Origin of the sequence: Glutamicibacter protophormiae (assembly GCF_016894325.1) — a bacterium.
In the GTDB taxonomy this organism is placed as follows: Bacteria; Actinomycetota; Actinomycetes; order Actinomycetales; family Micrococcaceae; genus Glutamicibacter; species Glutamicibacter protophormiae.
Genome location: NZ_CP069806.1, coordinates 2058153 through 2114308 on the forward strand (window position 1 = coordinate 2058153; position 56156 = coordinate 2114308).

At 63.6% G+C, this 56156-nt stretch carries 53 protein-coding genes and 4 tRNA genes (1 of these 57 only partly in view); 19 read left to right on the top strand and 38 right to left on the bottom strand.

The window, feature by feature from the left end:
* Nucleotides 1-140: 140 nt before the first annotated feature.
* Nucleotides 141-1355: a 3'-5' exonuclease gene (locus tag JQN66_RS09575; protein ID WP_239463977.1), complete on the top strand. Its 1215-nt coding sequence runs from the start codon at nt 141-143 to the stop codon at nt 1353-1355.
* 100 nt (nt 1356-1455) lie between these two features.
* On the opposite strand, the gene JQN66_RS09580 is transcribed toward JQN66_RS09575, so the two are convergent.
* From JQN66_RS09580 to JQN66_RS09635, 12 genes are all read right to left on the bottom strand, one after another.
* The gene (locus JQN66_RS09580) at nt 1456-2910 is read right to left on the bottom strand and encodes an FAD-dependent oxidoreductase (protein ID WP_204674587.1); all 1455 of its coding nucleotides are present in this window, start codon (nt 2908-2910) and stop codon (nt 1456-1458) included.
* Between the two features lie 17 nt (nt 2911-2927).
* Nucleotides 2928-3707 (bottom strand): uroporphyrinogen-III C-methyltransferase, encoded by a 780-nt coding sequence (cobA, locus tag JQN66_RS09585; RefSeq protein ID WP_204674589.1) that lies wholly within the window; start codon nt 3705-3707, stop codon nt 2928-2930.
* Nucleotides 3700-4557, bottom strand: a complete 858-nt coding sequence (locus JQN66_RS09590) for an ABC transporter permease (RefSeq protein WP_204674591.1) — start codon at nt 4555-4557, stop codon at nt 3700-3702. Before JQN66_RS09590 ends, cobA begins: the two co-directional genes overlap by 8 nt.
* A complete protein-coding gene (locus JQN66_RS09595) occupies nt 4535-5272 on the bottom strand; it encodes an ABC transporter ATP-binding protein (protein ID WP_188946886.1) in 738 nt (245 codons plus the stop codon). The genes JQN66_RS09590 and JQN66_RS09595 overlap by 23 nt, the downstream gene beginning before the upstream one ends.
* Nucleotides 5272-6357 (bottom strand): ABC transporter substrate-binding protein, encoded by a 1086-nt coding sequence (locus tag JQN66_RS09600; RefSeq protein WP_204674594.1) that lies wholly within the window; start codon nt 6355-6357, stop codon nt 5272-5274. Before JQN66_RS09600 ends, JQN66_RS09595 begins: the two co-directional genes overlap by 1 nt.
* The gene (locus tag JQN66_RS09605) at nt 6344-7639 is read right to left on the bottom strand and encodes a sulfate adenylyltransferase subunit 1 (RefSeq protein ID WP_204674596.1); all 1296 of its coding nucleotides are present in this window, start codon (nt 7637-7639) and stop codon (nt 6344-6346) included. The genes JQN66_RS09600 and JQN66_RS09605 overlap by 14 nt, the downstream gene beginning before the upstream one ends.
* Before the next feature lies 1 nt (nt 7640).
* Nucleotides 7641-8564: a sulfate adenylyltransferase subunit CysD gene (gene cysD / locus JQN66_RS09610; RefSeq protein WP_204674598.1), complete on the bottom strand. Its 924-nt coding sequence runs from the start codon at nt 8562-8564 to the stop codon at nt 7641-7643.
* A 16-nt stretch (nt 8565-8580) separates the two neighbouring features.
* Nucleotides 8581-9294 (bottom strand): phosphoadenylyl-sulfate reductase, encoded by a 714-nt coding sequence (locus tag JQN66_RS09615; RefSeq protein WP_204674600.1) that lies wholly within the window; start codon nt 9292-9294, stop codon nt 8581-8583.
* Nucleotides 9291-10991, bottom strand: a complete 1701-nt coding sequence (locus tag JQN66_RS09620) for a nitrite/sulfite reductase (protein ID WP_204674602.1) — start codon at nt 10989-10991, stop codon at nt 9291-9293. The genes JQN66_RS09615 and JQN66_RS09620 overlap by 4 nt, the downstream gene beginning before the upstream one ends.
* A 67-nt stretch (nt 10992-11058) precedes the next feature.
* Nucleotides 11059-11796: a sirohydrochlorin chelatase gene (locus JQN66_RS09625; RefSeq protein WP_204674604.1), complete on the bottom strand. Its 738-nt coding sequence runs from the start codon at nt 11794-11796 to the stop codon at nt 11059-11061.
* 25 nt (nt 11797-11821) lie between these two features.
* Entirely contained in the window at nt 11822-12589 is a 768-nt protein-coding gene (locus JQN66_RS09630) for an SDR family oxidoreductase (protein WP_188946879.1), read from the bottom strand.
* 107 nt (nt 12590-12696) lie between these two features.
* Nucleotides 12697-13287, bottom strand: coding sequence for a hypothetical protein (locus tag JQN66_RS09635; RefSeq protein WP_204674606.1), 591 nt, complete (start codon nt 13285-13287; stop codon nt 12697-12699).
* A gap of 20 nt (nt 13288-13307) precedes the next feature.
* On the opposite strand from JQN66_RS09635, the gene JQN66_RS09640 reads away from it, so the two are divergent.
* Complete coding sequence (locus tag JQN66_RS09640; protein WP_204674608.1) at nt 13308-15626, top strand: hypothetical protein; 2319 nt, start codon at nt 13308-13310, stop codon at nt 15624-15626.
* A gap of 111 nt (nt 15627-15737) precedes the next feature.
* Here JQN66_RS09640 and JQN66_RS09645 read toward each other — a convergent pair whose 3' ends face one another.
* Nucleotides 15738-16250: a methyltransferase family protein gene (locus JQN66_RS09645; RefSeq protein ID WP_204674610.1), complete on the bottom strand. Its 513-nt coding sequence runs from the start codon at nt 16248-16250 to the stop codon at nt 15738-15740.
* Nucleotides 16251-16427: 177 nt separating this feature from the next.
* On the opposite strand from JQN66_RS09645, the gene valS reads away from it, so the two are divergent.
* Nucleotides 16428-19046: a valine--tRNA ligase gene (gene valS / locus JQN66_RS09650; RefSeq protein WP_204674612.1), complete on the top strand. Its 2619-nt coding sequence runs from the start codon at nt 16428-16430 to the stop codon at nt 19044-19046.
* A 69-nt stretch (nt 19047-19115) separates the two neighbouring features.
* Here valS and JQN66_RS09655 read toward each other — a convergent pair whose 3' ends face one another.
* The 8 genes from JQN66_RS09655 to JQN66_RS09690 form a co-directional block, all read right to left on the bottom strand.
* Nucleotides 19116-20081: a hypothetical protein gene (locus JQN66_RS09655; RefSeq protein ID WP_204674614.1), complete on the bottom strand. Its 966-nt coding sequence runs from the start codon at nt 20079-20081 to the stop codon at nt 19116-19118.
* Between the two features lie 157 nt (nt 20082-20238).
* Nucleotides 20239-20847, bottom strand: a complete 609-nt coding sequence (locus tag JQN66_RS09660; protein WP_204674616.1) for a mycothiol-dependent nitroreductase Rv2466c family protein — start codon at nt 20845-20847, stop codon at nt 20239-20241.
* A gap of 59 nt (nt 20848-20906) precedes the next feature.
* Entirely contained in the window at nt 20907-22199 is a 1293-nt protein-coding gene (gene clpX / locus JQN66_RS09665; RefSeq protein ID WP_188946873.1) for an ATP-dependent Clp protease ATP-binding subunit ClpX, read from the bottom strand.
* Nucleotides 22200-22365: 166 nt separating this feature from the next.
* Nucleotides 22366-23025: an ATP-dependent Clp protease proteolytic subunit gene (locus tag JQN66_RS09670; protein ID WP_204674618.1), complete on the bottom strand. Its 660-nt coding sequence runs from the start codon at nt 23023-23025 to the stop codon at nt 22366-22368.
* 50 nt (nt 23026-23075) lie between these two features.
* Nucleotides 23076-23669, bottom strand: a complete 594-nt coding sequence (locus tag JQN66_RS09675) for an ATP-dependent Clp protease proteolytic subunit (RefSeq protein ID WP_047120760.1) — start codon at nt 23667-23669, stop codon at nt 23076-23078.
* Between the two features lie 254 nt (nt 23670-23923).
* A complete protein-coding gene (tig, locus tag JQN66_RS09680; protein ID WP_188946871.1) occupies nt 23924-25261 on the bottom strand; it encodes a trigger factor in 1338 nt (445 codons plus the stop codon).
* An 85-nt stretch (nt 25262-25346) separates the two neighbouring features.
* A tRNA-Pro gene (locus tag JQN66_RS09685) sits at nt 25347-25421 on the bottom strand.
* A 157-nt stretch (nt 25422-25578) separates the two neighbouring features.
* A tRNA-Pro gene (locus JQN66_RS09690) sits at nt 25579-25653 on the bottom strand.
* Nucleotides 25654-26002: 349 nt separating this feature from the next.
* On the opposite strand from JQN66_RS09690, the gene JQN66_RS09695 reads away from it, so the two are divergent.
* Nucleotides 26003-26242 (top strand): hypothetical protein, encoded by a 240-nt coding sequence (locus JQN66_RS09695; protein ID WP_204674620.1) that lies wholly within the window; start codon nt 26003-26005, stop codon nt 26240-26242.
* Between the two features lie 205 nt (nt 26243-26447).
* Here the strand turns inward: JQN66_RS09695 and lepB are convergent, their stop codons facing one another.
* From lepB to JQN66_RS09715, 4 genes are all read right to left on the bottom strand, one after another.
* Complete coding sequence (lepB, locus tag JQN66_RS09700) at nt 26448-27368, bottom strand: signal peptidase I (RefSeq protein WP_338029203.1); 921 nt, start codon at nt 27366-27368, stop codon at nt 26448-26450.
* 165 nt (nt 27369-27533) lie between these two features.
* A tRNA-Gly gene (locus tag JQN66_RS09705) sits at nt 27534-27607 on the bottom strand.
* Between the two features lie 185 nt (nt 27608-27792).
* Nucleotides 27793-28761 (bottom strand): Fpg/Nei family DNA glycosylase, encoded by a 969-nt coding sequence (locus JQN66_RS09710; protein WP_204674624.1) that lies wholly within the window; start codon nt 28759-28761, stop codon nt 27793-27795.
* A gap of 2 nt (nt 28762-28763) precedes the next feature.
* Nucleotides 28764-29237, bottom strand: coding sequence for a ribose-5-phosphate isomerase (locus tag JQN66_RS09715; protein ID WP_188946867.1), 474 nt, complete (start codon nt 29235-29237; stop codon nt 28764-28766).
* 285 nt (nt 29238-29522) lie between these two features.
* On the opposite strand from JQN66_RS09715, the gene pepN reads away from it, so the two are divergent.
* The 3 genes from pepN (at nt 29523) to JQN66_RS09730 (ending at nt 33161) form a co-directional block, all read left to right on the top strand.
* Nucleotides 29523-32069, top strand: a complete 2547-nt coding sequence (gene pepN / locus JQN66_RS09720) for an aminopeptidase N (protein ID WP_204674626.1) — start codon at nt 29523-29525, stop codon at nt 32067-32069.
* Nucleotides 32070-32160: 91 nt separating this feature from the next.
* On the top strand, nt 32161-32658 hold the full coding sequence (locus JQN66_RS09725; protein WP_188946865.1) for an OsmC family protein: 498 nt from the start codon (nt 32161-32163) through the stop codon (nt 32656-32658).
* Nucleotides 32655-33161, top strand: coding sequence for a globin (locus JQN66_RS09730; protein ID WP_229777220.1), 507 nt, complete (start codon nt 32655-32657; stop codon nt 33159-33161). The genes JQN66_RS09725 and JQN66_RS09730 overlap by 4 nt, the downstream gene beginning before the upstream one ends.
* A 78-nt stretch (nt 33162-33239) precedes the next feature.
* On the opposite strand, the gene JQN66_RS09735 is transcribed toward JQN66_RS09730, so the two are convergent.
* Nucleotides 33240-33899, bottom strand: a complete 660-nt coding sequence (locus tag JQN66_RS09735) for a DUF8185 domain-containing protein (protein WP_204674628.1) — start codon at nt 33897-33899, stop codon at nt 33240-33242.
* Nucleotides 33900-34073: 174 nt separating this feature from the next.
* Here JQN66_RS09735 and JQN66_RS09740 point away from each other — a divergent pair, with 174 nt between their 5' ends.
* Nucleotides 34074-34961, top strand: coding sequence for an acyl-CoA thioesterase (locus tag JQN66_RS09740; protein WP_239463978.1), 888 nt, complete (start codon nt 34074-34076; stop codon nt 34959-34961).
* A 21-nt stretch (nt 34962-34982) separates the two neighbouring features.
* On the opposite strand, the gene soxR is transcribed toward JQN66_RS09740, so the two are convergent.
* A complete protein-coding gene (gene soxR, locus JQN66_RS09745; protein ID WP_188946863.1) occupies nt 34983-35486 on the bottom strand; it encodes a redox-sensitive transcriptional activator SoxR in 504 nt (167 codons plus the stop codon).
* Between the two features lie 138 nt (nt 35487-35624).
* Here soxR and JQN66_RS09750 point away from each other — a divergent pair, with 138 nt between their 5' ends.
* Nucleotides 35625-36128 (top strand): flavin reductase family protein, encoded by a 504-nt coding sequence (locus tag JQN66_RS09750; RefSeq protein ID WP_204674630.1) that lies wholly within the window; start codon nt 35625-35627, stop codon nt 36126-36128.
* Nucleotides 36129-36202: 74 nt separating this feature from the next.
* Here the strand turns inward: JQN66_RS09750 and ettA are convergent, their stop codons facing one another.
* The 3 genes from ettA to JQN66_RS09765 all read right to left on the bottom strand — a co-directional run bounded on the left by ettA (nt 36203) and on the right by JQN66_RS09765 (nt 39375).
* On the bottom strand, nt 36203-37885 hold the full coding sequence (gene ettA / locus JQN66_RS09755) for an energy-dependent translational throttle protein EttA (RefSeq protein WP_204674632.1): 1683 nt from the start codon (nt 37883-37885) through the stop codon (nt 36203-36205).
* 113 nt (nt 37886-37998) lie between these two features.
* Nucleotides 37999-38472: a single-stranded DNA-binding protein gene (locus JQN66_RS09760; protein WP_204674634.1), complete on the bottom strand. Its 474-nt coding sequence runs from the start codon at nt 38470-38472 to the stop codon at nt 37999-38001.
* Nucleotides 38473-38544: 72 nt separating this feature from the next.
* The gene (locus JQN66_RS09765; RefSeq protein WP_204674636.1) at nt 38545-39375 is read right to left on the bottom strand and encodes a CPBP family intramembrane glutamic endopeptidase; all 831 of its coding nucleotides are present in this window, start codon (nt 39373-39375) and stop codon (nt 38545-38547) included.
* Between the two features lie 184 nt (nt 39376-39559).
* On the opposite strand from JQN66_RS09765, the gene JQN66_RS09770 reads away from it, so the two are divergent.
* Nucleotides 39560-39633, top strand: a tRNA-Arg gene (locus tag JQN66_RS09770).
* Between the two features lie 178 nt (nt 39634-39811).
* Here JQN66_RS09770 and JQN66_RS09775 read toward each other — a convergent pair.
* Entirely contained in the window at nt 39812-41500 is a 1689-nt protein-coding gene (locus JQN66_RS09775) for an FAD-binding dehydrogenase (protein ID WP_420870923.1), read from the bottom strand.
* A 296-nt stretch (nt 41501-41796) separates the two neighbouring features.
* Between JQN66_RS09775 and JQN66_RS09780 the strand changes: the two genes are divergently transcribed.
* Entirely contained in the window at nt 41797-43014 is a 1218-nt protein-coding gene (locus JQN66_RS09780; RefSeq protein WP_204674638.1) for an MFS transporter, read from the top strand.
* Here JQN66_RS09780 and JQN66_RS09785 read toward each other — a convergent pair.
* Nucleotides 43011-43457 (bottom strand): Lrp/AsnC family transcriptional regulator, encoded by a 447-nt coding sequence (locus JQN66_RS09785; RefSeq protein ID WP_188946858.1) that lies wholly within the window; start codon nt 43455-43457, stop codon nt 43011-43013. The two genes, JQN66_RS09780 and JQN66_RS09785, sit on opposite strands and share 4 nt — an antisense overlap.
* A 155-nt stretch (nt 43458-43612) precedes the next feature.
* On the opposite strand from JQN66_RS09785, the gene JQN66_RS09790 reads away from it, so the two are divergent.
* The 6 genes from JQN66_RS09790 to JQN66_RS09815 all read left to right on the top strand — a co-directional run bounded on the left by JQN66_RS09790 (nt 43613) and on the right by JQN66_RS09815 (nt 49031).
* A complete protein-coding gene (locus JQN66_RS09790; RefSeq protein WP_204674640.1) occupies nt 43613-44335 on the top strand; it encodes a LysE family translocator in 723 nt (240 codons plus the stop codon).
* Nucleotides 44336-44484: 149 nt separating this feature from the next.
* Nucleotides 44485-45174, top strand: coding sequence for an energy-coupling factor ABC transporter ATP-binding protein (locus JQN66_RS09795; RefSeq protein WP_204674642.1), 690 nt, complete (start codon nt 44485-44487; stop codon nt 45172-45174).
* Entirely contained in the window at nt 45171-45785 is a 615-nt protein-coding gene (locus JQN66_RS09800; RefSeq protein WP_204674644.1) for an energy-coupling factor transporter transmembrane component T family protein, read from the top strand. Before JQN66_RS09795 ends, JQN66_RS09800 begins: the two co-directional genes overlap by 4 nt.
* A gap of 54 nt (nt 45786-45839) precedes the next feature.
* Nucleotides 45840-46418: a biotin transporter BioY gene (locus JQN66_RS09805; protein WP_188946854.1), complete on the top strand. Its 579-nt coding sequence runs from the start codon at nt 45840-45842 to the stop codon at nt 46416-46418.
* A gap of 4 nt (nt 46419-46422) precedes the next feature.
* On the top strand, nt 46423-47862 hold the full coding sequence (locus JQN66_RS09810) for a class I adenylate-forming enzyme family protein (RefSeq protein ID WP_204674646.1): 1440 nt from the start codon (nt 46423-46425) through the stop codon (nt 47860-47862).
* Nucleotides 47859-49031, top strand: coding sequence for a thiolase family protein (locus JQN66_RS09815; protein WP_204674648.1), 1173 nt, complete (start codon nt 47859-47861; stop codon nt 49029-49031). The genes JQN66_RS09810 and JQN66_RS09815 overlap by 4 nt, the downstream gene beginning before the upstream one ends.
* Here JQN66_RS09815 and JQN66_RS09820 read toward each other — a convergent pair.
* The 6 genes from JQN66_RS09820 to JQN66_RS09845 all read right to left on the bottom strand — a co-directional run bounded on the left by JQN66_RS09820 (nt 49028) and on the right by JQN66_RS09845 (nt 54254).
* On the bottom strand, nt 49028-49372 hold the full coding sequence (locus JQN66_RS09820) for a metal-sulfur cluster assembly factor (protein ID WP_204674650.1): 345 nt from the start codon (nt 49370-49372) through the stop codon (nt 49028-49030). The genes JQN66_RS09815 and JQN66_RS09820 overlap by 4 nt on opposite strands.
* Nucleotides 49373-49588: 216 nt before the next feature.
* Nucleotides 49589-49933 carry a metal-sulfur cluster assembly factor gene (locus JQN66_RS09825; RefSeq protein ID WP_188946850.1) on the bottom strand — a complete coding sequence of 115 codons (345 nt, stop codon included), beginning with the start codon at nt 49931-49933 and terminating at the stop codon, nt 49589-49591.
* A 14-nt stretch (nt 49934-49947) separates the two neighbouring features.
* Entirely contained in the window at nt 49948-50706 is a 759-nt protein-coding gene (sufC, locus tag JQN66_RS09830) for a Fe-S cluster assembly ATPase SufC (RefSeq protein WP_188946849.1), read from the bottom strand.
* A gap of 46 nt (nt 50707-50752) precedes the next feature.
* A complete protein-coding gene (gene sufD / locus JQN66_RS09835) occupies nt 50753-52033 on the bottom strand; it encodes a Fe-S cluster assembly protein SufD (protein WP_188946848.1) in 1281 nt (426 codons plus the stop codon).
* Nucleotides 52034-52035: 2 nt separating this feature from the next.
* Complete coding sequence (sufB, locus tag JQN66_RS09840) at nt 52036-53496, bottom strand: Fe-S cluster assembly protein SufB (RefSeq protein WP_188946847.1); 1461 nt, start codon at nt 53494-53496, stop codon at nt 52036-52038.
* Complete coding sequence (locus tag JQN66_RS09845) at nt 53493-54254, bottom strand: helix-turn-helix transcriptional regulator (protein ID WP_229777217.1); 762 nt, start codon at nt 54252-54254, stop codon at nt 53493-53495. Before JQN66_RS09845 ends, sufB begins: the two co-directional genes overlap by 4 nt.
* Nucleotides 54255-54551: 297 nt before the next feature.
* Here JQN66_RS09845 and JQN66_RS09850 point away from each other — a divergent pair, with 297 nt between their 5' ends.
* A complete protein-coding gene (locus JQN66_RS09850; protein WP_420870924.1) occupies nt 54552-55427 on the top strand; it encodes an ABC transporter ATP-binding protein in 876 nt (291 codons plus the stop codon).
* A protein-coding gene (locus JQN66_RS09855) for an ABC transporter permease (RefSeq protein WP_188946844.1) crosses the window boundary here: on the top strand, nt 55424-56156 show its 5' portion. Its footprint extends 29 nt past the window's final position; only the first 733 of its 762 coding nucleotides appear in the window; the start codon lies at nt 55424-55426; the stop codon falls past the right edge of the window. Before JQN66_RS09850 ends, JQN66_RS09855 begins: the two co-directional genes overlap by 4 nt.

Sequence of the window (56156 nt, forward strand, 5' to 3'; positions counted from 1 at the left end):
AACGAAAAAGCGACTGTGAACTGATCCTATGTGAAGCGCCGGGTTTCAGCCACGCACGCCCGGTGGGGAGAATATGAGGGACAGGATTCGACCGGCATGGCACAGGGGGAAATATGAAAATGGAAAGTGGAGTCTTCTCCGTGCTTGACACGGAAACCACGGGGTTGTTCCCCGGCGGCCATGACCGCATCGCCGAGATCGCCATCGTGAGAATGAACCGCCATGGCGAAGTGCTGGACCGTTGGGAAACGCTGATCAACCCGCAACGGGATGTGGGCAAGCAGTCGCTGCACGGAATTCAGAGCCGCGATCTGCTGGGTGCTCCGACGTTCAGCGATCTGTCCGAAGAACTCCAGTGGCGCTTGTCCGGCACCGTGCTGGTGGCGCACAACCTCTCCTTCGATGCGCGTTTCCTGGAGGCGGAATTCCGACGGGCCGGAATGCCGGTCCCGGGGCATTTCCTGGAACAGGGGTTGTGCACCATGCGCATGTCCCACCAGTACCTGCACGGTGCAGGACGCTCGCTGCAGGACTGCTGCGATTCCTTCGGCATCGAGCTTGTCTCGGCCCACAGCGCGGCCGGCGATGCGGCCGCCACCGCCGTCCTGCTCTCGCGCTACATGGAGCTCGACGAGCAGAACCCCGAATGGGATCTGCGCCTGGATCGGGCGGCGCGCTCGGCATGGGTGCAGGATTCACCCTCCGGGCGCATCATGCCGGTGCGGCGCACCGCCGCCTCCGCGCAGCCCAACGGCCATTTCCTGGACCGGCTCGCTACCCGCTTGCCCCAGTTCGCCGGCACCGAAGCCCAGGACGACTACCTGGCGATCCTCGACCGGGCGCTGATGGACCGGTACCTGTCGGCCCACGAGGAACAGCAGCTGATCCGCCTGGCCGCTGAGCTGGGATTGGACCGGGCCGGGGCGCTGGAACTGCATGAGCTGTATTTCCAGCAGCTGGTTCGCGCCGCCTGGGCCGACGGCAAGCTGGCCGAGGACGAGCTCGCTGACCTCGCAACCGTCGCGGAGCTGCTGGGACTGGCGGAGGAACGGCTCGGAAACGCGCTGATCCCGCCCGCGGATTTCGCGCCGCACACGCGTGCGGCCGAGCCGCTGGACGGGCGGATCGCACCTGGCTCGCTGGTGGTGCTCACCGGGGACATGTCCCGGGCCCGCGCCCACATCGAAGCGGAGCTGCGCGCCGCGGGATACCTGCCGCACAAGGCGATCACCAAGAAGGTGAGCCTGCTGGTGGCCGCCGATCCGGATTCGCTGTCCGGCAAGGCCAGAAAGGCCAGGGACTACGACATTCCCGTAGTGTCCGAGGACTACCTCTGGAGCACGCTGCTCGCCTGAACCGCTCGGCGGCGCCGGTTCACGGCGGAAACGTGAAGGGATGGCCCCGCCGGCAGCTGCGGCGGGACCATCCCTTCGATGTCAGAGTCTGGGGTGGAGCTTACAGACTCTCAGCCAATTTTTTTGCGCGGGAGAATTCCATCATGTCTCCGCGCTCGACAACCTTGATGCGGTCGCGGGTGATCTCGCCGAAACGGGTGGCCACGGTGCCTTCGGCGGCGCCCAGCTCCTTTTCGTGCTCGTCCAGGGACTTCCAGCCCTCCCAGTCGGAGAACTCGACGCCGCGCTCGTCCAGCAGGTCCGCGATGGACTGCTCAATGGTCGGCTGGGCCAGCGAGCCCAGGTCCTCCAGCAGGTGGTTGATGGTCTCCAGGGCATCGCCCTTGGTGTGGCCGATCAGGCCCACCGGGCCGCGCTTGATCCAGCCGGTGGCGTACAGGCCGGACACGTGGGTACCGGCGGCGTCCAGGACGCGGCCCTCGACGTTGGGCAGCACGCCCTTGGCGCCGTCGTATTCGATCTCGCCCACGGCCGAGCCGAAGTAGCCCACCGCACGGTAGAGCGCCTGGATCGGGTATTCGACGAACTCGCCGGTGCCGCGGGCTCCGCCGTTGCCGTCCAGCTCGTTGCGCTCGACCTTCAGGCCGGCGACCTTGCCGTTGTCGCCCAGGACCTCGATCGGGGACTGCAGGAAGTGCAGGTGCAGGCGGCGCGAGGCGCTCGGTGCCTCTTCGCGTTCTTCCTGCTCGATCAGCCAGTTGGTCAGCGTGGAGACCATGGTCTTGGTCTGGTTGTTGGTCTTCATGGCCTCGTCCGAGGCCTTGTCGAACTCGAAGTCCTCCGGGTACAGCACGATGTCCACGTCCTTGGAGTGGGACAGTTCGCGCAGTTCCAGCGGGGTGAACTTCACCTGGGCCGGGCCGCGGCGGCCGAACACGTGCACGTCGGTGACGGCCGAATCGTTCAGCTGCGCGTAGATGTGGGCCGGGATTTCGGTTTCCAGCAGCTGGTCGGCGTGCTTGGACAGGATGCGGGCCACGTCCAGGGCCACGTTGCCGTTGCCGATGACGGCGACTTCGCGGGCCGACAGGTCCCAGTCCTTGTCCGCGTCCGGGTGGGCGTCGTACCAGGACACGAAGTCCGCGCCGCCGTAGGAGCCGTCCAGGTCGATGCCCGGGATGTTCAGGTCCGCGTCCTTCTGGGCGCCGGTGGCGATGATGATCGCGTCGTAGCGGGCGCGCAGGTCATCAAGGGTGATGTCGCGGCCCAGTCCGACGTTTCCGTAGAAGTCGATCCAGTCGTTGTTCAGCACCTTGTGCAGGGCGGTGATGATTCCCTTGATGCGCGGGTGGTCCGGGGATACGCCGTAGCGGATCAGGCCGAACGGGGTCGGCAGCTCGTCGAAGAGGTCTACCTTCAGGCTCAGTGCGCCGGAGGAGACCGGCTGGCTCTTGTTGAGCAGATCAGCGGCATAGATGCCTGCCGGGCCGGCGCCGACAATTGCCACGCGCAGGGCGCGGGCCGAAAGGTGCTCGGGGACGATCAGTTCACTCATCAAACAACATCTCTTTCTTAGTCAACGAATGTGGCCGCCGCGGGGGCGTCGGCGTTCTCTAGCGGCAGGAAGCCTGCCAGGCTGTCGGAGGCTTCCGGGGCTAGCCGAACGACATCACCAATCACGATGACGGCCGGATTCGCCACTGCGGCCTTGCGGGCGCGCTTTACAATCCCTTCTAGCGTACCGATAGTTGTGCGCTGCGTCTGTGAGTAACCTCGCTCAACTATCGCAATTGGCGTACTTGACGGTAAACCACGGGTAAGCAATGTCTCAACAATTTTCGGCAAATTCGCCACTCCCATCAGCACGGCCAGCGTGTGGTCGCTGCGGATCGGCACGTCCGCCAGCTCGGTGTGGCCGCTGACCACGGTGAACCCCGCGGCCACGCCGCGATGGGTCACCGGAATGCCGGCTGCGGCAGGAACCGAGATGGAGCTGGTGATCCCCGGGATCACCCGGGTCGGGATGCCGTATTCGGCGGCGTAGAGCAGCTCCTCGCCGCCGCGGCCCAGCACGAACGGGTCCCCGCCCTTCAGGCGCACCACATTCTTGCCTTCCAAAGCGTATTTGACCAGTAATTCATTGATCTCTTCCTGGGTTTTCACATGGCAGCCAGGGGCCTTGCCCACGTCCACCACGATCACGTCGTCGGCCAGGTCCGCGAGCAGTTCGGTCGGTCCCAGCCGGTCGGCCAGCACCACCTCCGCGGCGAGCAGGGCCTTGTATCCGGCGACGGTGATCAGTTCCGGGTCTCCCGGTCCCCCGCCGATGAGGGTGATATGTCCTTTAGGCATGGTTTTCTCCAGTTCGAGTCATTCCGCGGTCGCGCAGCAGTTTGCGTTCCAGCGGGGCAAAACACAGTAGTTCGATCAGCACGCCCACCAGCAGGATAACCAGTATGACCAACATCACCAGGGGCAGATCGGCCAGGTCCCGGCCGCGTTGCAGCAGCGAGCCGACGCCCAGGGCGAGCGACCCGCCCACCGCGATCAGCTCCGCGGCCATGAGCGAACGCCAGGCGAAGGCCCAGCCCTGGCGCAAGCCGGCCACGTAGCCGGGCAGCGCCGCGGGCAGCTGGACGTACAGGATGTGCTGGCGTTTGCCGGCCCCCAGCACCCGTGACAGGGCCGAGTACTGGGCGGGGATCATGTCGATCCCGGACAGCAGCCCGTTGATGATCGAGGGAATCGCCCCGAGCAGCAGCACGGTGTAGATGGTCGCATCGCTCAGCCCGAAGAGGATGATCGCCGCCGGCACCCAGGCGATGGAGGGCAGCACCTGCATGGCCGAGACCAGCGGCCCCAGGCCCTTGCGCAACAGCGGCAGGTGGGCCAGCAGCAGGGCCGCCGGGGTGGCGATCAGCACCGCGATCGCGAATCCGGACAGCGCCCGGAACAGCGAGGTGCCCACCGCGGAGAGCAGCGACCCGTCGGCCAGCAGCTCGGGCAGCTTGGCGGCCACGGCCGCCGGGCCGGGAAACAGGTCTTCGCGCAGCGGCGAGGCCCACGCCGCGATCTGCCACAGGCTGACCAGCACGATCAGCGTGATGATCGGCGCGATGACCGCGTCCGCGCGCCCGCGGCGGCGCAGCGCCAGAGCCGCGGGCACGGCGGGCCGGATCCTAGCTTGAGTTGGTGCGCTCATGTTTTCGCTGCTCCTTTCGCAGGATGGCGGTCAGTTCGTCGGCCAGCGCGGCCGCGAGGGCCGGGGTGCGGCGCAGGTCCTCGGTGATCCTCCGGGTTTCCAGGATGCGCCCGGGGTGGGAGGAGAGCACCAGGATCCGCCCGGACAGGCGGATGGCCTCGCGCACGTTGTGCGTCACGAAGATGATGGTCTTGCCGGTCTGCTCCCACAGCGAGCGCAGCTGCTCGTGCAGCAGGTCCCGGGTGATGGCATCCAGCGCCGCGAAGGGCTCGTCCATCAGCAGCACCTGCCGGTCCTGGGCCAGCGCCCGGGCCAGCGCCACGCGCTGGCGCATGCCGCCGGAGAGCTCGTGCGGCTTCTTGTGCGCCGCATGCCCCAGCTGAACCAGCTCCAGCAGCCGGGTGATCCGCGCAGGCCGGTCGGCCTTGGGCTGCCCGGCGAGCTTCAGGGCAAGGTCCACGTTCTCCCCGGCGGTCAGCCAGGGCAGCAGGTTCGAATCCTGGAACATGAAGGCCGCCCCGTCGTCCGGGACCTCCAGCCAGCCGCCGGTGGGGGCCAGCAGCCCGGCGATCAGGTTCAGCAGCGAGGACTTGCCGCACCCGGAGGCGCCGAGCACGGCGATGAATTCGCCGTCCTCGATCTGGGCGCTGAGCCGGTCGATGACCAGCCCGGTGCCCGGATAGCTCAGGGAGACCTCGTTCAGCAGCACTCCCATTACCGCTCCGCCTTGTCATTGAACGAGTCGTCGACCAGGCCTTCGAGGCTGCCGCGTTCACCGATGCCCACGGCCGCCGCATGGTTCACCAGCGTGGCGAAGGTCCCGGCCAGCGGGGTCGTGTCGAAGCTGACCTGTTCGAGGGCCGATGAGATCACCGCGTCGGGCAGGGTGCCCGAGCCCAGCGCGGCCAGCGCGGACTGGATCGTGTCCAGCGTCTCCCGCTGCCCGGCGGCATTCAGCCAGCGCACCGCCTGCGCGTTGGCCTGCACCAGTTCCCGGACGGTGTCCGGGTGCTTGGCGATGAACTCCTGCGAGGCCACCAGCACCGTGGTGGGGAACCTGCCCCCGGGCCACAGGTCCGCCTCGTCGACAAGGCGGTGCGCCCCGTACTTCTCGACCAGCAGCGAGGCGTGCGGTTCGGGCAGCCAGGCCCCGTCGATGGATCCGCGGGCGAACAGCTGCGGGACGGTGCCGTTGGAGCTCGGGGTGACGGTGACGGCATCGGACAGGCCCTGATCCCGCAGGAAGCTGCGCAGCGCCACGTCCTGGGTGCCGCCGTACTGCGGGGTGGCCAGCTCGGTGCCGGCCAGCTGGGACACCTGCGTAATCTGCTTGGTGGTGACCAGGCTGGCCCCGCCGGAAGCGGCCCCGGCGATGATGCGCAGCGAGGTCCCCCCGCTGGAGAGGTAGCTGTTCAGCGCCGGGCTGGGTCCCAGGTAGGCCGCGTCGATGGCCCCGGAGTTCAGCGCCTCAATGGCCGCCGGCCCCGCGGCGAAGATCTGCGTTTCCAGCGTGGTGCCGTCCGCGCCCAGCGCGTCGTCCAGGTAGCCGTTGGCATCGGCCACCAGCGCCGGGGCGTGCGTGACGTTCGCGAAATAGCCCAGGCGCAGGGTCGCGGCCGGCCCCTGGTCGGCGGCCGTGCCGAGCCCGCCGGCCGGCGCGGGGGCGAAGGCGGTCAGCACCGCAGCGGCGGCCAGCAGCACCACCGCCCCGGCCCCGATCGCCCGGCCGCGCCGGTTGGCGCGCGGGGCGTGGGCGGTCAGCCGGGTGCGTCCGGCGGCCGGGCGCTCAGGCGGCTGCATGATCCGCCTCGATGATCCCGGCGGCCAGCGTGCGCCCGGTGGCGGGGTCGATGAGCAGGAAGCTGCCGCCGGCGCGCGAGTCCCGGTACGGGTCGACCGACAGCGCCGCGGAGCTGCGCACGCTCACCCGTCCCAGGTCGTTCAGGCCCAGGGTGTCGGCGGGGGTGCGGGTGTAGTCCGCCACGTTGAGCACGTTCGTGATCTGCGCGATCTTGGCGGCCGCGACCTTGGTGCCGTGCTTGAGCAGCACCCGCTGCCCCGCGGCCAGCGTGGCCTGGGCCAGGACGCAGACCTCCGCGTCGAATTCGCGGACCGCCTGCGGCGGCGGACCGGACACCACGGTGTCCCCGCGGGCGATGTCCACCTCGTCGGCCAGTTCCAGCACGATCGCCTCGCCGGGGTGCGCGGTGTGCACCGGCCCGGTCGGCGTGCCGATGGCCTGCACGCGGCTGGCCGCCGGGTAGCCGTTGGACAGGATGCCGACCGTATCGCCCACCGACAGGCTGCCGTCGGCCAGGGTGCCGGCGTAGCCGCGGTAGTCGCGGTATTCCTCCGCGTCGAGTCCGGGGGCCAGCCCTCCCTGCGGGCGGATCACGTACTGCACGTCCAGCCGGGCCGCGCCGGATGGCTGCGCCGGCTCCAGTTCCTCGAGCAGCCCCAGCAGGGTGGGGCCGGCGTACCATGGCGACGCGGCGGAGGGGTCCACCACGTTGTCTCCGTGCAGCGCGCTGACCGGGACGACGGTCGCGGCCTGGACGCCCAGCTCCTCGGCCAGGTCCAGGACCTGGTTCTCGATCTCGGTGAAGCGCTGCTCGTCCCAGCCGACCAGGTCCATCTTGTTCACCGCGAGCACCAGCTGCGGGACCCGCAGCAGGGCCAGTACCCCCAGGTGGCGGCGGGTCTGCTCCTGCACCCCGTGGCGGGCGTCGACCAGCACGATCGCCGCGTCCGCGGTGGACGCGCCGGTGACGGTGTTGCGGGTGTACTGCACGTGTCCCGGGCAGTCGGCCAGGATGAACGAGCGATGGGCGGTGGAGAAGTAGCGGTAGGCCACGTCGATGGTGATGCCCTGCTCGCGTTCGGCGCGCAGCCCGTCGGTGACCAGCGCCAGGTCCAGCGCGCCGGCTTCGCCGCCGAAGCCGCGTTCGGCGCTGGTGCGGGCCAAGTCGTCCAGCGAATCGGCAAGGATGGCCTTGGCGTCGTGCAGCAGCCGGCCCACCAGCGTGGACTTGCCGTCGTCCACGGATCCGGCGGTGGCGATGCGCAATAGTGTGGTGGTCATCTTAGAAGTACCCTTCGGTCTTGCGGTCTTCCATGCCCGCGGCGGAAATACGGTCGTCAGCGCGCGTGGCCCCGCGTTCGGTCAGCGTGGCCACGGCCAGTTCGTCGAGCACCTTCTGGACGGTGTCCGCGTTGGAGAGCACCGCGCCGGTGCAGCTGGCGTCCCCCACGGTGCGATAGCGCACCTCGCGGATGGCCACCTGCTCGCCCGGTTCGGGCTGGCTGACCGCGGTGACCGCCCGCCACATGCCGTCGCGTTCGAAGACCTGGCGGCGGTGGGCGAAGTAGATGGAGGGCAGCGCGATCTCCTCGCGCTGGATGTAGGCCCAGATGTCCCTTTCGGTCCAGTTGGAGATCGGGAAGGCGCGCACATGCCAGTCCGGTTCGTGGCGGCCGTTGTACAGGTTCCAGATCTCCGGGCGCTGGTTGCGCGGATCCCAGACGCCGAACTCGTCGCGCAGGGACAGGATGCGCTCCTTGGCGCGGGCCTTGTCCTCGTCGCGGCGGGCCCCGCCGAACACCACGTCGAAGCCGTTGGATTCGATGGTGTCCAGCAGCACCCGGGTCTGCAGCCGGTTGCGGGTGCCGTCGGGCAGCTGCGCCAGCTGGCCGCGGTCGATGTATTCCTGCACGGAGCCGACCACCAGGTTCAGGCCGTATCTGGCCACCACGGCGTCGCGGAAGTTCAGCACCTCCCCGAAGTTGTGGCCGGTGTCGATGTGCACCACGGGGATCGGCACGCGGCCCGGGAAGACGGCCTTGGCCAGCAGGTGCAGCACGACCACGGAGTCCTTGCCTCCGGAGAAGAGCAGCCCGGGCTTCTCGAATTCGGCGAGCACCTCGCGGATGATGTGGATGGATTCGGCTTCCAGGGCGTCCAGGACGCTGCGCTGGGTGCCGGGGCGGGCGGTAGCGGTGAGGCTCATGGGGATGTCCTTGGGGTTAGATGTGGATGCCGCATTCGGTTTTCGACAGGCCGGCCCAGCGTCCGGCGCGCGGGTCCTCGCCCTCGGCGACGGGCCGGGTGCAGGGTTCGCAGCCGATGGAGGGGTAGCCGTGGGCCAGCAGCAGGTTCACCGGAACCTGGTGTCCGGCGGCGTAGCCGATCAGCTCATCGAAGCTCCAGGCCGCCACCGGGTTGAACTTGAGCAGCCCGTGGGTCTCGTCGAAGGCGACCAGCGGCGTGTTGCCGCGGGTGGGAGCCTCGTCGCGGCGGACCCCGGTGAACCAGGCTCCGTAGCCGGACAGAGCGCGCTTGAGCGGGTCCATCTTGCGCAGCTTGCAGCAGGCGGCCGCGTCGCGGGCGAACAGGTCCTTGCCGTATTTTTCATCCTGCTGGGCCACGGTCAGCTCCGGGAGCACGTCCACCACGGTGACCGGTAGCCTTTCGGCGACCTCGTCGCGGGTGATGCGGGTTTCGGTGAAGTGGTAGCCGGTGTCCAGGAAGAGCACGTCCACCCCGGGCAGCTGCTGCGCCACCAGGTGCGGCAGCACCGCGTCGGCCATGGAGCAGGCCACCGCGATCTCGCGCACCTCCAGGTGGCGGGCGGCGAAGGCGATGACCTCCTCCGCGCTGGCGTCCCAGCCCAGTTCCTGTGCGCCCAGCGCCGCGATCTCGCGCAGCTCGGCTTCGGTTTTGGCGGTGCGGGGGCTCATGACAGGTCCTCCTCGGCGGCGCGGTGGGCCCAGGCGGCGAAGGATTCGCCGTCCCCGGCCAGCGCCGAATAGTTCTTCACCACGCGCTCGACGTAGTCGGGCAGTTCATCGGCGGCGACCTTCAGGCCGCGCACGGTGCGGCCCAGGCTGGCCTCGCCGTTCTCGAATCCGGCCAGCGTGCCGCCCAGGTGCACCTGGAACCCGGAAACCTGCTCGCCGGCGTCGTTGGTGATCAGCTGGCCCTTGAAGCCGAGGTCCGCGGTCTGCACGCGGGCGCAGGAGTTCGGGCAGCCGTTCACGTGCAGGGACAGCGCCTTGGGCAGCTTGCCCTCGTGGTCAGCCAGCCGCGCCTCGATCTGGCGCACCGCGTCGATGGTGGTGTTCTTGGTGTCCACGATGGCCAGCTTGCAGTACTCGATGCCGGTGCAGGCGATGGCCGAGCGGCGCAGCAGCCCCGGGTAGGCTTCCAGCCCCAGCGCGCGGGCGCCGCCCACGAAGTCCTCGACCCGCTCCGACGCGATGTCCAGGGCGATGATCTTCTGGTGCGGGGTGGTGCGCAGCCGGGTGGAGCCGTGGGCTTCGGCCAGGTCGGCCAGGGCGGTGAGCGTGGTGCCCGAAACGCGCCCGGCTTCCGCGGTGAGCCCGATGTAGAACTTGCCGTCCTTCTGCTCATGCACCCCGGAATGGTCTCCGGCGGTTTCCGGCTGCGGTCCGGGGGCGATGTCCGGCAGCGCGTAGCCCAGGTATTCGTCCTCCAGGACCTGGCGGAACTTCTGCGTGCCCCAGTCGGCCAGCAGGAATTTCAGCCGGGCGCGGTTGCGCAGCCGGCGGTAGCCGTAGTCGCGGAAGATGGAGGTGACGCCCTCCCAGACATCCGGGGCCTGCTCCTGGGTGACGAACGCGCCCAGGCGTTCGCCCAGCCGCGGGTTGGAGGACAGTCCCCCGCCCACCCACAGGTCGTAGCCCGGGCCCAGCTGCGGGTGCACGATCCCGATCAGCGCCACGTCGTTGATCTCATGCACCACGTCCTGGCTGGGATGCCCGGAGATCGCTGTCTTGAACTTGCGCGGCAGGTTCGCGAATTCCGGGTTGCCGACGTAGCGACGGGCGATCTCCGCGATCACCGGGGTGGGGTCGATGATCTCCTCGGCGGCGATGCCCGCCACCGGGGAGCCGAGGATGACGCGCGGCACGTCGCCGCAGGCCTCGGTGGTGTGCAGCCCGACGGATTCGAGCCGGCGCCAGATCTCCGGCACGTCCACCACGTCCACCCAGTGCAGCTGGATGTTCTGGCGGTCGGTGAAGTCCGCGGTGTCCCGGGCGAAGTCGGTGGAGATGCCGCCGATGACGCGCAGCTGCTGCGTGCTCAGCGCGCCGCCGTCGATGCGCACCCGCAGCATGAAGTAGCGGTCCTCGAGCTCCTCGGGGCTCAGCGTCGCGGTTTTGCCGCCCGGGATGCCCTGGGCGCGCTGGGTGTACAGGCCCCACCAGCGGAAGCGGCCGTGCAGGTCCTCGTGGTCGATGGAGTCGAAGCCCTGCACGGCGTAGATCTCTTCGATGCGCTGGCGCACGTTCAGGCCGTTGTCTGCGGCCTTCATTTCCTCGTTGGCGTTCAGCGGGGTCGTGCCGTCGATCTTCCATTGGCCGTTGGGCTTGGCCGCCCGTTGGGGCCGGGCCGGTGTGGTTGTCTGCGTCATGTTTCCCAGCGTAGGAAACCGGCCCCGGGGGCTGGCAACCGCCGGAGGTCACATGAACACGCGAGTCCTAAAGACTTCGAACTTCGTCATGCGGCGTCATGAAACCGGCGGTTTCAAGGGCGGTTTTCAGTCGCACGAGGAAACATTGGGCGATCGTGACGTCCGGCAGCAGCGGGCTTGTGACGACCGCGGCGCCCGTGCTAGCGAGCTTGTCCTGGAAGAATCCGTCGGCCAGCAGGACGCTGAGCAGCAGCACCGGCCGGGACCCTGCGTCGGCAACGGCATGGAGAACGTTCGGCTGCGCCCCGGCGCAGTAGGCCACGGCCACCTCCCGGCCCAGCAGGTCCTGCAGCTTGGCGGCGAGCTGGACGATTTGCTGCTGGCCGACCTCCAGCCGGGTCCCGGCCGCGGCCAGGATGACCATCGGATCATTCTCCAGGTGCGGCCGGGCTCGCTGGGCCAGCACCTTCGCGAGGTCGGGCAGCGGGCCCAGCGGGTCGGCGGCAATCGTCCTGTCCCGCGAGGCCACGGCCTGAGCCACGTCATGCGTGGTGTGCACGCCGTCGGCCACCAGCAGCGGCAGCACCACGGCCGGCTCCCCGGCGGGCAGGCTCGCGAGGACCTGCGGCAAGGAGGGTTGCTGCACGTCCACATAGGCCTCGTGCCAGCGCAGCTCGGGACGCCAGTTGGCGCTCAGCCCCTCCAGCTGTCCGCGCAGCTGGTTGATCAGCCGCTGCCCGTCGGGATTGTCGGTGCCGTGCGAGGCGGCCACCACGTGGATGGCCGGCGGGATGCTGGTGCTCATGGAATGCTCCTTGCCGGAAGGCCGGCTACTTGTTGGCGCGGATCAGCTTGTGGTTGGCGGCCTGGGCCTGCGGGCGGATGACGATCTGGTCAAGGTTCACGTGGGCGGGGGCGCTGACCGCGAACCGGATCACCTCGGCCACGTCCTCGGCGGTGAGCGGGTTGTCCACCCCGGCGTACACGCTGTCCGCCGCCTGCTGGCTGCCCAGCCGGCGCAGCGCGAATTCCTCGGTCTGCACCAGGCCCGGCAGCACCTCGATGACGCGGATGCCGTGCTCGACTTCCTCCAGGCGCAGCGCCTGGGTCATGGCGCTCTGTGCGGCCTTGGCGGCGTTGTAGCCGCTGCCGCCTTCATAGCTGGCCAGGGCGGCGGTGGAAGTCAGGTTCACGATGGTGCCCCCGGTCTTGCGCAGCTGCGGCAGCAGTGCGCGGGTCAGGCGCATGGTGCCCATGACATTTGACTGCCACATGAAATCCCAATGCTCATCCACCGCATCGGCCCAGTATTCGGTGCCCCGGGCGCCGCCGGCCACGTTGATCAGGGTGTCCGCACCCCCGTGCTCGGCCACGGCCAAGGCCAGCGCGTCCACATCGGTCTGGTTGCTGACATCGGCCGGGATCGCAATGGCGCCGGTCTGCTTGGCCAGTGCCTCCAGCCGCTCGGCGCGGCGGGCCACGGCGAATACGGTCCATCCCTGCTCGCGCAGGGCGCGCACGGTGGCCTGGCCGATCCCGGAGGAGGCCCCGGTGACGACGGCGGAACGATTGGACGAGGTGTTTTCCCAAAGAGTCATGGTTCTAGCTTAGGACTTCTGGGCCTCCACGCAGGATGTCGCGGCTTTCTCCTACGTTGCCCGGCCGCTTGTCTCCCGGCACAAACCCCTCCAGAAAGCCCGCCCGTTTAATGCAAAGGCGGCCTGGTGGCAAGCTCCTGGGCGAGGTCGGCAAAGCGGTAGTTGCCCTCATATTCGACTCCCGATATTCGACGTGTGGTGGCGTGGAACTGTGCCAGGAAATCTTCTCCGCGCGTTGATACCGCGGCTTCGACCAAAGCGCGGTAAATCCGTGGGCGGAAGCTGGGCATTTGAGCCGTATCCCGGCGAAATTCAGGCCGTCCTTGAAAAGCGATGATGCTGGCGCCGGAGGGAACCGAGGATTGGACCAGGTCGGCAACCTCAACTGCGTCATACTGCGCTTCTCGCCGCATCAGCATCCCTAATTCCGCCTCGGTGACCGGGATCAACACGCCGTTGATCAGTGCACCACGCTGCGGTGCGATGTCCAGAAAAAGTCCGTTGCATGCATACCCATCCTCGAAAATTATCGGCACCCTAATTTCCCAGTCACGCGAATACTCATGAAGCAGGCCAGTTGGCATCTGTTGCCGGTCGATTTTCCTTTTCAAGGTCCGAGATACCGATTCTGCGGAGACGAGGGAACCGTATCCGAAAATATACAAACCGTGATCCGCAATTCCATCCAAAGGTGTCATGGCTCACATACTATGAGTAGATGGCTGCTATCGGGAAGCAGTGGATCGCACAGTACGGAATGCATCGCCTGCTGGACAATGACTGTGGAGATCTGCGGGAAAATGGCTTTCGCAGCCATGAGGGAACCTTGGAAATTTTGCTGAGGCCCGGCGCCACCGCCAAAATCCTTGATGAGGCGATCCGGTCAGCTTCAGGTCGCCGCGATCGCGCCTACTGGCTCGTGCGCGGAACCAACCTCGGTGTCGGAATGCTAATTGGCGGTGGAACGCTCGTAGTCCTCGCGCTTATTGACCTGTTCAACCAACTGGTCGGCACCACAGTCATTGATCGTGTGCTGGGGACTCCCTGGCAAGGGTCACTCATGCTTTTGACCTTCCTCGCGGGCGGGGCTGCAGTGAGTTTCGCCCCCAGGCTCATTTCCGCTGATGACGGATGGGCCCGGGGCTTGGCCGTGCGGTGGATCAACGAGGAGGCCAGAGCGCGGTCTCGGATCAATCGTCGACTGCGAGCCTCATGCCAGCGGTCGCTGGTCAGACGAGTTGTCATTTGGAATGCCCTCTCCCCTGACTCGATTGGGCCCCATGGCATCCTCGAATGCTTCCGCGGTGTCGAGGTCGATGTGGAACTTCATATCCATCATGACGAGCAGGCCCAGCTCATGGACTTTTTGACAATACTGCGCGACCAGTGTCCCGAGGTCTGCTTCAACATGTCATCGCCCATCCCGAATCACGAATTCACAGCCGAGGCTGGATGCGCTGGCGAATCCCTTGAATCGCTAGGACAAGTCGCAGGTTTGCTTGCAACGCAGGCCTACGGCCTGGCCATCCAGCATTCCACTTATCGGGTCGTCGAGCCGTGGCGATCGGCAATAGTTAGTTCGGGAAAATTCCCGAATGCCGGCATCGCGTACCGCCTTGCGGCGGAACGCTACGACCAGTTGTTTAAACCAAGCGACCCGGACCAACAGTCCGTACGCGGCACCCAATGGATGCAACGCTTTGTGACAGATTACCGATTATTTGTGCCGGATCTCATCGCGGGGGTTTTGCGCACTGCCGGGAACGTTTCTGCGGTGGATCCGCTCTCGGCGCACCGGGAGCTCGCCCTCATGCTTGAGGTGCGCAACCCAGCCCATGCGCCGCTTCCGAATGACCTCAAAGACGATGTCGCTTCCGTTTTTATCACGATCATGCGAACCGAATCTGAGGATTGGGAATCGCCAGAATTCGGCATCTTGCTTAATCACTACGTGAATCTCGCCGCGGCCAAGGGCCACTACCGCGGCATCAACGTGCTGGCCGAGGTCATCGCGCAAGAGCTGGCCGTTCCGAGCGAACTGCGACGGCTGTTGCCGCAGTTGACGATAGAAAGTCTCATGCTCCTTCATGAGCCGCTTTCGATCGCTGGGCACGGACAGCTTGCGATTCGCATTGCCAACTGGATCGCTCCATTCACCGGAACCGCCGGCGCGCTGCAACGGGCGACCATACTGGAACGAATCGGTGACTATGACGCAGCCCGGTGCGAACTGGACTCGATTGAGGCGTTCGCATTAACCGATGCGCCATTGCTCGACAGCTTTCTGCGCCGAAGTGTCTGGCTAATGCTAAGCGCCGGGCGACAGGAACCTGGGTGGAATCCGGAACTGGCTCGAACCCAACTCGAAAAGCTCGATGAACTCTTTTCCCGTCCAAACCGCGTGAGGACTCCGAATGAAGCCCGCGAACTGGAAAACTTCTGGGCTTTGCTCCTCGAATGGGAGGACAACCGGCTGGCGGCTATCGAACGTCACCAGCGTGCAATAGACCTGCCGGGAGTTCCGCTGCGTCGCGTATTGGGAAGCATGATCAACAAAGGTCGCACCCAACGGGATCTAGCCGTTGCCCAGATCGTTAGGAACCCGGATCATGCCGGGATTTCTGATTTCAAGACCGCACTGGAGGCGTTGGAAGAAGCGGTCTCGGTCATTAACCGCGGATACTGGGGAAAATTGGAAATCGGCGACATGGACGAGTCGCCCATCGGCGCGCACAACCTGGCGATCGCAAGACTGTACCAATCGGCCGTCTGCGGAAGGCTCGATGGCAGAGAACGAGCCTTGGAGTTTGCCATGCTTGCCCTGGAACACGCGCAGGAGGGTCACGAGCAGTTGCGGATCAGCGGTTCAACACGCAAGAAATCAACACTCTTGGCCGAAGCCCAGCTTGCAGCGCGGATCGCCGGACTGTCGGCGTCAGATGAACATGTTTCTTGGGACTTGATACCCTTGGCGGACAGGCAGAACCTCGATTGGGTCTTCATTCTCAATCCAGCACTGAATTCAGAGGCCAGCTGACCCTTTTCGCTCGAATCGCTCCTGGATGGTTTCCGTTCACGCGCCAGGTTGGATGCCCGAGTTCCGAGTTCCGCGACAGGGTGTCCGCCTGATGACTCCGAACAGGCCGGATCAGCCCTCCACGATACCCTTGCGATCTCGGCTGGCCGCCCAAATCAAGCTGGACGGAATTTGAATCCAGCGCGGCACGGATTCGCGGTAGTTCTCATAGGCTTCACCGTACAGAGTGGCGAGGGCTTCTTCCTCGGCGGGGATCTGCAGCCGGTCGAGCCACAGCGTCACGCCGACTGCGGGCAGCAGCGCTCGCATCGAGCCTCGCCACAACCCGTGGGCGACCACCCCTCCAATCATGCCAAGATAGATCGGATTGCGGCTGGCTTGATATGCGCCGGAGACAATGAGTGTGGTGCTCCGCTCCGGGTGCATCGGATCGACCGTGGTTCGAGCCGCCCGGAATGCAACATCCGCCCATATTGCCAAGCCTGCACTTGCCGCGGCCAAAATGCCGGCGGCACCCTTGGCAACGACCGAGCCGGTCCTTCCGTCTGTCATCATCCGCTGCGCCCCAAGGGCGGCCAAGACCACCAGCGGCGGCGGAATCTTCGGTGCGGCATGCGACGTCATGTCACCGATCGTACGCTCTGCACAGTCCCGTGACTACGGTTCTCGGGCCGCATTCTTCCGCATGATGTGACGAAGCACTGACCCTTTTCTTGCGGTGCAGGCAAATGCGAGGCGGACGTGGGGCAAACCATTGACACGGATGACCGCGCGCCGGATAAAACATGAAAGAATGAACCCATGGCAGAAGAAAACTTGGGCACAGACGCGCCCGCAACGGTTTCCGTTCCTGACAAGCCCGCTTTGGAAGGCTTGGAGGAACGTCTCTCGTCCCGGTGGCGCACCGAGGGCACCTATCACTTCAATGAGGACACGACCCGCGAGGCCGTCTACTCCATCGACACTCCCCCGCCTACCGCGTCCGGTTCGCTGCACGTAGGACATATGTTCTCCTACACGCAGACCGACGTGCTGGCCCGCTACCAGCGCATGAACGGCAAGAACGTGTTCTACCCCATGGGTTGGGACGACAACGGCTTGCCGACCGAGCGCCGCGTGCAGAACTACTTCGGCGTCCGCTGCGACCCGACCAAGCCGTACATCGAGGGCTACCGCCCGCCGGAGAAGCCGGCCAAGAACCAGCGCGACTGGGACGTCATCGGCCGCAAGAACTTCATCGAGATCTGCGAAGAGCTGGCTGTCGAGGACGAGCAGGTCTTCGAGCAGCTGTTCTCCACCCTGGGCCTGTCCGTGGACTGGCGCATGACCTACCGCACCATCGATGACAATTCGCGTGCGGTTTCGCAGCGCGGCTTCCTGGAGAACCTGGCCAAGGGCGATGCCTACATGGCCGAGGCCCCCACCCTGTGGGACGTCACCTTCCGCACCGCCGTGGCCCAGGCCGAACTCGAGGACCGCGAAATGCCCGGCGCGTACTACCGCTACGGCTTCGCCACCGAGTCCGGCGAGCAGGTCTTCATCGAGACCACCCGTCCCGAACTGCTGGCCGCCTGCGCCGGCCTGGTCGCGCACCCGGATGACGAGCGCTACCAGCACCTGTTCGGCAAGACCGTGACCTCGCCGCTGTTCGGCGTTCCGGTCACCGTCTACCCGCACCCGCTGGCCCAGGCCGACAAGGGCTCGGGCATCGCGATGGTCTGCACCTTCGGCGATTTGACCGACGTGACCTGGTGGCGCGAACTGCAGCTGCCGACCCGCCCGATTATCGGCCGCGACGGCCGCATCCTGGCCGAGTCCCCGGAGTGGATCACCTCCGAGGAGGGCAAGGAGGTCTACGCCAAGATCGCCGGCAAGACCTCGTTCTCCGCCAAGGAGACCATGGTCGAGCTGCTCACCGAGGCCGGCCTGCTGGACGGCGAGCCGAAGAAGATCTCCCGCCCGGTGAACTTCTTCGAAAAGGGCGACAAGCCCCTGGAAATCGTCACCTCCCGCCAGTGGTACATCCGCAACGGCGGCCGCGACGAGGAGCGCCGCGCCCGCATGATCGAACGCGGCCAGCAGATCGACTTCCACCCGTCCTTCATGCGTTCGCGCTACGAGAACTGGGTCTCGGGCCTGAACGGCGACTGGCTGGTGTCCCGCCAGCGCTTCTTCGGCGTGCCGGTGCCGGTCTGGTACCAGGTCGACGAGCACGGCGAGCCGAACTACGACGCCCCGATCCTGCCTGAGATCTCGCAGCTGCCGGTCGACCCGGCCGCCGACGCCCCGGCAGGCTACACCGAGGACCAGCGCGGCGAAGCCAACGGCTTCATCGGCGACGCCGACGTGCTGGACACCTGGGCCACCAGCTCGCTGACCCCGCAGATCGTCGGCCGCTGGGGCCGCGACGACGAGTTCTTCTCGAAGGTCTACCCGTTCGACCTGCGCCCGCAGGGCCACGACATCATCCGCACCTGGCTGTTCTCCACCGCGGTCCGCGCCGATGCGCTGCACGGCAACGCCCCGTGGAAGCACGCCGCGATCTCCGGATGGATCCTGGACCCCGACCGCAAGAAGATGTCCAAGTCCAAGGGCAACGTGGTGGTCCCGAACGACGTGCTGGACAAGTTCGGCGCGGACGCGGTGCGCTACTGGGCCGCCAGCGCCAAGCTCGGCGCGGACACCGCCTACGAGATCAACCAGATGAAGATTGGCCGACGCCTGGCCATCAAGATCCTGAACGCGTCGAAGTTCGTGTTGAACCTGGGCGCCACCGAGGCGAACGTGCTCACCGACGACGCCTCCGTGGTGATCAACGGCCTGGACCAATCGCTGCTGACCCGCCTGTCCACGGTCATCGGCGACGCCCAGCGCGCGTTCGAGAACTACGACTACGCCCGCGCCCTGGACATCACCGAATCCTTCTTCTGGTCGTTCACCGACGACTACGTGGAACTGGTCAAGGACCGCGCCTACGGCGGACACGGCGAAGCCGAGCAGGCCAGCGTGCTGGCCACCTTGGCCACCACCCTGGATTCGGTGCTCCGCCTGTTCGCTCCGTTCCTGCCCTTCGCGACCGAAGAGGTCTGGGGCTGGTGGCGCGCCGGTTCGGTGCACCAGGCGCAGTGGCCGACCACCGGCCACCTGGCCGCGGCGATCGCCGATGCGGACGCAGAGGTGCTGCCGCTGGTGGGCACCGCGCTGTCCGGCATTCGCAAGGCCAAGTCCGACGCAAAGGTCAAGCAGCGCACCGAGGTGCTCTCCGGCGAAATCCATGCGCCGGCCGCACAGATCGCGCAGCTGCGGGCCGGCTTCGAGGATCTCAAGTCCGCGGCCAACGCCCGCGAGCTGACCCTCGTGGAAGCCGAAGGTGAATTGACCGTGGCCAACGTGGAGTTGGCACCGGTCGAAGAAGCCTAGTCCGAACGCGAAACGGCGGGCCGCCGGGAATGAGTTTTCCCGGCGGCCCGCCGTTTCGCTATGCCGAGGCTACTGCTCGATGAGGGGCCGGCCGGCCTGTTCGCGCCCGGTCCCCTGCCGCCGGCGCAGGATGCTGGAAATCGGCCAGGAGGCAGCGCCCAGGATGGCCGCAACCACTGCAACCGTAGTCAGGGCCCCGGTCAGCGATCCGGTGGCTTGGTTGTAGATGAGGTCGGCTACCGCAGGGTCCAGATTCGCGAACAGGTGCTCCCCCGCGTAGTCGGCCACCAGGGTGGCGATGGCCAGCGCGCTGAGCCCGGTCACCAGGCCCAGGCCGATCAGCGAGCGCGTCACATAACGCGGATTCAGGATGACCGTGGCCACCAGCAAGCCCGCGGCCACGTAGACCAGCCATGGCCCGTAGCTTTCAATGAGCGTGTACGCCTGCTGCACGGCGGGCAGCGCGTCGCTCTGGATGATCTGCACGTCCCATTCGAGGTTCGTCAGCGCGCCGAGACCGGGGATGCCCAGGGCGGTCAGGGAGTTCACGACCTCCCCGAGCACGTTGCTGAGTTGGAAGGTCAGGGCTCCGGCGTCGTCCAGGGAGACGGTGGAGCTGTTGCCGGAGAGAATGGCGACGGTTTTCGCGTGGCTGGCGCGCAGGGTGGATTCCCACACTGAGGCGAACTGGTTGGACTGCACCAGGTTGTGCACCGCGCCGTTGACAATGCCGTCCACTTTCCCGGCGATCTGCCCGCTGGGCACCAGGCTCGAGACGAACCCGTCGCCGGTCAGCGAATTGATGCGCTCTTCAAGCTGCAGCTGGTTGGAGATGGCCTGGGAGATCTGCCCGGAGAGCTCTTCCTGCAGCTGCGGGTTCTTGGCCAGCGGCGCGAGCGTCTGGGTGAAACCCTCGGTGTTCGTCACATGCTTCGTCGCCCACAAGCCAGTGATGGAGACCGGGGCGAGGACCAGGCCGATGATCAAGAATACGCTCGCGGTGATGGACCGCCAGCGGGAAATCGTTGCAGGCACGGTTTATCCTTCCTGGGGGCCATCGAATTGGCCCTGGCTACAGCTTAGCAATCGCCGATGCTCGCCGGACGGGCCGTCCCCATGTGCTTGGTGCGCCTGCGGCTTAAAACACCACAGGGACGTTCCGGAGCGGAACGTCCCTGTGGCGGCGAACTGACTAGTCGAATTCCGGGCTTTCGGTGCGCGAGCGCTTGAGCTCGAAGAAGTGCGGGAAGGCTGCCAGCGCGGCGGCGGCGTCGAACATCTTGCCTGCTTCTTCGCCCTTGGGGATGCGGGTGATCACCGGTCCGAAGAAGGCCACCCCGTCGACTGCGACGATCGGGGTTCCGACGTCCTGGCCGACCTTGCCGATGCCGACGTCATGGCTTGCGCGCAGCGCGTCGTCGTTCGCGTCGGTGTGGGCCGCGGCGGCGAGCTCGGCCGGCAGTCCGGTCTTCTGCAGCGCCTTCTCGATCACTTCGTCGCGGTCGGTCAGCTTCTCCTGGTGGAACAGCTCCCCCATGGCGGTGTAGAGCTGGTCCTTGACCTGGTCGCCGTGGTCCTGCGCCGCCTTGATGATGACCCGGACCGGGCCCCAGGAATCGTCCATCTTCGCACGGTATTCGGCGGGCAGGTCGCGGCCTTCGTTCAGCACCGACAGGCTCATGACGTTCCAGGAAACCTCGATATCGCGGACCTTCTCGACTTCCTTGATCCAGCGGCTCGTCGCCCAGGCGAACGGGCAAATAGGGTCAAACCAGAAATCGACATGCTGACGCGAAGCCATGAACTACCAACTTTCCTAGGGTCTCCCGCCGGAACCCGGCAGGCTGATGATGAGCTGAACTATGCGGACTTCTTGTTCCGCTTGGCCACCACTGCGTGCGACAGCAGGGTCGGTTCGGCGCCGTCCATGACGGTTTCGCGGGTCACGACAACCTCGGCGACATCCTCACGGCTTGGCAACTCGAACATGATGCCGGCCAGGGTTTCTTCCAGGATGGCGCGCAGGCCACGGGCGCCGGTTTCGCGTTCAATGGCCAACTCGGCGATGGCGTCCAGCGCCGGCTGCTCGAAGCTCAGCTGCACGCCGTCCATCTGGAACATCTTCTGGTACTGCTTGACCAACGCGTTGCGCGGCTCGGTCAGCACACGCACCAGCGCGTCGCGGTCCAGGTGCTCCACGGTGGTGATCACCGGCAGCCGGCCGATGAACTCGGGAATCAGGCCGAACTTCAGCAGGTCTTCCGGGCGCACGTCGGAGTACGAGGCAACCTCGGACTTCAGCGCGGTCAACGGGGCGCCGAAGCCGATGCCCTTGCGGCCGGCGCGGGAGGAGATGATCTCTTCCAAGCCGGCGAAGGCGCCGGCGACGATGAACAGGATGTTGGTGGTGTCCAGCTGCAGGAAGTCCTGGTGCGGGTGCTTGCGTCCGCCCTGCGGCGGGACCGCTGCGACGGTGCCCTCCAGGATTTTCAGCAGCGCCTGCTGCACGCCTTCGCCGGAGACATCGCGGGTGATCGACGGGTTCTCGCTCTTGCGCGAGATCTTGTCGATTTCATCAATGTAGATGATCCCGGTTTCGGCCTTCTTCACGTCGTAGTCCGCGGCCTGGATGAGCTTGAGCAGGATGTTCTCGACGTCCTCGCCGACATATCCGGCTTCGGTCAGGCTGGTGGCGTCGGCGACGGCGAAGGGCACGTTCAGCTTCTTGGCCAGCGACTGGGCGAGGTAGGTCTTGCCGCAGCCGGTGGGGCCGATGAGCATGATGTTGGACTTCGACACCTCGACGTCGCCGAGCGGGTCGTCATTGGTCAGGGCGGCAACCGGTGCGTGTTCCTGGTTGCCGTGGATGCGCTTGTAGTGGTTGTACACGGCGACGGACAGGGCGCGCTTGGCGTTCTCCTGGCCGATCACGTATTCCTGCAGGGAATCGAAGATCTCACGCGGCTTGGGCAGCGAGAATTCCTCATTGACTTGCTCTTCGGCAAATTCCTCGGCAATGATCTCATTGCACAGCTCAATGCACTCGGTGCAGATGTAGACGCCGTGGCCGGCAATCAGCTTCTTAACCTGTTTTTGGCTCTTTCCGCAGAAAGAGCACTTCAGCAGGTCCGAGCCCTCGCTCATACGTCCCATCGCACCATTCTCCCATTTGCCTTCAGTAGCTGTGGACTTACCCAATTCTAGGCCAGGTAGTCCCCAAAATAGCTGAACAAGGCGGCTTACCCGTCATGAGTCACTTTCAACCGAAAGCCACATTTCAGGTAAACCGCCAGTATTCAGCAATTATTCCCGGATCGGACTAGTGCCCCAGCACCGCGCGGTTGATCTTGCGCGGGGTCAGGACCTCGTCCACGATGCCGTATTCCTTCGCGTCGGCAGCCGTCATGAACAGGTCGCGCTCGACGTCGTCGCGAACCTTCTCCACGGTCTGGCCCGAATGCGCTGCGATGGTGGTCTCCAGCCAGGCGCGCATGCGCATGACCTCTTCGGCCTGGATCTGCAGGTCCGTCGCGGTGCCTCGTTCGCCCCCGCCCATGGCAGGCTGGTGGATCAGCACGCGGGCGTTCGGCAGCGCCAGGCGCTTGCCCGGGGTGCCGGCGGCCAGCAGCACGGCGGCGGCCGAGGCGGCCTGGCCGAGGCATACGGTCTGCACCTCTGGGCGGATGAACTGGATGGTGTCGTAGATCGCGGTCATCGCGGTGAACGAACCACCCGGGGAGTTGATGTACAAGGTGACATCGCGCTCCGGGTCCATCGATTCCAGGACGAGCAGCTGGGCCATCACGTCATCCGCGGAGGCGTCATCGACCTGGGCGCCGAGGAAGATGATGCGGTCTTCGAACAGCTTGGCGTAAGGGTCCTGGCGTTTGAAGCCGTACGGGGTACGCTCCTCGAACTGCGGCAGGATGTAGCGGGCCGAAGGCATCTGGCCGCTGGTGGCTTCAGGATTGAAGTGCATGGTGTTCTCCTAGGACAAATCTGTGTGATTCAAGCAGGTGGGTGCGGCGCTTAGGATTCGACTCCGCCGCCACCGGTGACGGAGCCGGCGTGCTTGGCGATCTTGTCGAAGAAGCCGTAGGCCAGGCCGTCTTCTGCGGTGAACCACTTGTCGCGCTGGTTGTCGATGAGGATCTGCTCCACGGTCTGGCCGGTCTGCTCGGCAGTCAGCTCGCTCATGACCTTCTTCATGTGCATGATCAGCTCGGCCTGGATCTTGATGTCCGAGGCCGTGCCGCCGATGCCGCCCGATGGCTGGTGCATCAGGATGCGGGCATTCGGGGTGGCGAAGCGCTTGCCCGGGGTTCCGGAGGACAGCAGGAACTGCCCCATGGAGGCTGCCAGGCCGGTGGCCACGGTCACCACGTCGTTCGGGATGTACTGCATGGTGTCGTAGATCGCCATGCCTGCGGTGATCGAACCGCCCGGCGAGTTGATGTACAGGTAGATGTCCTTCTCCGGGTCCTCTGCGGAGAGCAGCAGCAGCTGCGAGCAGATGGCGTTCGCATTGTCGTCGCGGACCTCGGAGCCCAGCCAGATGATGCGCTCCTTGAGGAGGCGGTTGTAGATGTAATCCTCACGGCCGGCCGGGTCAACGGTGGCCATGGTGGGAGTGCGCGAATCATTTGACATGTTCTCTACCTCTTCCAAACGTGTAGATCAGATTCTGGAATCCAAAGTCCGAATCCCAAAGCTGCAACTGGTTTACTTGCAGATTACTTACTTCAAGTCCTTGATGGGGCGTTTCATGCCCCTGTTTCGCTCACGGCGCATGCTGCACGCCGGAAGCGAACAAAAATGGCCGTCAACCAGCGTGTTTGCACATGCTGGCGGACGGCCATCAATGATTCGGGTGAAGGCTACTTGGCTTCGGTTGCCTCGGCCTCGGCCTCAACTGCCTCGTCTTCGCCAGCTGGCTTGACGAAGGAGCTCAGGTCCACGGCGGCACCGTTGGAGTCGGTGACCTTTGCGTACTCCAGGACCTTTGCCAGGGCCTTGCGGCGGCGTACCTCGCCCAGCAGCATCGGAACCTGGCCGGCGCCGTCCAGCATCTGCGCGAACTGGTTTGGCTCCATGCCGTACTGGCCGGCGGTCTGCACGATGTAGTCGATCAGCTCGGACTGCTCGACGCCAACCTCTTCGGCGTTGGCCACTGCGTCCAGGATGATTTCGTTCTTGAAGGCACGCTCGGTGTTCTCGCGAACTTCTGCGCGGTGCTCTTCGGTGTCGTGGTCGTCCTCGGCGTTCGGCTGATCGAAGTGCTGCTCGATCTGCTCGTTGATGACCGATTCAGGCACTGGAACCTCGACCAGTTCCAGCAGCTTGTCCAGGACCAGCTCGCGGGCCTCGACGCCCTGCTCGACGATCTTGCCTTCGGCGGCGGACTTGCCCAGGTCTTCGCGCAGTTCAACGATGGTGTCGAACTCGGAAGCCAGCTGCGCGAAGTCGTCGTTGGCCTCTGGCAGCTCGCGCTGCTTCACTGCGGTCACGACAACCTTGACGGTGGCAGGCTTGCCGGCGTACTCGCCGCCAGCCAGCTCGGTTTCGAAGGTTGCGTCTTCGCCAGCGGACAGGCCGGTGATGGCCTCGTCCATGCCCTCGAGCATGTTGCCCGAGCCGATCTGGTAGGACAGGCCCTGGGCCGAGTCGACCTCTTCGCCCTCGACCGAAGCGGTCAGGTCGATGGTGACGAACGAATCAGCAGCTGCTGGAGCTTCGACGTCCTTCAGGGTGCCGAAACGGCCGCGCAGGTCGTCGAGGGCCTTCTCGATGTCCTCGTCGGAAACTTCCTTGGCTTCGACGGAAACCTCGATGCCCTTGTAGTCAGGCAGCTCGACGTTCGGGCGGATGTCAACTTCCAGGGTGAAGACCAGCTGGCCCTCGCCTTCCTTCTCGATGGAAGGCAGCTCGGTGATGTCGACCTCTGGGCGCGACAGCGGGGTGAGCTCGTTCTCGACCATGGCGGCCTGGTAGTACTCGTTCAGACCCTCGTTCACAGCGGTCTCGATCACGTAGCCGCGGCCAACGCGCTGATCGATCAGGCGGGAAGGGACCTTGCCCTTGCGGAAGCCAGGGATCTGGATCTGCTGAGCGATAGTCTTGTACGCCTCATCGACGCGGGGCTTCAGCTCTTCGTAAGGAACTTCAACGGTCAGCTTAACCCGGGTCGGGTTGACGTTTTCGACGGCGCTCTTCACAGCGTTGTACTCCTGAGTCGTAATAATTAGGTCTAATCTGCAAAAACCCCGCAACATGGTGGCGTTGCGGGGTTGTTCGACAGAGTCGGGGTGACAGGATTCGAACCTGCGACCTCACGCTCCCAAAGCGCGCGCTCTAGCCAAGCTGAGCTACACCCCGATTAGCAGTGATCAGTCTAACCGAAGTTTTACCGTATCCACTAATCGTCTGTGATGCAGTTCGGACTATTTCACTAGTATCCGAAGATCACAAGATCTAAATAATATTTAGCTCTCAAGTTTCATGTACTTCCGGACCGAAATCCCTGGTTCATGAGTCGGGGTGACAGGATTCGAACCTGCGACCTCACGCTCCCAAAGCGCGCGCTCTAGCCAAGCTGAGCTACACCCCGTTGAATTCCTGAGAAAATCGCTTTTCACTTGAATCAACTCTTTGTGAATTCAGGTTTGGATTTCTTTATCCGCGCCTGACCACAAGAAATAAAGATACACGGGTTCAGCGCAAATGCAAAATCAGGGTTCCTCTCCAGTCACCGCCGGGAAACCCCGTGTTTCCGGGGATTTTCCGAGAATATTACCGATCTTTCGTCCGTATTCAGCACAGACGTGAGGTGCATAACAACAAATGCGGGGGCCGCCGCAATTCGAGAATTGCTTTAGCGAAGTCCATTTGAACTGCGGCTCCCGGAGTATTCACGCGTTAGCCAGGCTTTTGACAGGGTTGGAGGGACAGCATGAATCATGACTTTCGAAACGACAACCATCGATCAGGAGCCGGAAGGTTCCGGGCCTTCGCAGGAGTCCTCAGGTCCATCGCGCCGGGCGGTGCTGGCGTTGATCCCGATTGGAATGCTTGGGCTTGCCATGACCGGAATCGGCGTGGGCAAGTTGATGAGCGCCCCGAAACTCACCGCGACCCCTTTGGGAGCCATGGGCGCCGTGTCCGGGGTCTTGCCCGCATCCAGGGACTCATTCCCCTAGAGCTCGATCACTAGCCTCCCGCGGTGCCGGCGCTCAGGGCGGCCCTGCCCGCGGGACTTCAACGCGTGCGCATGCTGGTGGCGTTTACCACCCTCGAGTTAGACGGCACTCGATTCACCGCCGCCGAATTCTCGGTGCACGTCGTCGCACCCTTCGATTCCGCGGTCTAGTGGACCAACACCGCGGACATGGTCATCAAGCCCGGCTACAGCCTGCCGGCCACCTTGGTGTTCGAGATTCCGGACAAATCCATCGAACTGGTGCTGGTCGGCCCGGCGCCGCTGCGCCCGGGCATGAGTTCCGAGCACCACTCTTGAATCTCGGGCGCCCCGTGAACGCCCTCCGCGGCCGGTCGATCGCGGAGTTGTCGGTGCACCGAACTGAATGGCAGGGGCCGCTCCGATGCCGCGGCGGCAGAAAAGTCGCGGCTCAGGGTCCCCAGGCTCAACAGCACCTTGCCCCGAACTTCATCCCGCGCGACGGGTCCGGAGCCCCGGGAGTCAATGGATGCAGCCCTGTTGTCGCCGAGCACGAAGACCGCGCCCTCCGGAATGGCAACCGGGCCGGACCAGATCCCGTCGATAATGCTGGCGTCGCTGCCCGGTTCGTCCACGCGCCACCCATCCACATCAAGCAGTGAGTCCCTGATAGAGACTCCCTGGCCGCCAACGGCTACTATGCGGTTGAGCACGACATCTTCAGAGCCCCCATTTAGTAATGACCACCTGCCACACAAATGTCCGGCGGTCCCTGAAAAATCATCGGCACCACATGCAACCGAGGGTCGTCGACAGGATCCATGCTGCGCGGCGCCGGAACCTCGATGCGTTGGAGTAGACGCGCCGCGCTGCCACCGGGGCTGCACAAGTCTCATGGCCCAAGCACCTAGAGTGTTGGGAATGATCCAGCACAGCGTGCGCGGAGCACCCTTGGGAAACCTTGGCATGCGGTCATTTGGTCTATTCCCGGGGCAAGAACAAGGCAAGAGCCCCGGTTGGGGGAAACCGGGGCCCTTGGGGGGCGCCACTGCAAGGTACCGGCGCCGTGGCCCAACCTGACGGGGCTTGGGAGATTCATCCGTCAGCTGGGGTGCTCCGGTCGAACCTGAAGGTCGGCTACGAACCATGCTCCGGTACGTTTAACGCCGTTGGTCAGATTGGCCGTTGCTCCAGTATTGCGGAGAAAACCTATGAAAAGCTGGCGGTCCACCACGCAGCACCGCGCAGGTCTTGTCCAGGCCCTGGCGAACCGCGGGGAACGCAAAAGACCTCACCGAGGTGAGGTCTTTTTCTGGAGGGGATGACGAGAATCGAACTCGCGTCATTAGTTTGGAAGACTAAGGCTTTACCATTAAGCTACATCCCCATTCCGAAGCTGCATCGCTTCGAACAAGTTCTAGTCTAGACCATGAAACTTGGGCATTGCAAATCGGGAAACCACTATCCGACTTGGGATCCATTCACTAGCACCGAGTTCGGTGCAGACGAGACAGAACACGCCGGAAATCCGAATTTGATCCGATAATTCCGAATTCCCGGCGCTTAAGAATCCTAATTGCCGCCGCGCTTGCGCGGCAGGCGCTGGCATTTAGGGCACCAATACAACTTCCTTGCGGCGACCTCCGCGAGCGAGATCTTTGCGTTGCATTTCCGGCACCCCATCCCCTGGCGCTGGTAAACGTAGTAGGCATTGTCCGGCCACAGCAATCCCTCGGGATCGCGGTCTTCGGGATGCGTCGTGATGATTCTTCCGTCACGCACCCCGTCTTCCATGGTCTCCACGATGTCGTTCCACAGTTTTCTGGCGGTGCGTGTCGAAAGCTCATTGGCAGGAAGGTCGGGAGAAATCCGATTGCGGAACAGCGCCTCGGCGCGGTAGATATTTCCCACGCCGCTGATGAGTTGCTGGTTCATCAGCACGATGCCGATCGGCGATTTGGTGCGCAGCAGGTTGGCGCGGAACAGCGTGTAGGCCTCATCCAGCCGGGCGTCCGCCTCGGCGGGATCCGCCTGCCCCTTGGCGGCCCGGAACCTGACGGCCGCGCCGACCAGCGGGTCCGGCCCAAGCTTGGCCAGCTGGATCTGCACCTGTTCGTGGTCCAGCACCTCGCAGGCAGTCGGGCCGCGCAGATCGGCCCAGCCATGCTCGGAGACGATGCGGGCACGCACCGCGCCCACCGGGGCTGGTGGACCGGCATACTCCCCCGCCTCCTGCGGCGCAGAAGTTTCGCGTTCACCGATCTTCCGCGGGGCGCCGATGGATGACGCGCCGGTGAAGTAGCTGTCTCCACCGAAGCTGAAGGCGCCGTATAGCCCCAGATGCACCCGCAGGTACAGATCGTTGGAGAAAAGGCAGAATAGCTGCTTGCCCTTGGCGAATGCATACTCCAGCCGGCACCCGTCGATGCGCTGCGCGTCCACCGCGAAGCGGCCCTGCGGGGAAGAAACGTTGACCGTCTGGCCGCCGAAAACGTCGTCGAATTGGCGGGCCAGGCGGTGAAGGGAATGTCCTTCGGGCACGGTTAGTCGATGACCTCGCCGGTGGTTTCATAGGTCGCGATCTTGCCGATGCGGCGAACGTGGCGTTCGGCTTCGCTGAACGGCTCGGCCAGGAAAGCCTCGATCAGTTCGGCGGCTTCCTCCACGGTGTGCTGGCGGCCGCCCACGGCGATCACGTTGGCGTTGTTGTGCTCGCGGGCCAGCTTGGCGGTGTCCAGGTTCCATGCCAGTGCGGCACGGATGCCCTCGACCTTGTTGGCGGCGATCTGCTCGCCGTTGCCAGAGCCGCCCAGGACGATGCCCAGCGCGTCGACGCCGGCACGCTGGTCTGCCACAACGGCCTTGGCCGCGTTGATGCAGAATGCCGGGTAGTCGTCTTCCGCGTCATAGGCCTTCGGTCCATGGTTGACCATCTCGTAGCCCTTGGCGGTCAGGTGCTTGACCAAGTAGTCGCTGAGTTCAAGACCGGCATGGTCGGTGGCGATATGCACGCGCATCGTGTGGAGCCTCATTCATTGGGGACGGTTGTTGCTGTCGCTTCTAGCTTAGCGACCAACGCGCGCACCATGGGCATTGCGTCACCCGCCGGGCAATAGTATGAAGTCGGGACGCGATTCGGACCGGCGAAATTCGTGACGCGAAAAAAATACGCGAAATATAAGGATTCTCCCGGCCGGGGGTTGCCATGGTGGCGGTGGCGGGTGCCACAATAGGAATAGATATTCAATATCCATTTCAGAACTTCGGGTGAGGTGACGCCTCACGAGGAATTGGAGACCCCCATGCCAGGAATGAACCTCACGCGCGCCGAGGCCGCCGAACGCGCCAGTTTGATCAATGTCGAGTCCTATGAGGTGAATCTCGACCTGACCCGCGGCGAGCGCGTGTTCACCTCGCAGACCACCGTGCGATTCACCGCGACCCCGGGAGCCGCGAGCTTCATCGACGCCGTGACCGACACGGTGCGCTCGGTGAAGCTGAACGGCATCGAGCTGGATCCCGCCGAGGTGTCCGACGGCATCCGGATCCAGCTGCCGAACTTGGCCGCCGAGAATGTCCTGGTGATCGACGCCGATGCGCTGTACATGAACACCGGCGAAGGCCTGCACCGCTTCGTGGACCCGGTGGACCAGGAGGTCTACCTCTACACCCAGTTCGAGGTCGCCGACTGCCGCCGCATGTTCGCCGTCTTCGAGCAGCCGGACATGAAGGCCACCTTCCAGTTCTCGGTGACGGCGCCGAAATATTGGAACGTCGTCTCCAACGCCCCCACCCCGCAGCCGACGGAAGACGGCGAGTCCGCCACCTGGGATTTCGCGCCAACCCAGCGCATCTCCTGCTACATCACCGCGTTGATCGCCGGCCCCTACCAGGTGGCCCGCGACTCGCTGGTCTCCTCCAGCGGGCGCACCGTGGAGCTGGGAGTGTTCGCCCGCGCCTCGCTGATGCAGTACCTGGATGTCGAGAACATCGTGACCATCACCCGCCAGGGCTTCGAGTTCTACGAGAAGAACTTCGGCACCCCGTACCCGTTTGAGAAGTACGACCAGTTGTTCGTGCCGGAATTCAATGCCGGGGCCATGGAGAACGCAGGTGCGGTGACCTTCCTGGAAGAGTACGTCTTCCGCTCCCGGCCCACCGGCGCCATGGTGGAGCGACGCGCCATCACCATCCTGCACGAGCTGGCCCATATGTGGTTCGGCGACCTGGTCACCATGAAGTGGTGGAACGACCTCTGGCTGAATGAGTCCTTCGCGGAGTTCATGTCCACCCTGGCCGCGGCGCAGAACACGGAGTTCACCAGCGCCTGGACGACCTTCAATACGCTGGAGAAGAACTGGGCCTACCGCCAGGACCAGCTGCCTTCCACCCACCCGATCGTCGCCCCGATCAACGACCTGGAGGACGTCGAGGTCAATTTCGACGGCATCACCTACGCCAAGGGCGCCTCGGTGCTCCGCCAGCTGGTGGCTTTCGTCGGCCAGGAAGAATTCATGGCCGGGGTCCGCGAATACTTCACCAAGCATGCCTGGGGCAATACCGAGCTGCCCGACCTGCTGCGCGAACTGGAAGCGGCCAGCGGCCGCGACCTGAGCCACTGGGGCGAGTCCTGGCTGGAAACCGCCGGCGTGAACACCCTGACCGCGCAGATTTCCGAGGACGAGCACGGCGCCATCACCGCCTTCGGCATCCGCCAGAGCGCCGCCGCGGACTACCCGACCCTGCGACAGCACCGCTTGGCCGTGGGCTTCTACTCGCTGGATGCCGACGGCAAGCTGCAGCGTGTGCACCGCGAGGAGCTGGACATCGACGGCGAGTTCACCGAGGTGCCGGCGCTGGTCGGCCTGCAGCGCCCGGACCTGGTGCTGCTGAACGACGACGATCTGACCTACACCAAGATCCGCCTGGACGAGCGTTCGCTGGCCACCGCCACCGAGCATCTGAAGGACTTCGCGCAGTCCCTGCCCCGCACGCTGGTCTGGTCCGCGGCCTGGGACGCGGTCCGCGAGGCTGAGTCCCCGGCGCGCACCTATGTCCAGCTGCTGCTGAACAACATCGGGCACGAGGTCGACTCGACCGTGATCATGGTGCTGCTGCGCCAGCTGAACACCTCGCTGGATTCCTTCGTGGCCGCCGAGCACAGCAAGGAGCTGGGTGTCCACGCCGCCGACCGGCTGTGGGAGCTGGTTTCGGAAGCCGACGCCGGATCCGACGCGCAGCTGCAGTTCACCAAGGCTTTCGCCCACCGCTCGCGCACGGACGCGCAGCTGGATACCGTGCAGTCGCTGTTCGACGGCTCCACCGTGCTCGACGGGCTTGCCGTGGACACCGATTTGCGCTGGGCCCTGGCCATCGCTCTGTCCGCCGGCGGCCGCATGGACGACGCCGCGCTGGACGCGGTGCTTGCCGACGACGACACCGCCAAGGGCAAGGCCTTTTGGCACACCGCCCGCGCCGCGCGCCCTACGGCCGAAGCCAAGGCCGCCGCGTTCGCCGCGGCGACCAGCGCAAACCTGTCCAACGACCAGCAGAGCGCGGTCATCGCCGGCTTCAACACCACTCATGACTCCGAACTGCTCTCCGGCTATTCGGAGCGGTACTTCGGCCTGCTGGTCAACACGTGGGAGTCCTTCTCCCACGAAATGGCCAAGCAGATCGTACTGGGCTTCTACCCGGGCTCGAACGTCTCCGAGCAGACGTTGGAGGCCACCGACGGCTTCCTGTCCTCGCTCGGCGAGAAGCATCCGGCCATGCGCCGGCTGCTGGTGGAGTCCAAGGCGGACGTGGTGCGCGCCTTGGCCGCCCGCGCGGCTGACGCGCAGGCCTAATAAGCCTGACCGGCAGCGAACCCGTGGTGTGCCACGCGCCGTGTGCGTGATGGCACACCACTGTTCGTTTAAAGGGTGGGAGAATAGGGTCATGGACCTCTCGCAGCACCAATACCGGGTGGGCATCGACTGGACCGGGAACCGCGGCGCCGGAACCCAGGGATACCGCAGCTATGGCCGCGACCACATTGTCCGGGCGCCGGGCCTGCCCGATCTTCCCGGCACCGCCGACCCGACATTCCACGGCGACAAGGACCGGTGGAATCCGGAGCAGCTGCTGCTGGCGGCGCTGGCTCAGTGCCATATGCTCTCCTACCTGCATGTGGCGGTGACGCACGGAGTTGTTGTCACGGGCTACAGCGATGAATCCACGGGAACTCTGCGCCTGAACCGCGACAACAGCGGCGAGTTCACGCAGGTGGTGCTGCATCCCCGGGTGGAGCTCGCCGACGAGTCCCAGCGGGAATTGGCCGATTCGCTGCACCGCGAGGCCAACAAGGTCTGCTTCATCGCACGATCCGTGAATTTCCCGGTCCTGCATGAGCCAGTCCCCTTCCAACCGACAGATACCCAAGGATCTAGCCAATGAGCGAACCACAGTTTCTTCCGCAGGCCGTCCGGCGCGACCCCATGAGCAACCCCTTGGTGATGGGAAAATCATCGCAGGAATTCCTCGACTTGGCGCAGGAGCCGGTCGATGCATCGCAGTACGCCGGAACGTTCTACGAGGAGGTCGGCGGCCGGCCGGTGTTCTCCCAGCTGACCAAGAACTTCTACGCCTCCGTGGCCGAGGATGAAGATTTCCGACGGATGTACCCGGAGGAAGACCTGCATCCGGCCCAGGTGCGCCTGCAATTGTTCCTTGAACAGTACTGGGGCGGGCCCACAACCTTCTCCGAGCACCGCGGCCATCCGCGCCTTCGCATGCGCCACCACAACTACCCGATCAACTCGCATTACCGCGATGTCTGGCTGGGGCACATGAACAAGGCCATCGACCAGCTGGAGCTTCCGATGCTCCAAGCCGAGACGCTGCGCGACTACTTCGATCGCGCGGCGCACTCGCTGCAGAACACCCCGGACACCATGTAACCTGCCGCAGAACATGGATGGGCTGGAACTCCCCCGGGAGTTCCAGCCCATCTTTCGTTTAGTGCCTGGTGCAGCCGGTTAGCCCAGCAGCGACGACCGGCGCAGCACCACGTGCCCGCGCCCGTTGCTGATCCGCACCCAGCCCCCGTTGCGGAAGATCCGGCTTTCACCGCCAAGTACGAGGAAGCCCAGGGCCTGCATCGCGAAGGCCGCTCCCATGGGCAGCTCGTGCTCGCTGGCAAGAATCGGCGATGACCAGATCCGCTGGCGGATCTGAGCCACCACGGGCTTTCCGGGAGTCTCAGGCAAGGCCTTGGCCACGGCATCAATGCCCGTTTGGGCCGCGGTGCGCAGCGCGTCATCGGCGATGGTTCCGCTGTCGGTCCACCCCGAGACCGGCACCGAGATCCCGGCCCATCGAGGGTTCTCTTCAACCGGTGGAAGCGAGAACTCGACCGAGCCGTCCGCCATGCGGGCCAGACGGTCCTGCATCGATGCCAGGGAGTAGCTGCGGGTCAGTTCCGCCGGCTGGGCCAGCCGGTGCACCCGCATGGCCAGGATGGTGTATTCCCCCTGGCCCAGGTCCGCCGGTACCAGCACCGGGACGTAGACTGCCAGGGCGGTACCCCGTGCCATGAGCAGCGCCGCATCGTCTTCCACGGTTTTGGCCCGGCTGATGAAGTTCGCCAGATCCGTGACGGAGGTATTGTCGTCAAAAACTAAAGCGCTGCTTGCCATGCATTCATCGTCTCACGACTCAGGTTCTGCCATTCCCTGCTTCCGCTAATGGCGTCATGAACTGCCTTGAAACGTATAGTTGGACGATGAGACTGTGAATAGAAGACGTCATGTTACTTAGGGGTACACGGCGTTGCCCTTCGTTCACATCATGGACCTGAAGGAGTCGAGAACGTGTCCGAAGAACTAGGCACAACACAAATGCTGCTGGATCTGCTCAATTTGGATGGCGATGACCATGCGCGAACCGATGAGGATATCTTCGTAGGCCACACCCCGTCGCACACCTTCGGGCGTGTCTTTGGCGGCCAGGTGCTGGCCCAGTCCGTCGTCGCGGCAACGCGCACGGTTGAACCAAGCCGCGCCGTGCATTCCCTCCATGGCTATTTCCTGCGACCCGGAGATCCCAGCCAGAACATCACTTTCGGCGTCCAGCGCCTGCGCGACGGACGATCCTTTTCGGCCCGGCGCGTGCACGCCTACCAGAACGGCGAGCCGATCCTGTCGATGATCACCTCGTTCCAGGAACCGGCGCAGGGCATCGAGCACCATGATCCGCTGCCGATCTCGGCTCCGGACCCCGAGACGCTGCCGACCACGGCCGAGCTCATCGGGCACATCGACCACCCCGTCGCGCGGGAGTGGGCTTATCAAAGACCATTCGATGTCCGGCATGTCACCGACGCCATCTATCTTCCGCACAAGTTCGAAAAGTCCCCCGAGGCCGTTGTCTGGTTGCGCACCACGGCCAAGCTTCCCGACGACCCGGCGCTGCATCGTGCCGCCTTGGCCTACGCCAGCGACTACATGCTGCTGGAACCGGTGCTACGAGCCCACGGCAAGACCTGGGTCCACCCTGGTTTGAGCGTCGCGAGCCTGGACCATGCCATGTGGTGGCACCGGGACTTCCGCGCCGATGAATGGCTGCTGTACGTGCTGCATTCGCCCTCGGCTTCATCGGCCCGCGGTCTGGGGACCGGACAGTTCTACGACCGCGAGGGAACCCTGGTGGCAACGGTGGCGCAGGAAGGCATGGTCAGGCTGCCGGAAGACTCCCTGTAGCCGGCACGGCCGCGGGCAGGGTCAGGTCGCGCGCAAGTCTTCGTCATCTGCGGCTTCCAGGCGGCGTGCACCAGAGCCTTCGCGGGCCAGCGCGTCCTCCGGGTTCAGCAAGGTACAGGCCTGCATGGAAAGGCATCCGCAGCCGATGCAGCCCATCAAACGGTCTTCGAGTTCCTCGATGGCCCTTCGGCGCGCTTCCAGAACCCGTTTCCATTCGGCCGTTGCCCGCAGCCAGTCGGCTTCGGAGGGCATGGTGTTCATTGGCACCGGCTCCAGCGCGCGCTTGATGTCGTTCAGCGGAATACCCAACTTGCTGCCCACCGTAATCAGCGAGATCCTGCGCAGCATGTGCCGCGGATACCGGCGCTGATTACCCGCCGATCGAAGCGACGCAATGAGTCCGACGTCTTCGTAATAGTGCAGGGCCGAGCGGGCAACCCCGGTTCGCTCGCTCACCGTGCCGATGCTCAGCAGTTCCTGCCCCGGCATCTTGTGCGACAGCTCGTCGCCACCATTTGTGTCCATGATCACCACACTCCTGCTTGACCTCAAGTTTACTTGAAGTCTTAGTGTTGGGCGTAGAGATGATTTAGATTCAGGGTTGGCAACGGCCCTGACCAACACCGGGCCGCCCTCGTCAGCCCGGCAGAAGGATCAGTGAATATGTCGACTTTATCCGATGATTTCCGGACCGCTTTCCGTCATCATCCCGCCGGCGTCGCGCTCATCACCGCAACGGTCGACGGCATTCCCTATGGCCTGACGGTGTCATCGCTGGCATCGCTGTCCATTGAGCCGGTAGCGGTGTCCTTTTCCCTGACCAAGGAATCCGGAGCAGCAGGGGCAGTATTGTCCGCGTCGAGCTTCATGATCCACTTGTTGGGCGAAGACCATGACGAATTGGCGACGAACTTCGCACAGCCCGGGGCCCCTCGCTTCACGCAGGAACAGGGATTCCAGTTCCTGCCCTCTGGCGAACCGTACTTTCCACACGCGCCGGTAGCTCTTCGCGCGAGCTTGCACTCCTCGATTAGCGTCGGCGGTTCACGGCTTATCGCCGCCGAAGTCCATGAAATCCTGCACGGCACCCATCAGCAGCACCTGCTCCACCAAGACCGCCAATACGTCCGGCTGTCAGGCCTCCTGGCCCCCGCGCCGAACAACTAGGCGGCCAGAAGATACTTCGCCAGGGAACGAAAAAGCCGCCACATTCGTGGCGGCTTTTTCCATACCCGAAACCCTTAGTCGCGAGTCAAGCGACGGTGGGTAACGCGGTGCGGCTTCGCTGCATCCGCGCCCAAGCGCTCGATCTTGTTGGCTTCGTAGGACTCGAAGTTGCCCTCGAACCAGTACCAGTTCGATGGGTTCTCTTCCGTGCCCTCGTAGGCCAGGATGTGGGTAGCCACGCGGTCCAGGAACCAACGGTCGTGGGATACGACCACTGCACAGCCCGGGAACTCCAGGAGTGCGTTTTCCAGCGAGGACAGCGTTTCAACGTCAAGGTCGTTGGTAGGCTCATCAAGCAGCAACAGGTTGCCGCCCTGCTTGAGGGTCAGTGCCAAGTTCAGGCGGTTGCGCTCACCACCGGAGAGCACACCTGCCTTCTTCTGCTGATCTGGACCCTTGAAACCGAAGGCTGAAACATAGGCGCGCGACGGCATTTCAACCTGGCCAACCTGAATGTAGTCCAGGCCATCCGAAACAACTTCCCACAGGCTCTTGTTCGGATCGATGTTTTCGCGGTTCTGGTCAACGTAGGAGATCTTGACGGTATCGCCGATCTTCAGGTCGCCGTCGTCCAGCTGCTCCATGCCGACGATGGTCTTGAACAAGGTCGACTTACCGACACCGTTCGGACCGATGACACCAACGATGCCGTTGCGCGGCAACGAGAACGACAGCCCGTCGATGAGGACGCGGTCGCCAAAGCCCTTCTTCAGGTTCTTGGCCTCGATAACCAGCTGGCCCAGGCGCGGGCCTGGTGGGATCTGGATTTCTTCGAAGTCAAGCTTGCGTGTGCGCTCGGCTTCTGCTGCCATCTCCTCGTAGCGTGCAAGACGGGCCTTGGATTTGGTCTGGCGTCCCTTGGCGTTGGAGCGAACCCATTCGAGTTCCTCCGCCAGGCGCTTTGCCAGCTTCTGGTCCTTCTTGCCCTGGACTTCCATGCGTTCGCGCTTCTTCTCCAGGTAGGTGGAGTAGTTGCCTTCGTATGGGTGCAGACGACCGCGGTCGACTTCACAGATCCACTCGGCGACGTGATCGAGGAAGTAACGATCGTGGGTCACGGCCAGGACGGCGCCTGGGTAGGCCGACAGGTGCTGCTCGAGCCACAGGACCGACTCGGCGTCCAAGTGGTTAGTAGGCTCATCGAGCAGCAGCAGGTCCGGCTTCTGCAGAAGCAACTTGCACAGTGCGACACGACGACGCTCACCACCGGAGAGGTGGGTCACCATTTCATCGCCTGGCGGGCAGCGCAACGCGTCCATAGCCTGCTCGAGCTGGTTGTCGATGTCCCAAGCGTCGGCAGCGTCAATCGCTTCCTGCAGCTTGCCCATCTCTTCCAGCAAGGAGTCGAAGTCGGCGCCGTCCTTGGCCATTTCTTCGGAGATTTCGTTGAAGCGCTGGATCTTTTCGTAGATCTCACCAACGCCTTCCTGGACGTTGCCCAGGACGGTCTTTTCTTCGTTCAGCGGTGGCTCCTGCAGGAGGATGCCGACCGAGTAACCCGGTGAGAGTCGAGCCTCACCGTTCGACGGGGTATCAATGCCCGCCATGATCTTCAGGATTGTTGACTTACCAGCACCGTTAGGGCCCACGACACCAATTTTGGCGCCCGGATAGAACGACATGCTGACATCGTCAAGAATGACTTTGTCACCAACGGCCTTGCGAGCCTTGGTCATCGTATAAATGAATTCCGCCATAACCTTAAGGCTAGTCTGTCGCAGGCTCCAAAACCCAATCCATTCGGCAGAATCTTCCTCTCACGGTGCCCGGATTCACAAAGCTCACCCGGGCACCGAGGGTTTCGCCGGATTCACGCAGCGTCGGTCTCCTCGCTGGCCCACATATTTTCACTCCCGGTTTCACCCGGAGCGCGAGGGGCGTCGACAGCCGACGAGTGAGTGATGCGATCGCCGTCGCCGTTTTCACTACGAACCTTTGTAAATTGGGAAATACCGTACCGGAGGTCATGCCCCAGCGAATAGGCCTCAAGGTCAGCGCTCATGCCCCGGGTGCCATCGGGACGGTCGAATTGCCGAATCTGCAACTTTCCGAAGATCACCAAATGGTCTCCTTGAGCGATCGACTCCATCGCGTTTTCCGCCAGGGCCCGAAAGGCCGAGACAGAGAACCAGCTCGTCGCGCCGTCAACCCACTGCCCGGTCTCTCCATCACGCTTGCGTTCATGGGTCGCAACACGGAACTTGAGCACCGCTAGACCCTTGGGGGTAATACTCAGCTGCGGCTCCGTACCGACAATCCCCCGGATGGTCATCAGATCAGCCATGGCGTGTTCTCCTTTGAACGTGGTACCGGCGAATGCCGGCTTCCACACCATGGTCGGCCCTATTCCACTCTTTCAAGAACGCACCGAACGAACTGTGGATACTTCCGGTTTTTCCTGTTCACGGAAGACTCGTGCGAACAGCATGACCGTCATGAGGGCCGCTGGAAGAATCCATCCTGACCAACCGAGGATGGAAGCTTTTTGAGTATCGAGCATCGTCCCCATCACCATGAACAGCGACACGAGACCCGCGCTGGCATTAAAAATCGCATGGGCGAAGGCCGCGGGCCAGACCGATTGGGAAAAGGAACGCAGCCAGGCAAAGAATGCGCCCACCACAATGCACATGCCGCACATGGACATCACGCCCCACGGCCCGCCGGCCAGAGGGTAGTTGTAACCCAGAAGAATCAGTGGCGCATGCCAAAGCCCCCACACGACTCCGGAAATAAGGATGGCAGGCAACTGGCCCAACGGTTGCAGTCGAGGCCACAACCAGCCTCGCCAACCCACCTCTTCACCTAGAGCAGGGAGAAGGTTTACAAGTCCGGCAACAAGAATCAAACCACCTTGATCAACAAGGTAACGTCCAACACCGGCCTCGCCTGAAACGATTTTCAAGATCGTGAAGTTCTGCAGATCCCCGGGAAAGACACCGATCCAGGACCCCACGAACACTGCCTGGATAATCAGAAACACCGGAATCAGTATCCCGAGGAGCATTGCTGTGATGAAGCGCCAGGGCCGATGCACTGGCCACATGCCAACGTCCGCGAAAAATCGTCCGAGCGTCCCTTCGAGCGCCGCCACGACAACAGCTGCAATACTCGGAGTTATCATCATTGCCAGCGCGATCCATGTGAATGACGGATGGCCCAGTCCCGGGCCGAGCCACAACGGCATGGCTACGATCCACGCGAGAAGCATGCTCAAGAGACAGAACAACACAGTTCCTCGTAGCCCGCCGATTTTCCATCGTTGCACGTTAACCTCGCCTAATCAGCAACTGTAATCTCACCGCTGGCTCCAGCCTATCCGCTTCGAATCGCGTTCCAAGCGAACCATAGGCTAAACTATTTTGGGTTCAGCCTCCGTAGCTCAGCTGGATAGAGCAAGAGCCTTCTAATCTCTAGGTCGTGGGTTCGAATCCCGCCGGGGGCGCAAGATGCAGAACCGCCGTTTACTTGATTCCAAGTGAACGGCGGTTCTGTTCAAGGTTGTGAAACAACCGACCAAGGCTGGCGGCCTTTGCGGGCGGATCCTTTAGAGGCCTAAGTACGAGTCGATGAGGATGAAGCAGGGCAAGAGTGCATCCTGCGGATCGCAGCTTTCTACGGATCTAAATGACCTCCGCACCTATGGCCCGGCCGGCTTGGCGGCCGGTGAAAAGGCACCCGCCGAGAAAAGTTCCCTCGAGAGCGTTGTATCCGTGCATGCCGCCGCCACCGAAACCCGCGGCTTCCCCAACGGCGTACAGTCCGTCCAGAACACTGCCTTCCGGAGACAGCACACGTCCCGAAAGATCAGTTTGCAATCCGCCGAGTGACTTGCGGGTCAGCACGTGCAGCTTCACGGCGATCAGCGGCCCGGCGGCCGGGTCGAGGATCCGATGTGGCGCGACAACTCGCATGAGCCTGTCACCCAGATACCGGCGTGCATTTCGGATGCTTTGCACCTGGGCGTCCTTGCTGAAGGCGTTTTCCACTTGGAGATCTCGTGATTCTATTTGCTGGCGCAGGCGGTCCGCGTCCAGCATTGCTTCCGGCGCAATCGCATTCATTTTCGCGACCAGGCCTTCAAGCCTTTCGGATGTCACGAAATCCGCCCCGTACTCAAGGAACGCCGTGACAGGCGCCGGGGCGCCCTTGCCGAAAATCCGGTCCGCCACCACAGCCCGGCGGTCATGGTTGGTGAGGTCAGGATTCTGCTCGGAGCCTGAGAGTGCGAATTCTTTCTCGATGATCCTTTGATTCAGGACAAACCACGAGTGATCAAATGCAGACGCGCTTGCATCGGTTCTCAAGTGACGGAGGGTACCGATGGTGTCGTGCCCGGGTAGTCCAGGCACAGGCAGGCGGTTGCCATTCGCGTCGAACCACATTGGGGTGGGACCAGGGAGTATCCGGATGCCATGCATTGGCCAAATCGGGTCCCAGTTCCTGATTCCTTCGGTGTAATGCCACATACGATCGCGATTCACCACGCTTGCCCCTGCGGCTTCACCCAGCTCCAATCCGCTGCCGTCAACGTAGGCGGGCACCCCGGCGATCATGTGGGCCGGCGCGCTGCCAAGACGTTTCGGCCAGAATTTCCTGACCAATTCGTGATTGCCGCCGATCCCTCCCGTAGCCACGACCACAGCCTGCGATTGGATCTCGAACTCTCCGTCCACGCACCGGGATGACTTGACTCCGCGGGCACTTGCATCCGGTTCCAGGATGCTGCCGCGAACACCGGTGACCACCCCGTCGACCACCAACAGTTCGGTCACGCGATGCCTGAAGCGGAGGTCTGCCTTGCCATCCCGTTGCGCTTGAAGAATTTTCTCCGCGAACGGACCGCTGACTCCGGTGCCAGTCCCCCATGAAATGTGGAAGCGTGGAACGGAGTTCCCATGGCGCCCGGAAGCGCCGCTGCCCCGTTCAGCCCAGCCCACAACTGGAGTCAGCTCAATGCCCTGTTCACGAATCCACGAGCGTTTTTCCCCTGCGGCGAATTCGACATAGGCCTTCGCCCACTTTACAGCCCAAAAGTCTTGGTCTTCCAAGCGGTCAAACTGCGCACTGTCTTGCCAGTCGCTCCACGCAAGCTCAAAGGAATCCTTGACGCGGAGACGTCGCTGCTCTGGCGAGTCGACAAGAAAGAGCCCGCCGAATGACCAGTACGCCTGCCCACCGAGGTTATTCGAGCTTTCCTGGTCCAGGATGGTTACGTGCCGGCCGGCGTCTACGGCTTCGGCCGCCGCAACCAGTCCCGATAGTCCCCCGCCGATGATCACCACATCGGTTTTCAGTGCCTTGGCGCCCACTACCGCATCCCCGCCTCGCTGGAAGATCTTCAGATATTGCTCAGAGCCTACGTGGCATCCGCCGATCGCACCAGACTTGCATTAGTTTGACTAGGACATTAAATGGCGAGCCTGAACGCCTAATCCCAACCGGACGAATCACGCCAAGACCGATACATAATCTGATTCTGTGAATGGCATACGAACGAGCGCAACACCGGCACTGAAAAGCCAGTAGAGCGGGGCGCCACGCATGGAAACTAACACAGAATGAGATAAACTTTTAAGCAGTTTCACATCGAAGGGCGAAAGGGTAGATGACACAGGCCACCAGCACAGCTTCTCGGAGAGTTCTTACCGAGCGAGATAGTATTAATCTCATTTTTCTCGCTGCTGGCATCTCCTTTGCGTCGTGGGCTGGACGCTTGTCCGTCATCGATGAAGTCTTCGATTTTTCAGGCCTGACGTTCGGCTCCTTCCTCCTGTGCATGACCGCGGGAACCCTATTGGGAATTTCGATCATTCCGGCTATTAGCCGTAGATTCGATACTCGAAAACTACTCTTTTATTTCCCAATTCTTCTCGCCGCGTGTCTCGTCGGCCTTGGGATATCTATTTCAGTTACACGATCACCGGTAACTGCATTTATCATTCTTTTCATTAACGGCATATTTTTCGGATGCCTGGACATTATGATGAATGTCAGCGGCGCTCGCGTTGAAAGGCATCGCGGGCGAAGCCTCATGCCGATATTCCATGGATTCTTCAGCCTCGGAACGCTGCTCGGCGCGGGTCTCGCGACGGCAACTATTACCCTGCGGATGCTGACCATCTGGCATTTCGCGATGGTGGCCGCCCTGCTGGTACTCATCGCTTTCCTGGCGCAGCTTGGACTGGCCGGATGGGAGAAGGAAAACTACGGCACTCGTTCCAAGCCGGCGGGCAGGAGCAAGGCCGCCTCGAACCAAAAGTTGGGCCTGTTGCTCTTGCTCGGGCTCATGGTGGCGGGCCTGAGCTTCGCCGAAGGCGCGGCCAATGACTGGATTGCATTGGCTACCGTCAGCGGCCATGACTTGCCCCATCACACGGGTGCGCTCATGTTCACCCTTTTCGTGGCAGCAATGACAGCGGGCCGGTTTGCCGGCGGCAAGATCGTGGACAACCTTGGACCGCGGCGTACGCTGCTGCTCATGGGTTCGATCGGGCTGGTCGGTATTTGCATGTTCCTCGTCGGCCACGGCCCAATCATCCTGGGAATCGCCTCGGTCATGTGGGGTTTGGGAAGTTCACTGGGCTTCCCGGTGGGAATGACCATCGCTGCATCGCAGGGCAGCAGGCTGGGCCCCAACGCAGTGAGCATTATCAGCGCCTTTGGATACGGCGCGATGCTATCCGGTCCCCCGCTGATCGGGTTCGCAGTCGATCACACCGGTCTGCCGCAAGCGTTGTGGATCGCCTTTGCCGTCATGCTGATGTCCTTGCTGTTGTCACCACGCGTAACGCGAATACCCGCGAAGATCGAGGGCATCGACTAGACCGGCAGGACCGCCCTGCCCTTGATGTTTCGCATGACGATAGTGCTGGTCAGCTTTTCAACCGCGGGCAAGTTCACCAGCACCTCGTCATAGACACGCTGGTAATGCGGCAGATCCTTGGCGAAAACGCGAAGCAGGAAGTCGGGTTCTCCAAACAGGCGTTGCGCCTCGACGATGAGTTCCTCCGCTTCTACTGCAGTTTCAAATTCCTTCAGATGCGACCGGTCCCTGAGCGTGACGAAGACCAGCGCCTCGAAGCCGAGCCCGACCTGCTGCGGGTCGACCACGGCTTGATACCCGGTGATCACCCCGGACCTCTCCAGCTCCCGCATCCGCCGGTGACATGGCGCTACCGACAGTCCCACCCGGGCGGCAACAGCAGTGGCACTCATTCGCCCGTCCAACTGCAGTTCAGCGATAATGGCACGATCCAATTTATCCATAGCTCGATACTACTGCACAAAAATCTTGCTCTAGTTCGTGACTTTGCTAATTTATATTGCGCTCAAATTGCATCTGGGCAAAGATTCGGCAAGCACATTTCCTGTTTTTTCTCCTAACGTTGTTCCCAGATCATCGGATACGTACTGGAGGAACAATGGAAATCAGTCAGCTGACGGGTTTTTTGCTGGTTTCAATTACCCTTGCCTGCACCCCTGGCGCCGACTGGGCCTACATTATTTCCTCCGCGTTGGGAAAGACCAGCTACCGTCCAGCCGTCTGGGGACTGCTCTCCGGCTACCTGTTCCACACCGCACTGCTGGTCTGCGGCATGGCCGCGTTGGTGGCAAGCTCCCCCAATCTCTTGATGGGCCTGACCATGGCCGGTTCGCTCTATTTGCTCTGGCTCGGAATCTCGACGCTGCGCAGCTGGAAGAAGGCCAAATTCTATGACGGCGCAGGCACTGCCGGGCTGCAGGAAGTCGCCGACGAACCTGAGCCGGAAGCACCACGCGCGTCGATGTCGGTATCCGTGCTGCAGAAGGCGCCAGCCGAGGTGAAGACCGCCAACCCATGGCGCGCCCCGTTCCTCAAGGGGGTGCTCACGAGCGGCACCAATCCCAAGGCCCTGCTCCTTTATGTGGCGCTCATCCCCCAGTTCCTGGATAGTGCGCAGCCCATGCCAGTGACCTTGCAGACGGCCGCGCTGGGTATCGGCCATTTCCTGGTTTCGATCGCTGTTTACTTTTCGGTGGCGAAGGCCGCGCGGGTCCTGCTGCGCTCCCGGCCGGTGGCCGCGCGCACGGTAACCTTCTGCTCGGGAATCATCATGATCGGGCTCGCCCTGGGCCTGATCTATGAGCAGTTCTTCGTCGTATAGCGACTTTCTTGAACAGTGATCAAGAAAATTGAACGGTGATCAAGTATCCTCTTAATTGTGGCCGACTAAGCCATGAACTAAGAGCATGACTGATCGAACTGCAACCAGCAGAACTCATCGGCCTTGCATGAGTGACCTGCTGGAGCATTGTGAAACTACCTCGGATTCGACTTGAGAACGTGACGGTCCGCTACGACGACCGTGACGTGCTGACCAATCTCACGCTTTCACTCGACGAGCAGCGCATCGGTATCATCGGTGCCAACGGGGCGGGAAAGAGCACCCTGTCAAGGTTGCTGAATGGTTTGGTCCTGCCCACCTCGGGCACCGTCCACGTTGGCGACTTCACCACCGCCAAGCACTCAAAGCAGATCCGGCGCGATGTGGGATTCGTTTTCCAGAACCCTGCCAACCAGATCATCATGCCGCTGGTCGCCGAAGACATTGCCTTCGGCTTGAAGAACCTCGGTCTCGGCAAGCAGGAACGCCAGTTCCGCGTCGCCGAAACCCTGGCGCAGCTGAACATCATGCACCTTGCCGAACGTGAAAGCCATACCCTCTCGGGCGGGGAGCAGCAAATGGTCGCGCTGGCCGCAGTGATCGCGATGCAGCCGCGAACCATAGTCTTCGACGAGCCGACAACCATGCTGGACCTGAAGAACCGGCTGGCGTTCCAACGCGAAATCGCACGGCTGGACCAGCGGGCGATCGTGGTCACCCATGATCTGGAGATCCTGGAAGACTTCGACCGGGTCCTGGTGGTCACCGACGGCGGCATCCGTTTCGACGGCGCACCGGACCAGGCCATCGCGCACTACCGCCAATGGAGCCACGCATGATCGCGGCGAAGAACACTTCCTGGCTCGCAGGCATCCCGGCCGGCTGGAAATTCGGAACGCTGCTGGCGGTCAGCATCAGCTTGTACCTGATTTCCTCGTGGCAAGTCCTGCTTGCGCTGCTAATTCTCAGCGCGGCGACGCTTGCCTCGGCCCGCGTGGATTTCAAGCAGCTGCGCATGCCGCTGCTGACACTTGTGGCCATCCTGGGTGTGGTCCTGATCCTGTTGGGCGTCCAGACGGGCTGGCTCAACGCGGCCATCTCCGTGCTGCGCCTGCTCACCATGTGCCTGTTCGCCTATTCGGTCAGCCTGACCACGAGCTTCGACGCCATGCTGGAGCTGTTCCAGAACGTCGCTTCTCCCCTGCGCGTCGTCGGCGCCAATCCTGCGCAGATCGCGTTGGCCCTGTCCATGGCCATCCGGTTCATTCCGGAGCTCAAACGCGTCTACCTCGAGGTCCGCGAAGCGCAGCACGCTCGCGGGCTGGGCAACAATCCGCTGGCGGTCAGCGTCCCGCTGGTCATTCGATCGTTGAAAATTGCGGACGAAACCGCCGAAGCGCTCGACGCCCGCGGCTATGATTCCGCACCGGCACCGCGCAACCAGCGCTAGCCGCCGCACCCCACCTTCCTTCATCACGTTTTCACCACCTTTCTAGGAGAATCCATGTCCACCACGACCGCACCATCACAGACACGCAATACCGTGTACGTTGCAGTTTTCGCAGCGATGATCGCCGCAATGGGCCTGGTGCCGCCCATCACCCTCGGTGTCATCCCGGTGCCGATCACGCTGCAGACCCTGGGTGTCATGCTGGCCGGCGCCATGCTCGGGCCATGGCGCGGCGCCCTGGCGTCGCTGATCGTCGTCGTGCTGTCGGTGGCCGGACTGCCGCTGCTGGCCGGGGGCCGCGGCGGGCTGGGAGTGCTCCTCGGCCCGACCGGAGGCTACCTTGTCGGCTGGTTCTTCGGTTCGCTCGTGATCGGCGCGCTCTTCAAGTACTGGGTCATCCGCCTGCAGTCCAAGCCCCTGCAGCTCGTCGCCGGCCTGGTTTCCACCATCCTCGGCGGCATCGTGGTCATCTACCTGTTCGGCGTCCCGTGGACCGCGGTCGTCACCGGCCTCGACCTGAAGACCTCGTTGGTCGGCTCGTTCGCGTTCCTGCCCGGCGACCTGCTCAAGGCGGTCGTGGCAACCCTCGTCGCCCTGACCGTCCATCGCAGCTACCGCGGCCTGCTGAAATAATCTCGTGGATCTCTCGCTTGCCGTAGAGCATTGGGCTCGAAGCACGCCGGACCGGATCGCAGTGGCCTCCGCCGTGGAGGAACTGACCTTCGGCCAGCTGATGCTTCGAGCCCAAACTCTATCCGAGGCCCTTCGCCAGCACCCAGGCCAGCGCGTGGGAATCTACGCCCTGGATCCGCTGACCATGGCCGTGGGATTCCATGCAGCAGTCCTGGCCGGCAAGCCGCTGGTGGTCCTCGACCCGGCGTGGCCGCCGGCGCAGCTCACGGCGACGGCGCGGCGGCTCGGAGCCGCCGGGGTCATCGTCCATCCCGACCAGGCGGGTTCGCTGCGGGATCTGGCCTTCACCCCCTATCCGGTGCCAGCTGACGCCGCCGGCCGGCTGCGCCCGGTCCGGCCGTCCGATCCGGACCGCGAACTGCTGGTTATCTGCACCTCAGGATCCAGCGGCGAGCCCAAGGCGATCGTTCGCAGCCAGGCCTCGTGGCAGGAGTCCCTGGCTTCAGGCGCCGAGATCCTCGGCGCGGCTCCCGCGGCGGTGACCTTGTGCCCCGGTCCGATATCCCATGGGCTCGGACTCTACGCGCTGGTCGAATCGCTGCACACCGGCGGAACACTGCTGGCCAGCGGGCGCTGGAACGCGGATGCCGTGTGCGCCATGCTCTCCAGGCACGCCTGCACCCGCATCGTTTCGGTGCCGACGATCATCCAGCGCCTGCTCGACACCGCGGATGACTGCGCCTTCTCCTCACTGGCCACGGTGGTCAGCGGGGGTGAACCGCTTCCGGCCCCCACGGTGAACAAAATTTTTGTTCAGACCCCCGCCACTGCTTGCACCGAATACTACGGCAGCTCGGAACACAGCCTGATCGCCTACCGCCGGCGCGGGCCGGGCGAAGGACCCGCCGGCAACTTCATCGGCACGCCGTTCCCCGGAGTGCGATTGCACATCCACAGTGAGGGGCGGTCCCCGTTCAACGGCTTGATCTTCGTCGACAGCCCGTTCAACGCCAGCGGCTACGATTCTTCCGGAAGCGCAGCCATCGAGCGGTGCGGAACCTCCACCAGCGTCGGAGACCTCGGCAGATTGCTCGACGATGGCCGCCTGGAACTGCAGGGGCGCGGCGGCGCGATGCTGAACCTGAACGGCAACAACGTGCATCCCGGAGAAATCATGCAGGCCTTCGCACGGCTCGGGCTGGCAGATGTACGGGTCCTCATGGTTGAGCGCGACGGGAGCAAGACGCTGCTGGCCTATACCTGCGGAGATCCGCGGCAGGGACGGGAGCTCGGCGGCCGGCTGCGCGAGCTGCTCCCAAGCTACAAGATCCCGCACGAACTGGTATTTTTGGAACGCTGGCCGATGACTTCCAGCGGAAAGATCGCCGACTCCGAACTTCCTGGTACCGGCGTTCCCCAGCTAGCAAAGGTTTTCCTGAGATGAATAACGCCTACATAGTCGGCGCCGCCCGCACGCCCATTGTCCGGGCCGGCAAGGAGTTCACCCGGATCACCGCCGACCGGCTGCTCGGGTCCGTGATCGATGCACTGCTGCAGCGCGCAGGGATTGACCCGCACAGCGTGGACCATGTTTTTGCGGGGAACGCCGCCGGCCCGGGCGGCAACATCGCCCGCGTTGCTGCCCTCGCCTCGGAATTGCCGCACACCGTCCCGGCCACCAGCGTGGATGCGCAGTGCGCCAGCGGGCTGGAGGCCATCGCAGCGGCGGCACGCATGATCCGCTGCGGCGAAGCAGACCTCGTCATTGCCGGAGGCGTCGAATCCGCGAGCACCGCCCCCTGGCGGGTGGAGAAGCAGACCGATCCCATGATGCAGCCGCGGCTCTATTCCCGGGCGCGCTTCACGCCGACGCCCGATCCGGACCCGGACATGGGGGTCGCGGCGGAAAACATCGCGGTGCGCTACGGCATCAGCCGCGAACGGCAGGACCAGTTCGCGCTGGGCAGCCACCATAAAGCCCTGCAGGCCAAGGAAGCCGGAGCGTTCGACGACGAGCTGGTGGATATTTCCACCGCCGGCGGCCTGGTCGCGGCCGACACCTGTCCACGCCCGGGGCTGACACCACGAAAACTCGCAGCGCTCAAGCCCGCCTTCGTTCCGGGCGGAAGCGTCACCGCGGGCAACGCCTGCCCGATCAACGACGGTGCCGCCGCGGTGGTCCTGGCCAGCGAGAGGATGCTCCAACGGCTGGGGCCGGATTTCGCCTTGCGTTATCTCGGTGCGGCTTCCGGGGCGAGCGATCCTGAAATTCTGGGCATGGCGGCGACACCCGCCTACCGGAACCTGGTCCGCCTGCTCGGCGAGGATCCCGCGCGCAGCGACGCGCTGATTGAATTCAATGAAGCGTTCGCAGTGCAGGCGCTGGCCTGCCTGGACGAATTGGGCATTGGCGAACACCGGGTGAACCGCCAAGGCGGAGCCTTGGCCCTCGGGCATCCCTACGGGGCCAGCGGAGCTGTCCTGGTCACTCGCTTATTCTGGCAGGCCCAGCAGGCCCGCATGCCGGGCCAGCGCGCCGTCGCGTTGATGGCCGCCGCAGGGGGCACGGGAAGCGCAGTCGCCTTCGAATCGATGCCCCGCAACCAGGATTAGAGGTTGAAGCCCAGCGCGCGCATCTGGTCGCGGCCGTCTTCGGTGATGTGCTCGGGGCTCCATGGCGGCATCCAGACCCAGTTCAGCCGGTAGGACTCGACGAGGCTCTCCAAGGCGTTTTCCACCTGGTCCTCGATGACCGGGGTCAGCGGGCAGGCCGCGCTGGTCAGCGTGATGTCGATCTCCAGGGCGCCGTCCTCGGCGAAGCGCAACCCGTACACGAGCCCCAGGTCGACGATGTTCACGCCGAGTTCCGGGTCGATGACATCCCGCAGGGCTTCTTCGATGTCCTCGATGGGCTTGGCAACCAGCGTTGCGGCCGCGTGCGTCGTTTCTGTCACGATTCTCTCCCCTGTTGCACTGTGAGTGAGGTATCCCTAACTGGAATACAGGGAACTATACGCACGATTTCGAGCCGCTGGCTACCTCCAGTCCCACTCAGTCGAAATCAGCCGTTCCTCTGCCGGCGCCGTCCGCCGGCAAAGCCCGTGGAGCCAACGGCAAAGGGCGCCGCAGGAATCGAAATTCCTGCGGCGCCCTTCGAGGCTTGGCTTGGACTAGATGTTGAACCCGAGGGCCCGCATCTGGTCGCGGCCGTCATCGGTGATGCGTTCCGGACCCCAAGGCGGCATCCAGACCCAGTTCAACCGGTGCTCGTCGACGACGCTCTCCAGTGCCGAGGCCACCTGCTCCTCGATGATGTCGGTCAGCGGGCAGGCAGCGGTGGTCAGGGTGAGGTCCAGGATCAGCACACCGTCTTCGGCGTACTTCAGCCCGTACAGCAGCCCCAGGTCGACAATGTTGACGCCGAGTTCCGGGTCGATGACGTCCTTCAGCGCTTCCTCGACATCCTCCAGCGGAGTAGTCGTGGAACCCTTGCTCTGTTCCGTAGCTTCGCTCATGGGAACTTTCCTAACTAGGCGTTGACGTTCAGGAAGCGGTCGTAGCCTTCTTCTTCCAGGCGGTCGGCGAGCTCCGGGCCGCCCTGTTCAGCGATCTTGCCATCCACGAACACGTGCACGAAGTCTGGCTTGATGTAGCGCAGGATGCGGGTGTAGTGGGTGATCAGCAGGGTGCCCATCTGGTTCTCGTTCTGGGCGCGGTTGACACCCTCGGAGACGATCTTCAGTGCGTCGACGTCCAGGCCGGAGTCGGTCTCATCCAGCACGGCGAACTTCGGCTTGAACAGTTCCAGCTGCAGGATCTCGACGCGCTTCTTCTCGCCGCCCGAGAAGCCCTCGTTCACGTTGCGCTGTGCGAAGTCGGCGTCGATCTTCAGCTTGCCCATGGCTTCCTTGACGTCCTTGGTCCAGGTACGCAGCTTCGGGGCTTCGCCGTCGATCGCGGTCTTGGCGGTGCGCAGGAAGTTGGTCATGGTCACGCCCGGGACCTCGACCGGGTACTGCATGGCCAGGAACAGGCCCGCCTTGGCGCGCTCGTCAACGCTCATCTCCAGCACGTCTTCGCCATCGAGGGTGATGGTGCCGCTGGTGACGTTGTAGCGCGGGTGTCCGGCGATGGTGGCAGCCAAGGTGGACTTGCCCGAACCGTTGGGGCCCATGATTGCGTGGGTCTCATTGGTGTTGATGGTCAGGGTTACACCCTTGAGGATTTCCTTGGAGCCCTGCTCGGTGTCGATCGAGACGTGCAGGTCCTTGATTTCCAGAGTAGACATACGTCGTTCCGTTTCTTTCTAAAAAGCTGATGAAGACAGGTACTGACTAGTTCTCAGTCGCAGCCAATTCCATTTCGATGGTTTCGGTCAAGCGCTCCTGCAGAGCCTCGTCACCGATCTGCTGAACGATTTCGTTCAGGAAGCCGCGAACCACCAGTCGGCGTGCGGTCTTCTCATCGATGCCGCGGGCCATCAGGTAGAACAGGTGCTCGTCATCGAAGCGGCCGGTGGTCGATGCGTGACCCGCACCGTCGATCAGGCCGGTTTCGATTTCCAGGTTCGGCACCGAGTCGGCGCGGGCGCCGTCGGTGAGCACCAGGTTGCGGTTGGCCTCGTAGGAGTCGGTGCCCACGGCTGCCTTCTGGATCAGCACGTCGCCAACCCATACGGTGTGCGCGTCCTTGCCCTGCAGGGCACCCTTGTAGAGCACGTTGGACTTGCAGTTGGCCACGGCGTGGTCAACGAACAGGCGGTGCTCCAGGTGCTGGCCGGCGTCCGCGAAGTACAGGCCGTACAGCTCGATCTCGGCGCGTTCGCCGGTGAAGCGTGCCGACGGGTTCACGCGCACCAGGTCGCCGCCGAAGGTGACGACGATGTGCTTGAACGAGGCGCCCTGGGCAACCAGCGCCTGCTGCGAGGAAGCATGAACGGCGTCATTCTCCCAGGCCTGCAGGGAGATCACGGTCAGGCGGGCATCGGCGCGGACATCGAATTCCACGTTCTGCGCCAGCACGGCGGAGCCGACGTGGTCCAGGATGATGGTCGCTTCGGTATTCTCCTCGGCAACCACGATGATGTGCTGCGCCGCGGCATCCATCGATTCGCCGGTGATGCGCAGGGTAGCCTGCACGCCTTCGGCGCCCTTCGGCACGGTGACGACCTGGGTGCTGGAAGCGTACTTCCAGGCATTGGCCGACACGCGGTCGTCCGGGGTGTGCGCAATGCCGTTGAGCACGTCATCGGCGGCCACCTCGGTCAGCACCACGGCATCGCTGCCGGTCAGCTCGACCTTCGGCGCGGCGCCGGTCAGCTCGTCGGTGTGCAGGCCCTTCAGCCGCTTGAGCGGGGTGAAGCGCCAGTCTTCTTCGCGGCCGGTCAGCTTGGCGAAGTCCTCGACCTTGTAGCTGGTCAGGCGGCCGGCACGGGAGGAGTCGGGAACGCCGACTCCGCCGCCGTGGCTATGCGCCTTCGACGACGCACCGCCCAGCGGCGAGCCATCGTTGTCGTTGATCGGCGAGAGGTTCTCGCCCTCTTCGGTGAAACCGGGGATCGATGGCGCGCCGATGCGCGACTTCTCTTCCGGGATATGGGTGGTGGTCTCCGACATTCTTAGCCGACCGATCCTTCCATCTGAAGTTCAATAAGGCGGTTCAGTTCCAGCGCGTACTCCATTGGCAGTTCGCGCGCGATCGGCTCGACGAAGCCGCGCACGATCATTGCCATGGCTTCATCCTCGGCCAGGCCGCGGGACTGCAGGTAGAACAGCTGTTCCTCGGAAACGCGGGACACGGTTGCCTCATGGCCCATGGTCACGTCGTCCTCGCGGACGTCGATGTACGGGTAGGTATCCGAACGCGAAATCTGGTCAACCAGCAGCGCGTCGCAGACGACCGAGTTCTTGGTGCCCTTGGCGCCTTCCTGCACCTGGACCAGGCCGCGGTATGCCGAGCGGCCGCCGTTGCGGGCCACCGACTTGGCCACGATGGCGCTGGAGGTGTTCGGGGCGATGTGGACCATCTTCGAACCGGTGTCCTGGTGCTGGCCCTCGCCGGCAAAGGCGATGGACAGGGTCTCGCCCTTGGCGTGCTCGCCGACCAGGTAGACGGCCGGGTACTTCATGGTGACCTTGGAGCCGATGTTGCCATCGACCCATTCCATGGTCGCGCCCTCTTCGCAGACGGCGCGCTTGGTCACCAGGTTGTACACGTTGTTCGACCAGTTCTGGATCGTGGTGTAGCGAACGCGGGCGTTCTTCTTCACGATGATCTCGACCACTGCGGAGTGCAGCGAGTCCGACTGGTAGATCGGCGCGGTGCAACCTTCGATGTAGTGGACATAGGAGCCCTCATCGGCGATGATCAGCGTGCGCTCGAACTGGCCCATGTTTTCCGTGTTGATGCGGAAGTAGGCCTGCAGCGGGATCTCCACGTGGACGCCCTTCGGGACGTACACGAAGGAACCGCCGGACCAGGTAGCGGTGTTCAGCGAAGCGAACTTGTTGTCGCCAGCCGGGATGACCGAACCGAAGTACTCCTTGAAGATGTCTTCGTGTTCCTTCAGGCCGGTGTCGGTATCCAGGAAGATGACGCCCTGGGCCTCAAGGTCCTCGCGCAGCTGGTGGTAGACGACCTCGGACTCGTACTGTGCGGCAACGCCGGAAACCAGACGCTGCTTCTCAGCCTCCGGGATACCCAGCTTGTCGTAGGTGTTCTTGATGTCCTCGGGCAGGTCTTCCCAGCTGGTGGCCTGCTTCTCGGTGGAACGCACGAAGTACTTGATGTTGTCGAAGTCGATGCCCGAGAGGTCTGGACCCCAGGTTGGCATCGGCTTGCGGTCGAAGTACTTCAGTGCCTTCTGGCGAAGGTTCAGCATCCATTCCGGCTCGTTCTTCAGAGCGGAGATGTTAGCTACTACATCCTTGTCGACACCGCGGCGCGCGTTGGCTCCGGCGTCGTTCTTGTCGGCCCAGCCGTATTCGTAATTACCGATTCCCTGGAGTTCAGGGTTCTTTTCCAGAATCTCGGAAATTACACCTGGGTCTGCAGACTCCTGTGCAATCTGATCCGTCATCGCGGCCTCTCCTGCTTCGTGAACTGAATTCGAGTTCTCTTCTCGGCGCGCATTGGCGCCTTTTCACGCCCCACTGGGATGTGGGTCGTGCACACGTGTCCGCCTCCGGCCAGGGTTGAGAGCCTACGCACATCAACCCCGATCAAGCGGGCGAACATTTCGGTTTCCATGTCGCAAAACACCGGAAACTCCCGTGCCAAGTCTTGTATTGGGCAGTGCCCCTGGCAGAGCTGGACGCTATGCATCAGGGCCGTAGCCACCTTGGTGTCGACCTTGCGGGTGTACCCGACAAAGCCGTCCGTGCTGAGCAGTTCGCTCAAAACGTCAGCCCTGGCTTCCAGACCTTCCACGCCGGCCAAGGCCTTGGCGTAGCGGTCCTCCATGGCCGCAAACCGATCGCGGGCAAACTTGCGGATCGCGTCCTCGCCGGCAGCTTCACCGAGCACCTTCAGCGCATCGGTGGCGATTTCCAAGTAATCGTTGCCGAGCTTGGCTTGCCCTCGGTGCGAAAGCACATATCTGCGGGACGGGCGTCCAGCACCCGTCTTCTGGTTGGCCACGAGCTTTACTTCGACGAGCCCCGCCTTGGACAGGGCATCAAGGTGACGGCGGACCGCCGCGGGCGTGAAGCCAAGCTTGCTGCCAAGCTCGGCCGCACTGACCGGTCCATCTTCGAGAACTGCGTTCAGGACCCGGTCGCGCGTGCGTTCCTCTGTATCACCCGCAGCACCGGCGACGGCACTGGTCGAGCTACTCACTGAGTTTGAATTAGATGAATACACAACACAATCATGCGTATATTTTCGCGATCAGTCTAGTAAGGAAGGACTTACTAAGGGCGGGCTTTCCCGCCTTGTAGATTCGCGGTTTTTGACCTGCTTCTAACATCTTCAATTCTCTCGCGTTGGCGCTGACAACTGAAGCGATGGTGACGAACCACTCAAGCTCGAGAGTTCGACATGACGTAGAATGCTGTGGTGTCTTCTGTTACCCCCAGCCTCGTCATAAATGAGCTGGCCAAAGATTTAGGTCCAGTTCCGGCCTTAGATAATCGCATGCTGCGAGTCCTCGAGTCGGTCTCACTCAAGGCCTACCCGGGACAAATCACCACCCTGCTGGGCTCCAACGGTGCCGGCAAGTCCACGACCCTGGCCTGCGCGCAGGGCTTGATGCGTCCCGACGGCGGCTCCATCGAGCTGCTGGGACAGGACCCCTACGGGGACAATCCGGACCTTCGCGCCCGCGTCGGCGTGATGCTGCAGGACGGCGGGCTTCCCCCGTCGATGCGCCCCGTGCCGCTCCTGCGTCATGTCGCTTCGCTCTACAGAAATCCGGTGGATATCGATGCCCTCGTCGAGCGCCTCGATCTGAATTCCTTCGGATCGCGCACCATTCGCCGCCTCTCGGGAGGCCAGAAACAGCGTGTGGCCTTGGCCTTGGCTTTGGCCGGAAACCCCGACGTGCTGTTCCTCGATGAACCGAGCGCCGGGCTGGATCCCCAGTCCCGGCAGGTGGTCTTCGACCTGATCTCGGAGCTGCGTGACGCTGGCAAGGCAATTGTGCTGACTACGCACCTCATGGATGATGCGCAGCGCCTGAGCGACTACGTCTACATCATCGACAAGGGCTGCACGGTTGCCCAGGGCACCGTCTCGGAGCTCATCGCCCGGGCCCAGGAGGGCCACGATGCCCGGCCTGTCTCTTTCAGCGCCGAGGCCGGATTGGCGCTCCCACAGCCACCGCTTGGCCTGTACCTCACGGAGACCGCTGCCGGCCAGTACCGCTTGGACGGAGTCAACTCCCCCGAGCACCTGAATTGGCTGACCAGCTGGTGGGCCAGGGAATCGATCCTGCCAACCCAATTGAACTTGCAGTCACGCAGCCTGGAAGATGTATTCCTTGAGTTTGCGCAGAAGGAGGAACAGGCATGACCCAGGTCAGCACCGAATCCAATGCGGTTTCCCCGCTCAAGCGCATCCTGGTCCAGGGCAAGTATGAAGCGATCCAGATGCTCAGCAATGGCGAGCAGCTGATCCTGGCTGTGGTCATGCCGATGATTGCACTCTTTGTCCTGACTTTCACGGATCTGATTTCGGATATTGCAGAGCGCACCATTGATGCCGCGGTCCCCGGAGTCCTCGCGCTGTGCGTCATTTCCACCGCATTTACCGGCCAGGGCATCGGCACCGGATTCGACCGCCGCTATGGTGTTCTCAGAATGTTCTCCACCACCCCGCTGGGCAAGACAGGGCTGATTTTCGGCAAGGTCATCGCCGTGTTGACTGTGCTGCTCATCCAAGTTGTGTTGATCAGCGCCGTAGCGCTGCTGCTTGGCTGGCAACCGAATCCATGGGGCATCATCCCGGGGATTCTCTTCCTGCTCCTGGGCGCGGCGGCGTTCACCTCTCTAGGCCTGCTGATCGCAGGCACTGTGCGCCCGGAGGCGACGCTGGCCATCACCAACCTCGCCTGGATCCTGCTCGCGGGCGCCGGCGGCGTCCTCTACCCGCTGAGCATGGCACCGGAATGGTTGCAGCCCACGCTGAGTGCACTGCCATCCGCGGCGCTGGGCGATGCCATGCGCGATGCCCTGATCAACGGGCACTTCAACTTTCCCGGACTGATCTTCCTGGTGCTCTGGGCCGTTGCCGGCTCGTTCG

What these genes read in the sequence shown, in the direction of transcription:
- JQN66_RS09580 (WP_204674587.1), bottom strand. Translation starts at nt 2,910, where the DNA reads ATGAGTGAACTGATCGTCCCCGAGCACCTTTCGGCCCGCGCCCTGCGC.
- cobA (WP_204674589.1), bottom strand. Translation starts at nt 3,707, where the DNA reads ATGCCTAAAGGACATATCACCCTCATCGGCGGGGGACCGGGAGACCCG.
- JQN66_RS09590 (WP_204674591.1), bottom strand. Translation starts at nt 4,557, where the DNA reads ATGAGCGCACCAACTCAAGCTAGGATCCGGCCCGCCGTGCCCGCGGCT.
- JQN66_RS09595 (WP_188946886.1), bottom strand. Translation starts at nt 5,272, where the DNA reads ATGGGAGTGCTGCTGAACGAGGTCTCCCTGAGCTATCCGGGCACCGGG.
- JQN66_RS09600 (WP_204674594.1), bottom strand. Translation starts at nt 6,357, where the DNA reads ATGCAGCCGCCTGAGCGCCCGGCCGCCGGACGCACCCGGCTGACCGCC.
- JQN66_RS09605 (WP_204674596.1), bottom strand. Translation starts at nt 7,639, where the DNA reads ATGACCACCACACTATTGCGCATCGCCACCGCCGGATCCGTGGACGAC.
- cysD (WP_204674598.1), bottom strand. Translation starts at nt 8,564, where the DNA reads ATGAGCCTCACCGCTACCGCCCGCCCCGGCACCCAGCGCAGCGTCCTG.
- JQN66_RS09615 (WP_204674600.1), bottom strand. Translation starts at nt 9,294, where the DNA reads ATGAGCCCCCGCACCGCCAAAACCGAAGCCGAGCTGCGCGAGATCGCG.
- JQN66_RS09620 (WP_204674602.1), bottom strand. Translation starts at nt 10,991, where the DNA reads ATGACGCAGACAACCACACCGGCCCGGCCCCAACGGGCGGCCAAGCCC.
- JQN66_RS09625 (WP_204674604.1), bottom strand. Translation starts at nt 11,796, where the DNA reads ATGAGCACCAGCATCCCGCCGGCCATCCACGTGGTGGCCGCCTCGCAC.
- JQN66_RS09630 (WP_188946879.1), bottom strand. Translation starts at nt 12,589, where the DNA reads ATGACTCTTTGGGAAAACACCTCGTCCAATCGTTCCGCCGTCGTCACC.
- JQN66_RS09635 (WP_204674606.1), bottom strand. Translation starts at nt 13,287, where the DNA reads ATGACACCTTTGGATGGAATTGCGGATCACGGTTTGTATATTTTCGGA.
- JQN66_RS09640 (WP_204674608.1), top strand. Translation starts at nt 13,308, where the DNA reads ATGGCTGCTATCGGGAAGCAGTGGATCGCACAGTACGGAATGCATCGC.
- JQN66_RS09645 (WP_204674610.1), bottom strand. Translation starts at nt 16,250, where the DNA reads ATGACGTCGCATGCCGCACCGAAGATTCCGCCGCCGCTGGTGGTCTTG.
- valS (WP_204674612.1), top strand. Translation starts at nt 16,428, where the DNA reads ATGGCAGAAGAAAACTTGGGCACAGACGCGCCCGCAACGGTTTCCGTT.
- JQN66_RS09660 (WP_204674616.1), bottom strand. Translation starts at nt 20,847, where the DNA reads ATGGCTTCGCGTCAGCATGTCGATTTCTGGTTTGACCCTATTTGCCCG.
- clpX (WP_188946873.1), bottom strand. Translation starts at nt 22,199, where the DNA reads ATGGGACGTATGAGCGAGGGCTCGGACCTGCTGAAGTGCTCTTTCTGC.
- JQN66_RS09670 (WP_204674618.1), bottom strand. Translation starts at nt 23,025, where the DNA reads ATGCACTTCAATCCTGAAGCCACCAGCGGCCAGATGCCTTCGGCCCGC.
- JQN66_RS09675 (WP_047120760.1), bottom strand. Translation starts at nt 23,669, where the DNA reads ATGGCCACCGTTGACCCGGCCGGCCGTGAGGATTACATCTACAACCGC.
- JQN66_RS09695 (WP_204674620.1), top strand. Translation starts at nt 26,003, where the DNA reads ATGACTTTCGAAACGACAACCATCGATCAGGAGCCGGAAGGTTCCGGG.
- lepB (WP_338029203.1), bottom strand. Translation starts at nt 27,368, where the DNA reads ATGGTTCGTAGCCGACCTTCAGGTTCGACCGGAGCACCCCAGCTGACG.
- JQN66_RS09715 (WP_188946867.1), bottom strand. Translation starts at nt 29,237, where the DNA reads ATGCGCGTGCATATCGCCACCGACCATGCCGGTCTTGAACTCAGCGAC.
- pepN (WP_204674626.1), top strand. Translation starts at nt 29,523, where the DNA reads ATGCCAGGAATGAACCTCACGCGCGCCGAGGCCGCCGAACGCGCCAGT.
- JQN66_RS09725 (WP_188946865.1), top strand. Translation starts at nt 32,161, where the DNA reads ATGGACCTCTCGCAGCACCAATACCGGGTGGGCATCGACTGGACCGGG.
- JQN66_RS09730 (WP_229777220.1), top strand. Translation starts at nt 32,655, where the DNA reads ATGAGCGAACCACAGTTTCTTCCGCAGGCCGTCCGGCGCGACCCCATG.
- JQN66_RS09735 (WP_204674628.1), bottom strand. Translation starts at nt 33,899, where the DNA reads ATGGCAAGCAGCGCTTTAGTTTTTGACGACAATACCTCCGTCACGGAT.
- soxR (WP_188946863.1), bottom strand. Translation starts at nt 35,486, where the DNA reads ATGGACACAAATGGTGGCGACGAGCTGTCGCACAAGATGCCGGGGCAG.
- JQN66_RS09750 (WP_204674630.1), top strand. Translation starts at nt 35,625, where the DNA reads ATGTCGACTTTATCCGATGATTTCCGGACCGCTTTCCGTCATCATCCC.
- ettA (WP_204674632.1), bottom strand. Translation starts at nt 37,885, where the DNA reads ATGGCGGAATTCATTTATACGATGACCAAGGCTCGCAAGGCCGTTGGT.
- JQN66_RS09760 (WP_204674634.1), bottom strand. Translation starts at nt 38,472, where the DNA reads ATGGCTGATCTGATGACCATCCGGGGGATTGTCGGTACGGAGCCGCAG.
- JQN66_RS09765 (WP_204674636.1), bottom strand. Translation starts at nt 39,375, where the DNA reads ATGCCGTTGTGGCTCGGCCCGGGACTGGGCCATCCGTCATTCACATGG.
- JQN66_RS09780 (WP_204674638.1), top strand. Translation starts at nt 41,797, where the DNA reads ATGACACAGGCCACCAGCACAGCTTCTCGGAGAGTTCTTACCGAGCGA.
- JQN66_RS09785 (WP_188946858.1), bottom strand. Translation starts at nt 43,457, where the DNA reads ATGGATAAATTGGATCGTGCCATTATCGCTGAACTGCAGTTGGACGGG.
- JQN66_RS09790 (WP_204674640.1), top strand. Translation starts at nt 43,613, where the DNA reads ATGGAAATCAGTCAGCTGACGGGTTTTTTGCTGGTTTCAATTACCCTT.
- JQN66_RS09800 (WP_204674644.1), top strand. Translation starts at nt 45,171, where the DNA reads ATGATCGCGGCGAAGAACACTTCCTGGCTCGCAGGCATCCCGGCCGGC.
- JQN66_RS09805 (WP_188946854.1), top strand. Translation starts at nt 45,840, where the DNA reads ATGTCCACCACGACCGCACCATCACAGACACGCAATACCGTGTACGTT.
- JQN66_RS09815 (WP_204674648.1), top strand. Translation starts at nt 47,859, where the DNA reads ATGAATAACGCCTACATAGTCGGCGCCGCCCGCACGCCCATTGTCCGG.
- JQN66_RS09825 (WP_188946850.1), bottom strand. Translation starts at nt 49,933, where the DNA reads ATGAGCGAAGCTACGGAACAGAGCAAGGGTTCCACGACTACTCCGCTG.
- sufC (WP_188946849.1), bottom strand. Translation starts at nt 50,706, where the DNA reads ATGTCTACTCTGGAAATCAAGGACCTGCACGTCTCGATCGACACCGAG.
- sufD (WP_188946848.1), bottom strand. Translation starts at nt 52,033, where the DNA reads ATGTCGGAGACCACCACCCATATCCCGGAAGAGAAGTCGCGCATCGGC.
- sufB (WP_188946847.1), bottom strand. Translation starts at nt 53,496, where the DNA reads ATGACGGATCAGATTGCACAGGAGTCTGCAGACCCAGGTGTAATTTCC.
- JQN66_RS09850 (WP_420870924.1), top strand. Translation starts at nt 54,552, where the DNA reads ATGCTGCGAGTCCTCGAGTCGGTCTCACTCAAGGCCTACCCGGGACAA.